The organism is Sorangium sp. So ce185 (genome assembly GCF_051526825.1).
GTDB classification, from domain to species: domain Bacteria; phylum Myxococcota_A; class Polyangia; order Polyangiales; family Polyangiaceae; genus Sorangium; species Sorangium cellulosum_D.
This window is the reverse complement of the sequence record NZ_CP150316.1, coordinates 6,776,029-6,833,699: the sequence shown is the minus strand read 5'-3', so window position 1 is coordinate 6,833,699 and position 57,671 is coordinate 6,776,029. Positions and strand designations below refer to the sequence as shown.

Sequence of the window (57,671 nt, the reverse complement as noted above, 5' to 3'; positions counted from 1 at the left end):
CGAAGAACGACAAGACGCCCTCGCTCGGGAGAAGACCTTCCAGGTCGAGCGCCTTGACCTCGTCCGTGATGACGACCTGCCCGACGAACGTGAGCGGTGCCGTCTTCCACATCGGCCACGGCTGTCCAGGGGGGAGGTCCGGCTCGCCGCCGATCCGCGACACGACCCCCTTCACATCGGCGGGATTTGCCCTCGTCACCAGGAGATCGATCCCCGGCCGCAAGAGGGCCTCGATTGCAGAGAGGTGCTTGCCAAGGCCGTTCGCCTGGATCGCCTCGACCATCTCCTTGTGCTGCGCGCGGAGCGGCTCGGGAAGCGCCGAAAGCCACGCGGGTCTCCCCTTCTCGTCGAGCTCGTTCATCCGTCTAGTCCTCCCTCAGAAATTGGCTGGCCACCCGTTGTGGGGCGTCGTCGTAGCACTTGCTTGGATATTGTTGTACTGAATTTGCATCTCCGCTCTGGACGGCACCGGGAAGGGCGTCGGGGCCGCTTGGTTGGCGGCTTGCTGCGTCGCACCTGCGGCTGCGTTGGTGGGTGGGTCCCAGTAGAGCTTATTCTGCTGGTCTCTCTGCGCAATGCTACACCGCCCACAGTGAGGGTAGAGCATGACGCTGCCCGCGGGCGGGTTGCCTCCGTTCGCCTTCGATTGGCTGATCGGCGGTTGATGGTCAGGGATGAAGTGTTTATATTTTCCAGTCTTTTCGGGATCGGGATCCTTGCTCCCGCAGCTATGGCATCCGTATTTGAACCCTGCGTTGTCGATGGCGCGATGGGTGTCGGGCGAGAAATTCCGATCCATCGCGTTCCTTCCGGCGTCGATGAACCCCGGTATCTGCGCCGTTCCGATCGTGGCATTCGGCCCAGGCCTGCAAAGGTCCGTGCTCGTACGGCCGTGGTCCAGCCCGTTGATTATCGGAGCGAGCCCTGAGGGATCACACTCAATCGTCGGGTTTCGCACGTACTCGAGCGGATGGAGGTTGCCATCGAGCAGCAGCGGATCCGGGCTGATGAAGAGCCCCGTCGCGGGATCGAACCAGCGGCGATGGTTGTAGACGAGACCGACGTCCGGATCGGCGTGCTGGTTGGGGAACCGCGCGTCGACGAACGCCTTCGAGACGCTCGGTCTGGGCAAACCATAAAGCGTGGGCTCGGCCTGCCAAACCATGTCGCCCCCGGGATCGACGGCGCCCGAGGGGAACCCGATGGGGTTTCTCAGGTAATAACAGACATCGATCTCGGACCCATGGCTATCCACGTGCCCGAGCGGTGCGAAGGATCTGTCATCGCGGAGGTAGGTGCGGGTCCACTGCGCCGTGTGGTCCACCTCGTGGAGGACGCAGTTGTTCATCCACTGGTAGGAGATGTCCCGGACGACCTCGTTTTGCCGGTACACCCGCTTGGCGATGCGACGCCCGAGCGCGTCGTAACGAAAACGGACGAGCTGGTCGTGCGACTCGACCTCCAGAAGCTCCCCGGCCGCGCTCCACCGGAGCTTCTTGTCGCCGCGACGGCACATGCGCCCCGCGGCATCATATTCGATGATCTCGCCGCCGATCTCGATGGGTCGACCGAGAGAATCGTAGAGCGCTCCCGCCATGAGGGGCGTCCCGGCTCCGTCGAATCGAAGGTTCTCCTCCTCGACGACCTGCCCTTTGTCGAGGACGCGCCGCCGCTGGATACGCCCACCCGGAGCGATGTCGTATTCGACCGAGCGGCCATTCGAATGATACTCGCTCACCAGATAATCGTCGCGCCAGAAGTAGGTCGCCCAGGAGATCAACCCAGGATCGGCCTGCGTGGCCCGCTGCTCCCGCTGCAAGGCGTCATCCCTCCGCGCAAGCCACGTGCCGGCGAGCTGGCCGTTCTTCGTAAACGTGCGGCGCAGGACGAGCCGATCGCCGAGGTAGAGGACCTGCCCATCCTTGTCCTCGGGCTCGATGAAAATAGTCGCGATGTCGCCCGCCTCGATCGTCTCGAGCTCACCCGTCTTCCCGCGCGTGCGCCGGACCGGAAGGCCAACGTCGCCCACGAACGAGTCGGCGTTGCCGCCGTGCCACTGGACGTGAAGCTGGTGGATGCCGGCCACCTCGCGCTGCACATTTCGGGCTGCGTTGTATTCGCGCACGAGCGGGGCGCCGTTTGCGCCGTTGTCGATGGAAACGGTCCTATTTTTGAGGTCGTACTCGAGCGAAATCACCTCGTCCGGGAGTTCGATCTTCTTGAGCTTGCCGTCGCTGTCGAACTCGCGAACCTCATCGCCAGTGGGCCCGCGCCGCCGCACGATTTCACCGGCGACATCGTACGCATACGTATGCTTGAATCCCTGGAACGTCTCGATCTCAACGAGGCGGCTTGCGTAATCGTACGTTTGCCGGCAGACATCCCCACGGCCATTCCGTATCGAGACGACGTTTCCCATGACGTCGTAGCGATACTCGAGCGTCGTGCCGTCCGGATTCTCGATCCTGATGGGCCAGTGCAGACCACCGTACGTGACACGCGTGACCTGGCCGTTGTGGTTCGTCATGGTCGCGTAACGCAGACCATCGCGGACCCAGGTCGTGGAGCCTCCGCCAGGATACCGCTTCTCGATGACCTCATTTCGCCGATCCCAGACCCACTCGGTGCGGCCCCCGAGGTGATCGACATGCGCGATCTTGCGGCCGAGGTAATCGTACTCCATTCGCTCGGGGCCCATGCCCGTTCGCTGCAGGAGGATCAGGTTGCCCATCGCGTCGTGCTCATAATGCGTCGAGACGCCGAGGCGATCGACGCTGTGGAGCAGGAGCCCCCGAGCGTCCGAGGCGAACTCCTCCGTGGTGCCATCGGCATGAAGGACAAACGTGGTATTGCCACGAATATCGAAAGTGCGGCGCACGACCGCGCCGAAATCCTCCTGGAAGGTCACCTCGCGCTTTCGCTCGTCGTAGAACTTCGAGACCTTCGCGCCATCGCTCGACAAAAACCCTTCAACGGCCGGGCCGGTCGGCGAAGGCACTCGGGTCGATCCGTCCGGCTGCGTCTCCGCGATGAGGTCTCCGGTATCTGGATCGTAGATATACTCCGAGATCCCCCCCGCCGCGTCGACGCGCTTCCTGACCCGGCCTTGTTTATCGCCGAGATAAGCGACCACGCCGCTGAGGCCATTTTTGACCTCGCAATACCGGTCGTTTTTGGCGAAATCTATGGTTACTTGTAGAATCCCCTTGATCTTGCGCCGGTCCACGCCGGCGGGGCGAAGTGGAAGGGGCAACTCGAGGGCAGGATCTGTGGCGCCGATGTATTCACCCCAGGACTCGACGCAATAAGCGTCCTCCGTCACGCCGTCGTATCGATAACAGTAGCTGAGCCCCGTTGGTATGCGGTGCTCGATCATCAGATGGTCCTGATAAGCGTAATTCCACCGGAACCCCTCCGCGTCGCAGAATTCGATTAGGTCGCCGTCATCGTCGTAGCTGTACCTCGCGACCTCCATCCAGCCCTGATATGCCGGATCGATCGCCACGAGGATACGGGTGATACGGCGCCGCCCGTCTACCTCGATATGATAAGGCCGCCCCGCGGAGTCCCACACGCGCGTCATCACCCCACGCGCGTCGCGCTCGATGCGGATCGCGTTGCCGTTTTTGTCCGACACCGACTGCAAATAATGATATCCGTCGGAGCATGCGGGGCCGAACATGCGCCGCGTGCGGTCCGGCGTCAGAAGCATAAAACCCTGCCCCTCGCGGAAGAGCGTCCATCCGATCGCGTTCTTGACGCCCTCCATCGTCTGCGGGATCTTGGGGAACGCTTGGAGCCGATTCTGATCGTCGAAGAGCTCCGTCGTCTGCCGCCGCGAATCGCGAATGCGCCAGCCATAAGCGTGCGCCCATCCATGTCCAAGTTCGCCGGGCATGGACGACTGGCGTGAGCTGTAGTGGCGTTGCCAGCGCAGGGGCGAGGGACCTCCGAAGGCGAAGTCGAGGATGTCAAGGAACATCCTGCCCGTGATGGGGCAAATGGGATCGCCGCAGCCCTCGCCGCCGTTCTTGCTGTCGCCGCTGCCGTTCCCCCCGTTGCCGTTGCCGTTGCCGTTGGTGCCGTCCTGGCCACCGCTGCCATCTCCACCCCCGTCACCGCTGCCGCCGCCGCCCCCAAGGACCGCGATCCCTGGGCACATCCCCGGCGGGGCCGCCGCGTCCGGCGCAGGTGAGGTCGCCATCGCTCACCCCCCTCCCTTGTTGAGGAACCCGGGGCTCCCAGTGATCCCCACCATCCCGAGCTCCACGAGCACGATCGGCGCCCCCATCACGATGAATGCCGGACCGCCTGTGTTCAGGCTCACGACCTCCTTCATCGTCCCGGGCTCGTTTCCGTGGCATGCCTTGAAGCAGGACCCCACCGTGACGATCTTCGCGCCGCCCATCTTGGTGCGCACCGGGGCGTCCTTCACCCCTTCCGTGGAGTTCGCCACCACCGGATAGGGGACCGGGATGGGGCTCGGCGCCGCCGGCGTCGTGCATACGCTTACGGCGCACGGGGTCATCGTGTGACCGGATTTCTCCGTGATACAATCCATCATGACGGCCGTGACACCCATCGCCGCGCCTCCTCTCCTCGCGCCCTTTCAAGCCTTGCCCAGGACCACCGCCGCCCGGTCCCCGCCGTCGTTCCCCGCCGTGGCCAGCGCGATCGGCGAGGGCGCGTATCCGTGGCGCCACGCCGTCGCCGCCATCGCCACGAAGAGCGGTATCGCTGCCGCGCCCAGATAACCGATCCGCTGCGCAGGCGACTCGATGAGATACGGCCTTCCAAGCACCTTCTGCGCGCGCACGAACACGCTCTCCCACTCGTACAGCCGCCGCATCTCGCCGGTCAAGTCGGTCATGATCCACCCCGCCGTGCGCCCATCTCCGGCGAGTGGGGCCGTGGCCTGCTTGACCGCGGCCGTCATCCCGAGCGCCTCATACGCCGGCGCGTCGTTGTCGGGCCTCGCGCGCTCTCGGCCCGTGCCCACACCGAGCACGCGCGCGACGGGCGTGAGCTGATAGCGGGCCGCGTCCCCCGCGCGCATCAGCACGAAGAACGCGGCGGCCTCGCCCGGAATGCGCGCATCGAGGTTGTCGCGAGAAAACAGCCGTCCGCTCGCATCGAGCGCGGCGATCGATCGAGGATCATAATCGCTGTGCACGCCGCCAATCACCACGGCGTTCGCCTGGTGCGTCTCTAGCGCGCGGATCGCGGCCGGCAGGAGCCCCCCCGGCGCCGCCTCTCCACCCGCCTCGACACGCACGCTCGCCGCCGGCATCGCGCGCTTCACCATCGCTTCGAGCAAAGCGATACTCACCTCGCCGTCCTCGCACCTTTCGTCGATCGCGACATGGACCTCCGCCGCGACCTCTCGGATCGGCGCGACGGCCTCCTCGAACGGCGCCCGCGCCAACGCGGCGAGCCGCTCGGCGCCCACCAGCCGTCCGTCGAAGGTCGGCACGAACGCCATCGTGATCGCCTCGCCCGCCGCATTCGCGAGCGGCGCCTCGGCCATTGCTGGAAACCCCGCCCGCAGCAAGAACCCTGTTTGCTGGGCGTTCAGGCCCACCGCTGTCTTCGCGCCGACCTTCGCCACGGCGACGCTCACGCGACCTCCTCTTCGGTCAAGACGATCTTCGCGTCCTTCATCCGGCGCGGCGGATGGAACGCGGCCCGCCAGACCAGCTCCACCACGACCTCGGCGCTCTCGGGGTTTGGGGCGGAGGGAGCCGAAACACCACCCGGATCCCCCGATATTACACCTGGCACGCCGACCGTATCGAGCACGACCGTATCGAGATAGGGCGCCAGCGTCTGCGGTTCACGCCCCGTGGCGAGCAGGCTCGCGAAGATCCGGATCTTCGGCAGGCGAAATCTCAGCGTGCCGCCGCCAGGGGTGAGGTTCAGGAGCGCCACGTCCTCTCCTCCGGCGAGGGGCGGGATCGCCGTGAGCCCCGGCGATGCACAGAGATTAGCCCGGTCGTCGTGATCGAGGGGCAGGAGCGGCGCGCGTTCTTCGCGCCAGCGCGCGTCATGGGTTCCGAGGAAGCGGCGCCTCGGCTCCCAATGTCGCCCGATCGCTCCGAGGCCGGCCGGAGGCGGTCGCGTTTGCACCGAGCCGATCGGGTGCAGCGGATCTTCGATGAGCGGAGCGGGCTTGTGCGTCAGTGAGGATGGATCTCGCGCGATCCCCATACCCACGGGGTTGCGCGACTCCTCGACGGCTCTCGCGGGATCGCTCACGTCGATCCCGCCCCACGCGTAATCGTACCGCACTTCGATGCCCGTCGTGCGGCGAGCCGCGGACAGACCTGCTCCGTTGGCCTCCCAGACACGGGGGCCGAACACCCGGATCGTCTTCTCTAGCCGCCCGACGCGCACCCCGGCATCGAACGACGGCACGGCCTTTCCGCCCGGAGCGTGGGCTGCAGCCACCACGATCACGTCGGTCCCGGGCTTGGTGATGCAGAGATCCGACGGATACTTGATGCTGCTTCTCTCGGGCTCGCCCCACGGCACGTCCGCTCCGCGAATCCCGCGCCGCTCGGCCCGCGGCGAGAGCTCGAGCGCGCTCTTCCCGCGCACTGAGGTGAACGTCGCCTTGACGATCAGGACCAAGCGCTCGCCGTCTTTCGCCAGGAGCAGCACCGGCCTAGCGACGAATTCGGTCTTGTTGTTGAGGATGGGCGCGTCCATGGCAGCCCCTACGCCTCGGAGACCGATTTCGTCAGCGTGACGTTCGGCGCGGTGATGGTGACCGCGGCCGCCTTGATCGCGATGCCGCCGCCGTCGATGACCACCTCGCTCTCTCCGCACTTGAGCACGATGGCGGTCGAGGCATCCACCTTGTGGAACGCGCCGACGAACATGGCCTTGCCGGTGGCCAGCACGGTGCTCGATCCGCCGATCTTCTCGAGGATCGCGCCGCCTACCATCGTCGACCGGCTGCCGCCGACGTTCTCCGTCTCCGGCCCCTTGCTGAGCACGACGAGGCCCATGGCCTTCTCGGTCTTGTCGGCGAGGCATGACTCGGCCCGCGTTCCGCCGACCAGCTCGACGCGCGCCGCGCCGATGTCCTGCGTACGGGCGCCCTTGATGGTGGTGTGGATCCCCGCCGCGGCGATGGTCGCCTTGATGCTCCCGACCTTCTCGTCGTGGGTGGACGAGCAGACGTTGACGGCGTGGCCCGGTCCGGTGGCACTGTCGCTCGCGGAATTGCCGGCCACAGCGCCTTCGGGGCCCGCCTCATTCGCTGCTGAGGCCCCGCCGCCGCCGGCGCCTTCGAGCCCCAGCGCCTCCCCCAGCTCGGCTTTGCCTCGGTCGAGGGCGCCGCGGACCACCGAGTTGAGCCCAACCTGGAGGCTCGCCGTCGAGAACGCGGAGAGCCCGCCGCCAGCAGCTCCGCCGCCTCCACCGGCAAGCGACGCCCCGAAGGCGGCCGGGGTCGGCAACCTCGACGCCGCGCTCAGCGCTCCCGACGCGGCGCCGAGGTTGCCCCGGCTGACCGCATCCATCGACGCGCCGATCTGGCCGGCCGTGCCCTGCAAGCCTCCGACGGCGCCCATCAGCTGGCTGACCTTCGACGAGACGGCCTGATCGAGCTGCTGGAGCGCTCTCGCCGCCTCCGCCTTGGCCGCCGCGACCACGGCCTGCTGGGCGAGCGAGAGCATCGCCTGGATGGGGTCGCCGTCCATCTCCATCTGGTTGCCGCCGACGGAGGTCTCGCTCGCGCCCGCCGACGTGAGACCGTACACGGCGTTCACCTCGACCGTGCGGTTGCCGCCGACCGACACGTCCTGCGAGGCGAGCACGGTGTTTTGGTAACCGTTCGTGATCTTGACCGTCTGGTCGCCGCCGACCGTGAGCTTCGCGTTGACCTCGACGTGCTTGCTCTCGTGGGCGCCCGTCGACTTCGTCTTGTTATTCCCGGTCGCGATCGTCGTGTCCTTCTGCGCGTGGATCTTGATCTCCTCGCTGCCTGCCTTGTCCTCCAGGCGGATCTCGCTCGAGCCGCCGCCGCCCGGCGAGGAGGCCGTCTTGATCGCCGTCCGGGACTTGCCCTCGGGCAGCGCGTACGGCGGCATGAAGCGGCCGTTGAAGACGCGACCCGTCACGATGGGCCGGTCGGGGTTGCCCTCGAGGAACTCCACGATGACCTCCCACCCGACGCGCGGCAGGACCATCGACCCGCTCGTCTGGGGCTGCGCGACGCGGATCCAGCTCGATGCGCTGGCGTCCCGCTTTCCGTACCGGTCCCAGTGGAACCGGACCTTGCAGCGACCGTGCTGGTCGGTGTGGATCTCCTCAGCGGGCGAGCCATTCGGGGCGACCACCTCGGCCGTCTGCGGGCCGTCGATGCGCGGCGCCGGGGTACGCTGCGGGGTGTGGTATTTCACCGCCTTGGGGATCGCCGTGGCGCGGACCCGGTACACGCCGCGCTGGAGCTCGTGCACGGTGCCGGTAATGAAATAGTCGCCGTCGAGATCATTCGTCGTCTCGCACAGCTCGATCCAGCGGCCCGGGGCGAGGCGCAGGCAGCCGGCCTCGAGCGCGAGCGTCACCCGCTCGGCCTGCATGGCCTGGAGACGGACCTCGGCGAGCCGCGTCCCCTCGCTCGCCTTCGTATACAGGCCGGGGTAATCGTAGCTCTCAAGATCGGCGTCCCTGTCAGCCGTCGCAGTGACGGTGAGATCCGTGGTGGGTTTCTTGAAGTCGTAGTCGCGGAGCGTGACCTTGCCCGTGGCCGTGCGGTGCCGCTGGGTGATGACGCCGACCGCGCCGTCGCTCGCCTCGAGGCCTGCGCCGTAGCGGTAGGAGAGCCGCTTTTCGCCCGGGAGTGGATCGCTCAACGTGCTGTCGTCCTCGAACACAAGGATCTCGCCGCCGTCGCCGCTGTCCGAGAAGAAATAAATGCCTTCCTGCTCGAGGAGCCTCGAGACGAACGCGAGCGCGCTCTCGTTGTACTGGACGCAGTGTTCCCGCTTCGGGTAGCTCGCGACGAGCCGCCACGACTGGAGCTCGTCGTCGATGCCGTGGTCCCGCAGGACGGTGGAGACGATCTCCTTCACGTCCATGTCCTGGAAGATGCGGCAATCGAACTGCCGCTCCAGGAGCCCGAGCATCGACGTCACGCGCACGCGATAGACGAGCTCGGAGCGGACCCCGTCCTCAGGCGACGCGACCATGGCGACGCTCATCACCACGCCAGAGAGCTCGTGCTCGACCTCGTCGCGACCGAACGCGAGGCGCGCCGGTGACCCAAGGAGATCGTCCGGCTCCGCATAGACGGCCGATCGCACCTCGATATCGGCCGCGGTGACGAGCCCGAGGCGGCGCTCGAGGCGGAAGCCGACCACGTGCGACGAAGCGAGGGGGCCGGCCTGGAAGACGACCGTGAGCGACCGGTTCTCCATGTCAGTTGTCCGTCACGAGGAGGGCCATCTCGTCGCACTCGCCGTCGAGCGTGATCTTGGCGCCCGCGATCGACACGGACGCGGGCGTCAGCGTGATCGTCGAGGCGCCCATGACCACGCTGAGGAGCTGGTCCGCGTGAAAGACGACGTTGGTCGCCTTGATGAGCTGCGCTCCGCCCGCGACCTCGAGGAAGTCGCCCTCGCTGGTGTCTGCGCGGCCGCCGCCGATCTTGTTGAGCACCGCGCCCACGACCTTCTGCTTGAGACCCGTCCCGACCTGCACCGCCCGCCCGCCTCCGCTGAGGATCACCTTGGCCGCGCCCACCGTCTCCTTCCGGCTCTCCTTTACGGTGACCGTGCGGCCCGACGCCGTGAGCTCGACCAGCGCCGCGCCGACCTTGTCGCGCATCGTGGCCAGTCCGTTCTCGTCGGCCGATCCGGCGACGAGATCCACCTGCATGCCCCCGATGCTCAGCGTCGACGCACCGGTAACCGTGCGCTTGTGATCGCCGCCCGCCTTGAGGTCACGGTTGCCGCCGATCGAGAGCGCGTGGCTGCCCACGTCGTCGACCATGAAGGTCGAGACGTTGACCTTCTGGTCCGCGCCGACCGAGAGCGCCTGGTCCGCTCCGACGTGAGCCGACATGCTGTCGGTCACGGAGAGCGTGTGGTTGGCGCCGATGGACCGGGTCTCGTTGTTGCCGACGCTCTCCGTGGCGTTGTTTGCTGCGGACACGGCGGCGTCCTTGGAGGCGTTGATGAACATCTCCTCCGAGCCCGCCTTGTCGTCCATCCGGATCTCGTTGCTCGAGCCTCCCCCCGGCGTGGTCGCCGTCTGGAAGGCCGTGCGCGTCTTGTGTTGCGGGAGCGGGTAGGGGGGCGGCGTCTTGCCGTTGTACATGCGGCCGAAGACGAACGGCAGGTCGGGATCTCCGCCGGTGAAGTTGAGGTAAACCTCCCAGCCCACGCGCGGCGTCAGCATGCCTCCCCCGAGCGGGATCTGACAGGTGCGAATCCACAGGCTCGAGGAGTCGTCGGGCTTGCCGAGGCGGTCCCACGGGAAGAGCACCTTCACGCGGCCGTGCGCGTCGGTGTGGATCTCCTTGCCCGCCGGCCCCGTCGTCACCGCGACCTGGGCCCCGGGCGCGGCCACGGCGCGCGGCGCGCGCGGCGGTCGGTACCTCGTCGCGGCCGGGGTCGCGACGAACGAGAGGCGCACCCGCTCAGCGAGCTCGCCGTGTCGCTGGTGCAGGTTGCTCCGCAGGTCCAGGGCCACGCCGACCTCGATGACCAGGTACTCGCGGTTGAGCGGCGCATACGGGTGGTCTTCCAGCGCGAACCTGCGGCCGGCCTGGAGCCGGAGGGTGTTCGTTGACGCGGAGACGGTCTCCCGGCGCGCCCGGAGCGACTGAAGGAGCACCTCCGCGAGGTGATCACCCGCGGCAGGGACCTTGAAGCGACCGGGGTAGTGATAGACCTCCAGCGCTCTTTCGGAGTCGTCGTCGCCCTCCGCCTTCGCGTCGAGCTTGACACGCGGGTGCTCGAAGTCGTAGTCGCGCAGGTGCACCTTGCCCGGTGTAGTCGACGTCTCGCAAGAGATCGCTCCGACCGCGTCGCCGGGCGCGCTCAGGCCGTCGCCGGGGCGGTGGGGGATCGTCTTGTCGCCGTCGATATCGCCGAGATCCGTGTCGAAGAGCTCGACCACGTCGGCCCCGGAGCTCGAGTTGACGGCGAACGCGATCCCCTCCTCGGACAGGAGGCGGCGGATGAACTCGAAGTCGGTCTCGCGGTACTGCGCCGTATAGGCGCGCTTCGGGTAGGTGCCCGCGAGCTGCCACCGCTGGGAATCTGCGGGGATACCGGCGCCCTCGAGGACCTTCTTCACGATCTCCGGCGCCGGCATGTCCTGGAAGATGCGGCAGTCGCTGCGCTGGGTGAGACGGAAGAGCCGCGGCCGCGCGGTGACGCGGACCCCTGTCTCCTCGTCGCCTCGGGACGTGGTGCTCTCGGCCTCGACCACGTAGCCTACCAGCTTCCGCTCCTGCTCCCCGCCCGGGCGGGACAGCGTGATCACCAGCATCTTCCCCACGAGCGCCGCCGGATCCGGGCCGCCCGTGTGGTCGGTGATCTCGCAGCGCACCACCCCGATGTCGTCGAGCGGCTCGCGCGCCTCGATCCACAGGACGTGGTACCCCGCGCCGTCGACGGTGAGCTCGTGCTCGAGATCGACCAGACTTGTCATCGTCCCGCTCCCCTCAGCCGATCTTGAGGTCCGACGCTAGCTTGACGATCGCGCCCGCCTCGATCGCGATTTTCGACCCTTTGAGGACCACCGGACCGCCGTTGAGGTTTACCGAGCTGCCGCCGGCGTTGAACTTGCCGACGCCGCCGCCGAGGACGATCCTCGGCGCTTGCACCACGAAATCGCCGCCGATTTTCCGCAGGTGCACGCCGCCGATGAGCTGCTTCACCCCCTTCGCCGATGTCGACAGCGCGGGCACGACGTGGAGCTCGGCCGCGGTCGAGGTCTGGTCCTTGGTCGTGGCGACGCTCTCGACGGCGACGCCCCTCACGAGCTGCACGGTCACCGCGCCGACCGTCTCATCGAATGTCGACAGCATGTTGTCGTCGATCGATGCGAGCGAGACGTTGGCCTGCACCGCGCCGACGTCGCGCGTGAAGGCCCCCGTGATGTTCTGGCGGACGCCGCATGAGATGGTGATCTGGTTGCCCCCCACGCTGTAGTCGCGGGTGCCTCCTACCTTCTCGACGTAATCGGCCTTTGCGTGCGCCTGCTCGTTGCCCCCGACCGAGATGCTCTGCGCGCCCGTCACCTTGACCTGAAGCGCGTTGCCGACGTCGATCGACTGGTTCGCCGACACGGAGGTCGTCTCGCTCGATCCGACGGTCAGCTTGTAGTTGCCGCCTACGCTGTGATCCTCGTTCACAGCGACGGTCTCGTTCTTGTCGTTGCCGGACGAGATGTTGAGGTCCTTCTGCGACGAGATCGACATCCCCTGCTTGCCTGCGGTGTCGCTCATCTTGATCTCGTTGTGTCCGGCGCCGCCCGGGGTCGCCATGCTCTTCAGCGAGGAATCGGCCGCGGCGCCGGGCTGGGCGTAGGGCGGGGGGGTCTCGGCGTTGTAGGCACGACCCAGGACGATGGGCCGATCGGGATCGCCGTTGAGGAATGCGACCGAGACCTCCCAGCCCACGCGCGGCAGCACCATCGAGCCGCCGAGGCCGAGCTGTGAGACGCGCAGCCAGCAGCTCGACGTGTCGTCCTGCTTGCCGGAGCGATCCCAGAGGAAGCGCACCTTGACGCGCCCGTACTTGTCAACGTGGATCGACTGGGGCTCGTTCGCGGGGCCCGTCACGACGGCCGTCTGGATGCCGCGGATCCTGGGCTTCTTCGCCCGCAGGGGCGCGGCGAAGGGCGTGCCCTTGGGGATGGCGGCGAACTCGTTCTCGCACGCATCCTCGCCGCTGCGACCTCGCGATCGCAGCTCCACCGCGACGAACTCGCCGTTCAGGAACGGCTCGTTGGCCCCCTCGACCGTCATCGGCGCGCCGCAGAGGAGGCCTGCCGCGCGGCTCCTCCCGCGGTAGACGTCCACGTCGCCGCGCAGCGAGCTGATGCGCCCCCGCGACCGGCGCGATCCCTCGGCGCTCGAGGTGAAGCCGCCCGGGTACTGGAAGTGGCGGATGGACCACGGACCTGGTGCGGGGGTCGTCGCCGTAGGGGGTAGCTCGGGCTTCTCGAAGTCGTAGTCGCGCAGCACCACCTCGGTAGCGCGCAGCGTCTTCTCGCGGCGGAATTCGATGAGGGGCTGCGTCCCCGCGACGCCGCCCTGGCGCGGCGCGAGCACGACGGGCGGGGTGCCCTCTTCCTGCGCGAAGGCGGCCGGGTCGTCGCAGAAGACGAGCTTGTGACCGTCGGGCGAGTGGAGAAAGAAGTAGAAGATGCCCTCGTCCTCGAGAATGCGGTGGACGAAGTTCATCTCCGTCTCGCAGTACTGGCAGAGAAACTCGCGCGGGGCGTAGGTCTGCTGGAGCCGCCATTCCACGTCCGTGTCGATGCCGGCCTCGGCCAGGATGGTCTTGACGACGTCGACCGGGGTCTTGTCCTGGAAGATGCGCGATCCCTCGCGGTGCTCGAGCGCGGCCAAGGCGGGGCGAAGTCGCATGTGGAAGAAGAACTCGTCGCCTCGGTACGCGAGGAAGCCGACGTGGTCCGGGAGGCCGTCGTAGTATCGGACGCCCCCCTGTCCGTCCCCGACCTCGAGCACCATCCGGCGCTGGAGGCACTCGTCGACGCGGAACGACGGGTCGCTGGTCGCGAGCTCAATGTGGACAGCGTACGGCAGCGACACCGCCTCGTGCGCCTCGTAGGACTGGACCCGGACGTCGCCGGGCAGGCCGCTGCCCGCAAGGATCACGTGGCTGAGCGTGCCATCCATCATGCAACCCCTCCACGCGGTAGACAGCTGTATGTACCGGTACTGGTCGGCGTTGGCAATACTGCTCACGCACGTCCGGTGCCGAGCGCCGAGCGTGGCGCCCACGAGCAGCGGGACGCTGGGCCGCCGCAACGAGAACGCCGAAATCACCTGCGCGGCGCCCGTTGCGCCACGGATGGGCTGACGGCGCTGGGCGCCGAGGCCGCCGTGGTGCGCGATCGCGCTGTGGCACAGCGGCGGCAGACCTGGCCTGGCGTAGCGGACTCCGAGACGAAACAGAACGGCCAGCTCGGTACCGTTGCTGCCGCTGATGGCACGGCAGCCCGGACGTAACCCGATGCCGCCACCACGCCAACCCCACCCAACCCTATGACTTTGCAGCTCTTTCTCAGGACGCCTCGGCCGAGTCAGCCGCGGAGGTGCCCGCACTGGAACTCCGGTCGCACACGCTGTACTCCGCTCGCTTCACGCTTCAGATGAACGTTGCCCTCCCGAGCGGGATCGCTTACAGTCGCCCGCAGCTTTGTGATCGGCACGATCATCGACGGGAAGTACCGGATCGACAAGCTCCTAGGGGAGGGAGCGATGGGCTCGGTGTACGCGGCCGAGCACACCACAACCGGTCGGCGCTGCGCCATCAAGGTCATCAGCTCGCTGGACTTGACCCGCGACCCGAAGGTCGTTCAGCGGTTCCAGCGTGAGGCGCGTGCGGCCGGATCCATAGATACGCAGCACATCACCCAGGTGCTCGATGCCGGGGTGGATCGCGACACCAAGCTCCCGTTCCTCGCCATGGAGTTCCTCTCCGGGGAGGACTTGCAGCACCTGCTGCTGCGCACCGGGCCGCTCGTTCCGGATGCCGCCCTGCGCATCGCCGTGCACTGCTGTCTCGGGCTCATCAAGGCGCACGAAGCGGGGGTGGTCCATCGCGATATCAAGCCGCACAACCTGTTCCTCGCCCGGCGCGATGCGGGCGAGATCATCGTCAAGCTGCTTGATTTCGGGATTGCCAAGGTGAAGATGGACCAGGTCAACGAGACCGAAGGCGCCGATCTCACCAAGACAGGCAGCCTCGTGGGCTCGCCGCTCTACATGTCGCCGGAGCAGGCGGTTGGCCAGCGGGAGATCGACCACCGCACCGACATCTGGTCGCTGGGCGCCGTCCTCTATCAAGCGCTTTCAGGTCGTACGCCTTATCACGACATCAGGGCCCTCGGGCAGCTCATCCTGGCGATCTGTTCCACGCCTGTCCCGCCGCTGCAGAACTTTGCGCCCTGGGTTCCGCCGGAGATAGCGGCGGTCGTGCACCGCTGCCTCGAGCAAGACCCTGCGCGCCGCTTCCAGAGCGCCCAGGAGATGCTGAGCACGATTCGGCCCATGCTGCCTTATGGCTGGGCCATTCAGGAGGACATGCTCGGCCGGCTGACGGAAGCCCATCGCCTCCACATGGCCCCACGTCTCGGAGCGAGCATTCCGCAGGCGCGGCAGAGTAACCCGCAAGCGGCGATGGCGATGTCTCCTTCGACCGCCAGCGGCGGGTACCCCGCCGTGGATAGCTCGGCGCTGCGGAGCGGCGGGTACCCCGCCGTGGATAGCTCGGCGCTGCGGAGCGGCGGGTACCCCGCCGTGGATAGCTCGGCGCTGCGGAGCGGGGCCTATCCGGCCATGCCGCCGGCAGGTACGCAGGGCGGGCTGTCGGCGTCGAGCCCGGGCGGCACGGGGCGGCGTGGCCGGTCCTCGCTCGGGGTTGCGCTCCTCGCTGGCATCGCAGGGGTCGGCGTCCTGGCGGGGCTCGGCGCGTTCGCGGCGCAGCGCTTCGCCACGACGCGCGAGGCCACCCCGACGCCGGAGATCGTGGCGCCGACGCCGACCGCGTCGGCCAGCCAGGTGGCGCCTCCTCCCATCGCGCCCCCCGTCGCGAGCGTGGAGGCGCCGCGCGAGACCCGCCCTCCGCCGGGCGACTTCGCGCCGCGGCACGTGCGTGTCGTGATCATCCCCGAGGACGCGAGCGTGGAGGTTGACGGCGAGCGCGCGATCGTGCGGAACGGCGTCCTCGAGTTCTCCGGCCGGCTCGGCCAGCAGTACAAGGTTCGCGTGTTCAAGGGTGCAAACGAGGTTCCCGTCGACGTCGTCGTCACCGAGGGCGGGGCGCTCCCCGCAAAGATCGAGCTCCCTGTGATCCCCCTTCGAGGGGCGGCTTCGGCGCCGAGGCCGAGCGGCTCGGCGCCGAACGGCACGCGCCCCGCAGGGCGTCAGGAATTCAAGCACGACACCAGCGAATTCAAGCAGTGAACTCCGACGGACGAGAGCGGGGCGAACCAAGGTGGTAGGTGAGCTTGGGCGGCCGCTGGCCGCACGCAGCGGGCCGAAGGACGATGGGCACGCAGCGGACTCTGGGGGCCGCGCGAGCGCGCCTCGCCGGCGCTGGCCGTGCGCGACGGCGACGTGTCTCGCAGTGCTGCTCGCGCCGCTGTCGTCGTCCGCGCAGCCCGACTCGCGGCCCGCGCCGGAGCAGCCCGCTCCGACGCCGTCCGCCCCCGCCGAGGCCGCGCCGACGCCGGCTCGCGCCCAGGCGATCGAGGTCCCCGTCTCGGAAGCCGTCCGCCAGGAGGCGCTGATGCACTTCGAGAAGGGCTTCGCACTGCTGAACGAGGGGGCATGGAGCCCGGGGCTCTCCGAGCTCCTGCTCTCTCGTAAGCTCTTCCCGACGCGCATCGCCACGTACAACGCCGCCGTCGCCCTGCGCAAGCTGCAGCGCTACGACGAGGCGCTCGACATGTTCGAGACCTATCTGCGCGACTTCCCGGTGTCCGCGGAGGAGCGGGAAGAAGCGCTGAGCCAGATCGCCGAGCTCCGGACGCTCGTCGGGACCATCGAGCTCGTCGGGGCCGAGACCGGCGCGGTGATCTCGATCGACGGCCAGGATCGCGGGCAGTACCCGCCGATCCGGCCGCTGCGCGTCGCGGCGGGCAACCATATGCTCCGCGTGTTCAAGGAGGGCTACGACCCCTTCGTGATCCGCGTGGACGTGGCCGGCGGCCAGACGAAGAATGTGCAGGTGACGCTGCGCAGGCTCGCTCGGTACGGCTCCCTCCGCGTCATCGAGAGCAGCGGTAAGCCGGTGAGCGTCTCGATCGACGGCGTCGTGGTCGGGAAGGCGCCGTGGAGCGGAATCCTGTCCGTCGGCGATCACGAGGTCACGCTCCGCGGCGAGGGCAAGCTCGGGACGCAGCCGGCGAGCGCGTCGGTCAAATCCCAGTCGCTCACCACGCTGTCCCTGCTGGCCGAGGAGCTCGATACCGTGCTGCACGTGGAGCCGGTGCCCATCGGGGCGAGCGTCTGGGTCAACTCGGTGAACGTCGGCGACGGCGTTTGGATCGGCCGGCTCAAGCAGGGGACGCATCGCGTCGAGGTCAGGGCCAACGGCTATCTGGCTGAGTCACAGTCGGTGACGCTGAAGAAGGGCGAGCGGCAGAAGCTGAGGGTGTCGCTCGAGCGGGACGAGGGCGCGGACGTCTGGAGCAAGCCGCCCAAGCTCACGCTCGACGCGACGGCCTCGTTCCTCATCGCGCCCACCTTCGGCGGCGATCTCGCGAGCGGGTGCGGCAAGGCGTGCGAGAGCTCGATCGGCCTGGGCGCGCTGGGGATGATCCACGGAGGCTACGAATTCGGCTCGGGGTTCGGCGTGGGGCTCGAGGTCGGCGGGATCTTCGCCGTCCAGAGCCTCGAACACCGGACGGCGAGCGTCGTGCCCGTCGGAGCCGCGGCGCCGAGCGCCGGCACGGCGAACGACGCCCTGCGGCTCGAGGGCTTCCTCGTCGGCGCCACGGCGGGGTACCACGTCGGAGAGCGCTTTCCTGCTCTCTTCCGGATCGGCGCGGGCGCGCTCCTCGGGGAGGTGCGGGACGAGCGCGCGGGGACGTTCGAGCTGTCGCGGACGCCGGCGGCGGCGGAGGGCGAACAGGCGCAGACGACGTTCGATGCGGCTCCCCAGGTCGATTTCCCGTGGGCCGCATACCTCTACCTCGAGCCAGAGGTCCGCGTCGGCCTCCGTCTGAGCGAGCGTTTCGAGCTCTCCGCGGGCATGAAGATCCTGCTGCTCTTCGCGCTCCGCAAGCCGACCTGGGACGGCACGAAGGCGATCCCGGCCGGCATCGACGGGATCGCGACCTATCCCGCCGAGTCGGTGATGGGCGACTTCGCCCTGATGGCCGCGCCGGGGGCAACCCTCCGGTACACGTTCTGAAGGCCGGCGCCGGGGGCAAGCCCCGGTACGCGTCGTGAGCTGCGCCCTCGGTTCGGCGTCAAAGAGGCTTGCGGCGGACGATGAAGAACTGGACGCGGCGGTTCTCCTGCCGTCCTGTCTTTTCGCGGTTGTCGCCGAGCGGCCGGCGGTAGCTGTAGCCCTTGGCGACGAGCTTTTCCCTGGGCACCCCGGCAGCGACAAGCCAGTCAACGACGGCGCGGGCGCGCTCCTCGGAGAGCATCTGGTTGAACTCCGGGGTGCCGCTGTCGTCGGTGTGTCCCTGCACCTCGACGATCTCGATCTCCGGGTGCTGGCTCAGCACGTCGCGAACCTCGTAGAGGAGCTCGTCGGACACGGGGGCCACAGTCTGGGAGCGCGTCTTGCCGTAGAGCTGGAACTGCACGGGGACCGAGGTCACGATCTCCTCGTTGGTCACCCGCACGAACTTCGGGCACCCGTTTCTGCTGGGGTCGTCGCTCTTCGGGCCGGGCTCCAGGGGGCAGGCGTCGGCCACGCCGGTGATGCCGTCGCCGTCCGCGTCTTCGGGGCAGCCGTTCAGCTTGCGTTCCGCGCTACCGGGCCCGGGTGTCCTGGGACAGGCGTCGTTCGCGTCGAGGATGCCGTCGCCGTCCAGATCGGGCGGACAGCCATTCCTGCGGGGATCCTGGTGCTTGTCGCCGGGGCTGGCCGGGCATGCGTCGGCGGCGTCGGCGACTCCGTCGCTGTCGCCGTCGGGCGGACAACCGTTCTTGATCGGGTCGGGGCTCTGGGCGCCTGCGACGGCAGGACAGGCATCCTCGGCGTCGGTGACCGAGTCGCCGTCACGGTCCGAGGGCGGACAGCCGTCCCTGGACGGGTCTGCCGAGGGCTCGCCCTTGATCTCGGGGCAGGCGTCGGTGTTGTCGAGGATGCCGTCGTCGTCCTTGTCGCCGACGGGAGCGGGGGTATCGGCCTCCGCGTCCGTGGGACGGCTCGGCAGCGGGGTCCAGCCGACGAGGCCGACGATCCGCAGCTGGGGTGTGCCGATGGCCTCGAGCAGCCCGGACCCTGCGGCGGCGCCGAAGGTGAGCCCGTCGAGCACGCGCAGCTTGGCGCCGAGCAGGACCTCGAGATGGACACGGGCCTCGTCCTCGCGGGGCGGCGTGCCGGAGAGGACGACGGTCCTAGTGAACGGCGCGCTGCCGTAGATCTCGGGGCCGAGCTGGAGCTGATCGTCGACGAGGAGGGCCGCCGCGCCGGCGCCGAACGTGAACCGGCTCGGGCTGGTGTCGCTGCCGAGCGCGACGCCGCCGCTCGCGTTCCAGAGGAGGCCGGTGCTCGTCCCGAGGCGGCCGCCCGCGCTCGCGTAGAACGCGCCGCGGGCAGCGCCCTCGCCGGTGTACTGCTCCGGTGAGCCGGTCGGCGCGAACACGTATCCTCCGAGGCCGACCTGCAGCGGGCTCGCGTTCTCGCCGTAGACCCGCGCGCGCGCGCCGAACCGCAGGTCGCCGAGCTGCGGGGCGTCGAGCTCGGGGAGCTGCATGTCCGCCAGCGCCGGGCGATCTCCTGCCTGGACGACGGCGAGCGGCGCTTCGACGGTGAGCAGGAGGTGGTCCCAGAGGCTGACGGAGGCGTCGAGCCGCAAGAAGGCCTGATGGCTGACGACGGCGATGTCGGTGTCGTAAAGCCGGACGGGCCGCACCGCGTCGTCGAACGTCAGCGCGACGCGCGGCTCGAGGTGTCCGGGCGCATCCGGCGAGGGGACGCCGAAGAAGACATCGCCTGCGGGCGCCGGCTCGAACCGGTTGAGCGCGAACCCGCCGGCGGATTGCGCCCGCGCCGTGCCCGCGAGGGGCATCGTGAGCGCGATCGAGGCCGTCATTGCGATGAAGGAGGACCTCATGGCGCGATCACCGTAGCGGAGGCGCGCGCGGCGTGGCAACAAGCGGTTGTCCACCGCACACTCACGAGGAGCGTGCCGTGCGCACGGGAGCAGGTGAGGGGAGGCGAGGCGCTGGGTCATGCTGCGCGCCTGGGGCGATCGGCAGAGCGCGCGGTGGCGGGAGCGCGCCGCAGGCGGCGGAGAACGAGCCCGAACGCGAGGAGCAGGCCTGCGAGCGCCCCGCCGCCCTCGTGGCGCGCGGGCGTGAGGGCGCAATCCCAGCCGCCTTCGAGGATGGCTGGGGGCAGGGGCTCTCCTCCGGAGCCGCCGCTGCCGCCGTCGCTGGGGCCGCCGCCAGAGCCGCCGCTGCCGCCGTCTCCCGGGGCGCCGCCCGCGCCGCCCGTGCCGCCGCCGCCAGCGCCGCCCGTGCCCGGAGGATCGTCATCGCAGGCGTCCCCCAGCCCGTCGTCATCCGTGTCGTCCTGTTCGTCGTTCACGACTTCAGGGCAGTTGTCGCAGACGTCTCCGATGTCGTCGCCATCGATGTCGTCTTGCCGCTCGTTCGCCACATCAGGGCAGTTGTCGGTGCCGTTCACGACGCCGTCGTCGTCGTTGTCGGCCGTCGGATCGCAGACGTCCCCGACGCCATCGCCGTCCTCATCGCGCCGGTCCGGATTCGGGTGTTTCGGGCAGTTGTCGCTGACATCGGGAACGCCGTCGTCGTCGTCGTCGTCGTCGCACGCATCGCCGAGGCTGTCGCCGTCGGCGTTCTCCTGCCCATCATTCCTGGCCAGAGGGCAGTTGTCACAGGCGGTTCCGGGACCGTCCCCGTCTGGGTTCTCCTGCTGCGGGTTCGGGTCTTCGGGGCAGTTGTCGTCGGCGTTGAGCACCCCGTCCAGGTCCACGTCGCCATCGCAGACGTCCCCGAAGCCGTTGCCGTTCGCGTCCTCCTGCCCCGGGTTCGCGACCAGACGGCAGTTGTCAACGCCGTCCAGGTCGCCGTCGTCGTCCGAGTCCAGGTCGAGGTAGTCCGGCGTGCCGTCGTCGTCCGTGTCGGCGGGTGGTGAGGCGGGATCGGTGTCCCCTGCCTCGCTCCTGTCCCTTATGCCATCTCCATCGGAGTCGTCGTCGCGGAAGTCCGGTGTGTCGTCGCGGTCGGTGTCCACGGGCGCCGTCGAGGAGTTGGTGGTGCCCGCCTCGTCAGCGTCAAAGATGTTGTCGTTGTCGCTGTCGGGATCGAACGCGTCGACGTAAGCGTCGCGATCGGTATTGGCCGCACGGCCGTCCATGGTGCGGGGCTCGACCTCGATGATGTCGAGGATGCCGTCGCCGTCGCTGTCTACGCTCGTCTGGCTGGTCCCCAGGCGGTCCTCCTCAGCGTCGGTCAACCCGTCGTTGTCATCGTCGTCGTCGCACGCGTCGCCGCCATCGCACGCGTCGTCCTCTTCACGACAGTCCGAGTTGACCTGATCCGTGTTCACGTCGGTGCGGCAGTTGTCTGACGTGTCAGGGACGGTGTCGTCGTCGTCGTCGTCGTCGCACGCGTCGCCGCCGTCCTCCCCATCCGCATCTTCCTGGCCGGGGTTGGGTACGAACTGGCAGTTGTCCTCGTCGTCGACGCGGCCATCGTTGTCGTCGTCGGGGTCGCACTCGTCGCCGCCGTCCCGCCCATCCGCATCTTTCTGGTCAGGGTTGGGTACGAACTGGCAGTTGTCCTCGTCGTCGACGCGGCCATCGTTGTCGTCGTCGGGGTCGCACTCGTCGCCGCCGTCCAACCCATCCGCCTCATCCGCATCTTCCTGGCCGGGGTTGGGTACGAACTGGCAGTTGTCCTCGTCGTCGACGCGGCCATCGTTGTCGTCGTCGGGGTCGCACTCGTCGCCGCCGTCCAACCCATCCGCCTCATCCGCATCTTCCTGGCCGGGGTTGGGTACGAACTGGCAGTTGTCATCGCGGTCGATGTGCCCGTCGTTGTCGTCGTCAGGGTCGCACGCGTCGCCGCCTTCCAGTCCGTCAGTGTTCGTCTGATTGTCGGGTGGATCGGTCAGCGGACCGTTGGGGGCCTCTGGGCAGTTGTCCGCACCGTTGGCAACGCCGTCGCCGTCCAGATCATCATCGCAAGCGTCTCCAGTACGGTCGCGATCTCGATCACTCTGTTCGTAGTTCGGGTGAAGCGGGCAATTGTCGTTGTCGTCGATGCGGTTATCGTTGTCGTCGTCGTTGTCGCATGCGTCGCCAAACCCGTCGTTGTCTGTGTCGACTTGCTTGGTGCTTCCTCCAGGGATGGGGTTCTGAATGAACGGGCAGTTGTCGTTCGCGTCAGGGATCCCGTCCGAGTCTGTGTCGGTGTCTTCCTGGGCGTGTGATAGGACAGGTGCGATGAGCACCAATACGGCGCAGCAAAGAAAATTGATCGCTCCACGCGCGCTGACAGTGTTGCCGCTGTGCCGTGGGCGATCCATGCGGCGCGAGGTCTTCAGGTTCATGATGCCCCTCAGTTTGCTTGAGTCGCGCTGATTGTAGTGTCGCGTGTGTGGCGAGGTTCTAGGTGCTTGCCGTGTAATCGTGTTGGCCTTTGTCTTGTGGTGCAGTCTACGTGCCCGTTTCAGCGAGCGATCACATGCTGCACTTGTTCACCGTTGCGCCGCTGCACTGCGCGTCGCTGGTGCATACACACCGCTGCTCCTCGCGGTCGCACGTGCCGCGGCCGGTGCAGTCAGTGTCATCCGTGCACTTGAAAGGCTCTGCTCTGCAAAACTGTTTGGTCCCGGAGTCGTCCATGCCAGAACAGGTGAGCCCCTCTCCGCATTGCCCTTCGGTTGCTGTGCATGTGGGAAGGCACCTTCTTAACCTGTCGACGGTCAGGCATTCGTAGTCGTCTTGGCCGATGTTTTCGCAGTCTGCGTCTACGGAACACTGCGCCTGGACGCAGCGGTTGTTTTCGCATGTTGGATTGTGCGGATACGCTCCCGGACACATGGTGTCTCCCTGGGTACAGCACTCCGCATCATCTTCACACTCGCGCACGCACACCCCTACAGCCTCGGTATCTCCGCCGCCGCCGCCGCTGCCGCCGCTTCCAGCTCCCCCTCCTCCGTTTCCACCTACACTGGTGTTCAGGCCGCCCCCGTCTCCACCCCCGGTCGAGGTCGCCGCCGCGCTGCCTCCGGTCCCTGGCGATGGCTGGCGGCCGCCGTCACCGCCGTCGCCGCATGCTCCGCCCCCGATGAACATCAGAACGGCGAATGCGAGCACCACGGAACCCATCTTTCTCATTGCCAGCAGCTCCCTTCGGTGATGTGAGCGGTGAGCGCCCGGCTCCACCGCTTCGCCTCACCTGCAAGTACACTCGTTCCGCGGCGCTGCCGCAAGCTCGCTCGCGTCCCATAGCGCCCCGTGCATCGGTCCGCTCCCGTGTGCTGAGCCGCGGTGTCTCGCTGGCCCCGCGTGCGCCACGCCGCGGCTTCCCATGCCACGCGGGTTTTCTGGTACCGTGCGTCGTCCCTGGAAGCGTATCGTTCCCCGCCAGTCGTCCCGCCGCCGCCGATTCTCGCCGGCGTGCCCAGGAGAGATCCCGCATGGCCGATCGTGCTCCCCGTCCCGCGCGCGTTGCCCGTGTGCTCGCCGCTGTCATGCCACTCCTCGTAGCGGCTACCTGCTCTGAGGAGGACGCGACACGGCGGCGCACCCGACCGCACCTCGCGCCTCCGACGGGCTCCCCGCCCGCCGCGTCGCCCGCGGCCGGCGCCCGCATCGAGGCCCTCCGGGCCACCTTCCGAGGAGCGCTCGCCGGGGCCCGAGCGCCGCTCGATCTCACCGCGACCCACTCCGGCCTGCGGGGCGTCACGTCCGTTCCATGGAAGACCGCGACCGTCGAGCTGCCCGCCCGGGCAGACGACGCTGTCCGGATCTCCGACGACGCGTCGACCGTCTCGTTGCGCTTCTCTCTCCAGGGGGCGCGCCCGGCTTCTGTCTCCGTCGCCGCAGGCAGCTTCGCCTTGTACCCGGGCGCTCTCGCGGCCGGCGACGGCGCGTCCTTCGACGTCGTTCATCGCGTCCATCCCGGAGGCACAGAGGATTTCATCGTGTTCGAGCGGCCACCGGCGCGCCCCGAGGTTCGCTACCGGCTCGACGTCTCCGCCGTCGCCGGGCTCCGTCTCGTCGAGAACACGCTCGAGCTCCTGGATCACGGCGGCGCGCCCCGCCTACGCGTCGCGCCGCCGTACCTCGTCGACGCCGCGGGTCGGCGTGCGCCGGCGGCGCTGGGCGTCGAGGGCTGCGCCTTCGACTCGAGCCCTCGCGCGCCGTGGGGGCGACCGGTGACGCCGCCCGGCGCGACCTCGTGCACTCTGCGGGTCGCGTGGCAGCCGGACGTCGGCTTGCGGTACCCGGTGCTCCTCGACCCGGCCTGGAGCTCGACGACGAACACGCTGATCGTCGCGCGCACCCGGCCTACAGCGACCGCGATCGAGCCGGGTCGAAGCGCCAGCCGGATACTTGTCGCCGGCGGCTTCGATCAGAGCGGGGACGCGATCCAGAGCGCCGAGCTCTACGAGCCGCTGAGCCGCACCTTCGCGATCACGGGCTCGATGCTCCACGCGCGGGGGGCTCACACCGCCACAACGCTCGGCCCGGTCGTCCCGCCCGAACTGCCCGAGGAGCGGCCGATCCTCATCGCCGGGGGCTGCGCCTCGGTGGACGCGCCGGCGGGTCCAGTCCCTCAGACCCCGGTGTCCCCTCTGGAGCTCTATGACCCGGCCCGGGGCATGTTCGTCACGGACGTCGGCTTCCCTGCAAACGAGGAGCGATGTTCCCACACGGCGACGCTGTTCGGGGATCAGAAGGTCCTCATCGCCGGCGGCCTGGCGCCGCCGCGAAGCCAGCCGACGAGGAGCGCCTTCGTTTATACGTTCACCGGGTTCACCCGCGATGCGCTAGGAGCGGTCACCGACGTCGAGAGCTCGCTCGACCCGACCGGAGCCCTCACGTCTTCCCGCTTCGGCCACGCCGCCGTGCGCCTCGCCGGGGAGCACGGCCACGTGTTGATCACCGGCGGCTTCGCCCAGGCCGGCGAAGCGCGCGCCTCGGCGGAGCTCTACGATCCAGCCGTGACTCCCGACGGGGGGCCCAGCGGTGCCTTCGGGACGCCTCCGAGCGCGCCGCCCGCGAGGTCCACCATGTCGATCCCGCGAGGATTCCACACGGCCACGCTGCTCGCGTCGGGGCAGGTGCTCGTGACCGGCGGACTGCGGGTCGTCGATAGCAGCGCCGCCGTCTCCACGATCGAGATCTACAATGATGGGCGCGGCGACGGGACGAACGTCGGCTTCGAGCCGACGCCGTCCGTGTACATGAACCAGGCGCGCGCTCGGCATACCACGACGCTGCTGCCGAGCGGCACCGCCGTCGTGGCTGGCGGCTCGATCGACAACACGAGCTCCCTCGACTCGACCGAGCTCTACACGTCGCCCCCGCCGCGGTTCACGGAGGTGGAGCCGGCAGACCCCGTAGAGCAGACGACGCTGAACGCTCGGCGTGATCACGCCGCCGCCCTCGTACTCGCGGGCGGCGCGCTCGACGCGGGAAGCGCGGTGCTCGTGCTGGGCGGGATCGGGCCGACAGGCGAGGTCCTCGCGAGCGCGCAGCTGCTCTCCAGGCCGCTCGCGGAGCCCTGCACACGCGACGACGAGTGCGCGTCGGGCCACTGCTACGCTGCGGCGGGCGATGCGACGGGCATCTGTTGCAACAAGGAATGCGTAGGGGAGTGCTCCTCCTGCACCGCAGCGGGCAAGGGCGAGGGAGCGGATGGCGTCTGCGGCTTCGTCGTGAAGAACAAGCCGCTGCCGACCCGGTGCATCAAGAAGACGCGCGTCGAGGTTCACCGTGCGTGCGACGGCGAAGGCAACGGCTTCGTGACGGAGGAAACGGTCTCCTGCAAGCCGGGCGTCTGCGGACCGAACGACCGCTGCAGGACGTCATGTGCCGCGGACCAGGGAGAGGAAGGCTGCTCCGAGGAGGCGTGGTGCGACTTCGATGATCCCCCGGAGCCGGAAGACACGGGCGGAGCCGGCGGCGCTGGAGTCGCGGTCGGCGCTGGGGGCACGGGCGGCCCTGGAGTGACGGTCGGCGTTGGGGTCACGATCGGCGCTGGAGGCACGGCCGGTACGGGTGGCGCAGGCGGCGCTGGAGGTACAGAGGGCGTAGGCGGTGCGGGAGGCACAGGCGCTGCTGGAGGCGCCGGAGGCGCAGGGGGCACAGGCGGTGCGGGAGGCGCAGACGGCGCGGGAGGCGCTGGCGGCGCGGGAGGCGCTGGCGGCGCAGGGGGCACGGACGGTGTCGGCGGCGCCGGTGGCGCACCGACGATGCTGCTCGGCACGTGCAAGCTCAAGCTCGCGAGCGGCGCAGAATGCAAACGTGCGGCTCAGTGTGAGTCGGGGAGTTGCGTCGACGGCGTCTGCTGCGAAACCCGATGCGACCAGCAATGCCAGGCCTGCGATGTCCCGGGCAACGTCGGCAAGTGCTCGCCTGTCCCTCGCGGCGAGCAGCCGCATCCCAACGCCACGGGCACGCCCCGCCCGCCCTGCGGCGGCAGCCTGGCGTGCGCGGGCGCGTGCGACGGCGTCATCGAGACGAAGTGCGACTATCCCGCGTCGAACGTCGAGGCCGCGGACCCGACGTGCTCCTGCCCAGACGCGGATTGCGCCATCGGCCCGGCGACCGAGCTCCACCTGGAATGCAACGGCGACGGCAGCTTCACCGAGGTGCCCCGGAAGTGCGGCGGCTTCAGGTGCGCGAACGAGAGCGTCTGCGAGACGAAGTGCGATCCGGCGAAGGGCGATGCCGACTGCATCGAGGACTTCGTCTGCAATCCCGACACGCTCGAGTGCGAGGAGCTCAACAGCCCGCTGTGCGACGGCAAGTTCACGCTGCGGATCCCCGATGCTGTCGACGTGGACTGCAGGCCGTACGCGTGCCCCCAAGGGGCGAAGGCCTGCCCCGAGACCTGTGAGTCCGTGGACGGCTGCGTGGCGCCGTTCGTCTGCGGTAGCGAGGTCCCGCACCGCTGCGTGCTTCCACCGGATCCGCCGGTTCCACCTCTCCCGTCCTGCTCCTGCCGCCTCCTGGAGGTTGCGTCGCCCGACGCCGCGAACCCGGGCGCCATAGCGCTCGCCCTGGGCGCGCTCGCTGGCTTCCTGCAGCGGCGACGACGAGCATCGCGTTCCTCGCAACAGTCCTGATGGATCTGTCAACCCATCCGGGTAGCGCGGCGTGCTCGCAGCCGTGATCTCGCATCGAGCCGCGTACCTGTGATTTCGTCGGGCTTGTCAACAAGCAAGCGGGCTCAGCGCGTACTACTGCGCGGCGTCCGGCGGTCTGCTTCCGGCACGCCACGGCCGGCGTGATGGAACCATGCAGCTGCAAATTTCGTTCAGGGTGAATTGTGTAAGCTGTGTCACGTAACAGCGGCGAAGGGGGCGGGGAGGGCCGGACGCCGCTCGGCGGCTTCGCCGCGGGTTTTCGCTGTGCAGTACAGGACGTGTCCCGCTGGGGACGCTGCCTGTACTGCACGCGCCTTGTTGCCCTCGACAGCGACGACGGCTTCCAAGGCGACGACGCCCTCGATCCGGTAGCGCTTGCCCTCCGGGGTCTCGATGGGCGTGAACCGCAGCGGGCCTCCGAGGATCGTCTCGAGCGCCTCCCGGGGTTCCTCGAGGCTCCGCTCCAGCATCGCGACGAGGCCGCCGGGGCGCGCAGGGCGCGTCAAGGGCGGCGCAGCCGCCGAGCCCTGCGAAGGAACCCTTGACGCGTCCGAGCACCCCGGCACGCTCAGGACGCGATGGGCCGGCCATCACGCCCGTGACCGAGGCCCGCTCACCGTCGCGATGGCCATCCGCCAGGCCGAGCGAGGGAGCATCAACCAGCTTGATTCTCAACAAGCGATGTACGCCAAGCATGCCAGCGAGCGGGTGCCTACTTCGCTTTCGTTGGCTGAGACGACCCAGCGCGAGCACGCTTTGCTGACACGATAGAGAACTGGAATCTCTTCGTGCCCCGTGCGCATCGCTCGCCTCGGGTGGAACCTCCGCACCTGGCTCGCGCAGCCGCAGCAGCCTGCCGACGTCGTGCGCTGGAAATGGAAGCGCTTCCGACAAGCCTTCGTCTTCCTTGCGGCCCTCACCACCGACGGCGGCGAGGGTTTCGCATCGGATGCAGCGCTCCCGACGAGCCTTCGTCTTCCTTGCGCCCAGGCATTCATCGGGCGCGTCAGGTCTGGCTCCGCTTCGCTGGCTCGCTGCGCTTGGTGCATCCGCTCTTCGCCGCTCTCCTCGGCTTGTCGTCATAGCGTTGACACCGCCCCGCAACGCACGCGTCGCATGCGTATCGCTTTCAAGCGCCGCTTGCAGCGGATACGTGTGTCCTCAGCCAGGGTAAAGAGCCTCCTCGAGCGGCGTTGGGCCCGTTCCGCTCGTCCACGTCCCCCTCATCCTCATCGCCGCTCGAAGCTCGCCGCAGCAGCGCTGAAAATGTTGGGGCTGCCTACACATGGTTGACTCGTAAGTAAAGAAAAGCTGAGCCTGCCTAAGTAAAGAAATGTTAGGGCGGCCTACTCATGATTGACTTCGTGAGCAAAGGCGGTTCATTTCTTCTGAGCGGTGAAGAACCGGATCGATGGCAAGTCGGCGGCGGAGGCCTCGCGCATGACGGGGCTTTCACCAAACAAGCTGGCCTCGCGCTTGCATGGGCACGCTGCGCGCTCCGTGAGGCGCGCGCTTCGTGAGGACTTGACTGCGCGAGAGCGCGCGCTAGAGCATCGACCAAGATTGATTTCTTGGAAAGTCTGAGCGGTCCGATGGCCGATGGAAGGATCGACAGGTTCGCATGGCCATGATCTCGTCCGCACCAAGAGGTGCATGGATGGAACGATGGTCGCCGCCGGTTGAGCTGTCGTGGCAGGAGCAGTCGCTGATGAAGCCGTTGACACGCGTAAGGACACTGTTCGGCTTTCTCGGGCTGCACCGGAACGAGCTGTTCGACGAGGCATTCCAAGAGCAACTCGAGAGCGAGCCTTGGGGGCAGCGAGCTCGGCGCCCCGACTCGTTCAGCAAGCGCCACTTCAAGGTTGACCTGCGCGCCAAGACGATCCCGTGTCCGGCAGGACAGGTCGAAGTGTCCGAACCAGGCGACACGGTCGATATCGCGGCGCGGAAAGGGCACAGCGCGCGCTACCTCGACACCAGGAGAAACCTGTTCGCTGGCCGGCGAGCGCGATTGGTCGAGGCGCTCCTGGTCACGACGACATGACGGGCGGCGGACAGGGGGCCATCTGGATGCGCGTCGATTGTGTGTCGACCTGCCCCCACACGTGGAGCTCGTGAGAGGCCCCCGTTCAGGAAATACGCTCGGTGTACGGCTGGTCGCGCGCCGGCGGCGCCAAGGAGGAGTGATCGATGTTGTCAGCAGACATGTCCATGGTCGCCGGCCTCGCCAAGACAGCAGATGATTTGTACGAGTCCGTCAAGCGACGTGAGTCCAGCGCACGGACCTACGCGTCGTCGTTCGACACGGTGTTCGAGAGCGGGACGGGCATCCGCATGCGCGACCGGTCCGGGCGCGAGTTCATCGATTGTCTGGCCTGCGCCGGCGCTCTGCCGCTCGGGCACAATCACCCGGAGATCCGAGAAGCACTCTTACACTTCATCGACTCGGGTCACGTGCAGCAGGTCCTGGATCTGACCACGCCGGCCAAGTGCGAGTTCCTCGACGAGCTGTTCGGCCTCTTACCAGACAAGTGGGCCGCCCGGGCGAAGGTCCAGTTCTGCAGTCCGAGCGGGTCCGATGCGGTCGAGGCGGCGATGAAGCTGACGCGCATCGCTACGGGTCGCCAGCCAATCATCGCCTTTCACGGCGCGTACCACGGTATGACCGGCGGCGCGCTGGCCGCGATGGGAAATCTCACCCCCAAGGCGGGGCTGCCCGGTGCGGCTGGCGGTATCCACTTCGCGCCGTATCCGTACAAGTACCGCTGCCCGTTCGGCACTGACGGACGCGATACCGACCAGCTCTCGATCCACTACTTGCGAAATCTGCTGTGTGATCCGGAGAGCGGGATTCCCCGCCCAGCGTCAGTCATCGTCGAGGTCGTCCAAGGGGAGGGAGGGTGCATCCCAGTCTCGGACGACTGGCTACGCCAAGTGCGGCAGCTTACCCGCGAGCTCGAGATCCCGCTCGTCATCGACGAAGTGCAGACCGGATTCGCCCGGACCGGGACCATGTTCGCGTTCCAACGCGCGCGCATCGTGCCCGACGTGCTCATCCTGTCCAAAGCTGTCGGCGGTGGTTTCCCGCTGTCGGTCGTCGTGTACGACGAGGCTCTCGATCTGTGGTCCCGCGGCATGCACGCCGGAACGTTCCGCGGTAACCAGATCGCGATGGTGGCCGGAAAGGTCACGATGCAGATCTTGCGGCGCGATCGGCTCGCCGAGCACGCGGCGGAGATGGGGGAGCTGCTCATGACGGGTCTGCGCCGGATCGCGAGCGACCACCCGGAGCTGGGAGACGTGCGCGGGCGCGGGTTGATGGTCGGCGTCGAGGTCGTGGAGCCGTCGCCCGGCGCGCGCCGCGGACGGCACGACGGAGTGCTGAGCGCGGCGATCAAGCGAGCGGCGTTCGAGAACGGCTTGATCGTGGAGACCGGGGGCCGGCGTGGCTCCGTGCTCCGGCTGCTCCCGCCGCTGATCGTGACGAGGTCCGATGTCGGCGAGATCCTCGACCGCCTCGAGGCGGCGGTCGTCCGCGCCAAGCGGCAGTGACGAGGCCGTGGTGACGCAAACACGCGTCCGGCAGACGTTCGCCTTGTTGTGGGCGAGCGAGACCGCCTTCGACCTCGGCTCCGCGCTGATGACGTTCGCGCTCGGAGTCTGGTTGTTCCAGCGGACGGAATCTGCGCAGCAGTTCTCGTTGGCGATCGTGGCGACCGCGTTTCCAAGCCTGCTCATGACCCCGGTGGCGGGCGCGCTGGCCGATCGGTTCGACCGGCGCTGGGTCATCGTGGGGTGCGACGTCTGCTCGGCGGTGTTGATCGCCGTGCTCGCCGTCCTGGTGTTTCAGGATCGGATGCAGCCGGGCTACCTGTATGCGTTCAACGTCGCCAGCGCGGTCGTTGGATCGATCCGCATCCCGGCGTACCGGGCGGCGATGGGATCGATCGTGCCGCGGGAGCGGCTCACCCAGGCTGGTGCGCTGATCGGGCTCACGCAGAGCGTGTTCCAGGTCGCGGTGCCCCTGGTCGCGGGTTACCTCATGGCCGCGCTCGGGCTGACCGGCATCGTCACCGTGAACATCCTCCTCGTGGCTGCTGGAGCGATCGCCGCGTTCGGCGGGCTCTCGCGGAGCCGGCAGGCCGTCCGCGGGGTCGAGCGCGCGGTGCGGTCGTCGCTCTTCCGCGAGACCGCTCTCAGCGTGCGCTCCGCGTTGGCCTATCTCCGCGAGGTGCCGACGATGGCCGGGCTCTCGATCTATGGCGCGATCCAGGAGGCCCTCGTCGTGCTCGCCGCGAGCATGATGATCCCGCTCGTCCTGTCGACGCATGCCAGCGAAGCGGTCGGCTTGATCCTGAGCAGCGGTGCGCTGGGCGCGGTGGCGGGGTCGGGACTGCTGGTGGTCGCGCCGGTGCGCCGTCGCCAGATGCGCTGGATGCTCGTGGCTCAGCTGGCGGTATCGCTGATGCTGGTGCTGGTCGGGCTCGCGAGCTCGACGGTCCTGTGGGCCGTGTGCGCGTTCGGCGCGTACTTCGGCGGTGCGATGTCGACCGCGTGCGCCCTCGCGCTGCTCCTGCGCAAGACGCGGGTCGAGAGCCGAGGAAGTCTGTTCGCGCTGAATGCCGCGCTCAACGGGATCATGGTGTGCGTGGCGATGCTGGTGGGTGGCTATTTCGCTCACCATGTCTTCGAGCCGGCGCTCCTGGACGGAGGCGCCTGGGCGAGCACGGTGGGCGCCTGGGTCGGCACAGGCAAGGGCCGCGGTCTGGCCTTCGTCTTCATCGTGTGCGGCGCCGCTGGCGGTCTCCTGTCGCTCTTCGCGCTGCTCTCGCCGCGATTCCGGGACTTCGACGAGGGGACGCCCGATCCAGCGGATGAGCCGACGACAGCCACGTCGCCGGCCGCGGCGCACCCCGAGCCGCGGGCCCGAGGCCACGCGCCAGGTGTGGATGAGCTTCTCGCTTGCGAACCGACGTCACCCGAGCGCCCAGGAGTCGCCGTTGACCACTCGACATGACCTCACGTCCGTCCAGCAGGCGATCTGGCTGGATCAGATGCTGGCGCCAGGGGTGCCGTCCTACAACATCGGGATGGTCTTTCGGATCGATGGCGACCTCGACGAGGCGCTGTTCGAGGAGGCGTTCGGTCACGTCGTCCAAGGCCACGACGCGCTTCGGCTGGTGATCGGGGAGGAGGCCAGTGTCCCTTTCCAGCGCGTCCTGCCGCATGTCGGTGGCATCGCGCCGGTGCTCGACCTGACCGGCTACGACGACGCCGAGGCGCGCGCCTGGGCCCACATCCATCGGGCGGCAAGCACGCCGTTCGAGCTTTACGGCCGCCCGCTGTGGGAGGCGCAGCTCGTGCGGATCACGCCGGACTGCCGGTACTTTCGGCTCCACTTCCACCACCTCGTGTCCGACGGCACCCACTTCGCCATCGTGGTGCGCGCCATCGCGGAGGCTTACGAGCGGTGCTCGCGCGGCGCACCGGCGGGCGCGCCGGCGCCGTCCTACCTCGAGTTTGCCGAGAGAGACCGGCTGTATCTGGCGTCGCCCCGGTACGAGGCCGATCGACAGTTCTGGACAGAGCGATTCGCCACCTTGCCACCGCCGCTCCTCGCGCCGCGCGCGATCGAGGCCATGGCCAGCGGTCGCGACGCCTGGGTCAGCGACCGTGTCATGCGGCGGATCGAGGGCGACGAGCTCGCCCGCCTGCGCGCGTATCTCGCGGCGTCCGGGAGCACGTTGCAGCACTTCCTGCTCGCCGTCTTGGCCGCCTACTTCGCGCGCGCGCACGGCGTAGAGGAGGTGGTGATCGGGGTGTCGGTGCACAACCGCGGCACGGCGCGCGATCGGTGCACGGCGGGCATGTTTTCCTCGATGATCCCGCTCGGGATCCAGGTCCATCGCGACAAAAGCATCGCCGAGCTGATGCAGGACATCGCCGCCGAGCTGCGGCGTTGCTATCGCCATCAGCGATTCCCGATCCAGGATCTCAACAGGTCGCTGCGCCTCGACCAGCTCGGCCGGCGGCAGCTCTTCGATGTGACGCTGAGCCTGGACATCTATCCGGAAGCAGCGCCGATCGGCGCGGCGCGCTGGGCGGTGGTCGACAAGATGTACAGCGGCTTCGCTCAGGTCCCCCTGGCCGTGTGCATCAACGAGTATCCGGGGACCGACCGCGCGATCATCGAGCTCGACTACAGCCGCGCGGCCTTCGAGCGCGGCGAGATCGAGCGCATTCAGCGCCGCCTTTCGTGCGTGATGAACGCTGTGCTCGAAGGCGGCGCTGGCCAGCCGATCGGCGCGCTGCCGCTGATCGACGAGGACGAGCGGCGCCAGGTGGTGGTGGGCTGGAACGACACCGGCACGGCGTACCCGACGGGGCTGCGCGTGCACGAGCTGTTCGAGGCGCAGGTGGCGCGGACCCCGGCCGCGGTGGCGGTCGACGACGGAGCGCGGCGGCTGTCCTACGCGGAGCTCAACGCGCGCGCCAACCAGCTTGCGCACGCGCTGCGGCGGCAGGGCGTGGGCCCAGACGTGGCGGTGGGGCTGTGCCTGGAGCGCAGCGTGGAGATGGTGATCGGGCTCCTGGCGGTGCTGAAGGCGGGCGGCTGCTACGTGCCGCTCGATCCAGACCAGCCGAAGGTGCGGCTGCGCGAGATGGTCGCGGACAGCGCGCCGCGTGTGGTGCTGGTGGACGCGGTGGGCGACCGGACGCTGGCCGAGGTCGATGGCATCGGCGCACGGTGCGTGGCGCTCTCGATGCAGGCCTGGGGCTTCTCGCACGAGCCGTGCGACGCGCCGCCGGCGGAGGGACACGAGCGCGACCTGGCGTACGTGATCTACACGTCGGGCTCGACGGGGACGCCCAAGGGGGTGATGAACGAGCACCGCGGCGTGGTGAACCGGCTGCTGTGGATGCAGCAGGCGTACGGGCTGGGCGAACGGGACGTGGTGCTGCAGAAGACGCCGTTCGGGTTCGACGTGTCGGTGTGGGAGCTGTTCTGGCCGCTGATGGCGGGGGCGCAGCTGGTGATGGCGCGGCCGCACGGGCACAAGGACCCGGACTACCTGGCGACGCTGATCGAGCGCGCGAGGGTGACGACGCTGCACTTCGTGCCGTCGATGCTGCAGGCGTTCCTGGCCGAGGACGTGGCGGAGCGGTGCGCGAGCCTGGTGCGGGTGTTCTGCAGCGGCGAGGCGTTGCCAGCGCCGCTGGTGCGGCGCTTCCACGACCGGCTGCCCGGGGTCGAGCTCCACAACCTGTACGGGCCGACCGAGGCGGCGGTGGATGTCACCGCGTGGCAGTGCAGGCCGGGCGACACGAGCGACGCGATCCCCATCGGCCGGCCGATCGCGAACACACAGCTTTACATTCTCGACGAGCGGCGGCAGCCGGTGCCGGTGGGCGCGGCGGGCGAGATCTACATCGGCGGCGTGCAGGTGGCGCGGGGCTACCTGAACCAGCCGGCGCTGACCTCGGCGCGGTTCGTCGACGACCCCTTCACGGCGGGTGGTCGGCTGTATCGCACGGGAGATCTGGGGTGCTGGCGGTCTGACGGAGCGATCGAGTACCTGGGGCGCAACGACCTGCAGGTGAAGATCCGCGGCGTACGGATCGAGCTGGGCGAGATCGAGGCGCGGCTCGCCGAGGTGAAGGGGCTGCGCGAGGTGGCGGTGACGGCGCGCGAGGACGAGCCGGGCGACCTTCGGCTGGTGGCGTACTACACGGCAGAAGGCGAGCAGGCGCCGGACGCCGGGGCGCTGCGAGCGCACGCGGCGCAGCGGCTGCCAGCGGCGGCCGTACCGGCGGCGTACGTGCGGCTCGCGGCGATGCCGGTGACGGCGAACGGCAAGCTCGATCGCAAGGCCTTGCCCGCGCCGGATGCTGCGGCGTTCGCGCACCGGGTGTACGAGCCTCCCCAGGGCGCGACCGAGCAGACGCTCGCCGAGATCTGGGCCGAGCTGCTCGGGATCGAGCGGGTCGGCCGCCACGACAACTTCTTCGCGCTGGGCGGCCACTCGCTGATCGCTATCCGGCTGATCGAGCGCATGCGTAGCGCGCACATGCACGCCGACGTGCGGGTCGTGTTCAGCGCTCCGACCCTGGCGGCGCTCGCGAGCCAGGTCGGCGCGGAGAGCGACGAGGTGGCGGTGCCGCCGAACCTCATCCCGCCGGACGCCGACCGCATCACGCCCGAGATGTTGCCGCTGGTGAGCCTCAGCCAGGCATCGATCGACGCGATCGTCGCGGCGGTCGATGGCGGCGCGGCCGGTGTGCAGGACATCTATGCGCTGGCGCCGCTCCAGGAGGGGATCCTCTTCCATCATCTGGTGCGGAGCCCCGACGACGCGGATCCGTACGTCATGTCCGGCCTGTTCGGCTTCGCCAGCCGCGCGCGGCTCGACCGCTTCCTCCAGGCGCTGCAGCAGGTGATCGACCGCCACGACATCCTGCGCACCGCCATTGCCTGGCAGGGCGTGGTGGAGCAGCCGGTCCAGGTGGTACACCGGCGTGCGACGCTCGAGGTCGAGGTCGTCGCGCTCGATCCGGACGCCGGCGAACTCGTCGCGCAGCTCGAGGCAGGTCACGACGCGCGGATCGACGTGACCCGGCCGCCGCTGTTTCGCGGTCGCGTCGCTGCCGACCCGACGCGCGGGCGCTGGATTCTGCACCTCCTGTTTCATCACCTGGTGCTGGACCACACGACGCTGGAGACCGTGCTCGCCGAGGCGCGCGCGATCGAGGACGGCCAGCGCGATCTGCCGGCGCCGGCGCCGTTCCGCGACTTCGTGGCGCAGGCGAGGTCGCGGGTCTCTGCCAGCGAGCACGAGGCGTTCTTCCGCGAGATGCTCGGCGACGTCGATGCGCCGACCGCGCCGTTCGGGCTGCTCGACGTGCACGGCGACGGCAGCGGCATCGCCGAGGCGAGCCGGACCTTGTCGGCCGAGCTCGCGCGCGCGGTCCGCGACCGCGCGCGGGCGCTGGGCGTGAGCGCGGCGAGCCTCTTTCACCTGGCGTGGGCGCTCGTGCTGGCGCGGACGACGGACCGGCGCGACGTCGTGTTCGGCACCGTGCTCGTCGGTCGCGCGCAGGGCGGCGCGCGAGCGGACCGGGCGCTCGGCGTGTTCATCAATACGCTGCCGATCCGCGTCGACGTGGACGCGCGCGGTGTCGCGGACACGGCGCGAGGCACGCACGCGCGCATCGTCGAGCTGCTTCGCCACGAGCACGCGCCTCTCGCGCTGGCGCAGCGGGCCAGCGCGATCCCGAGCCAGGCGCCGCTGTTCACTTCGCTCCTCAACTACCGGTTCAGCGCGGACGAGAGCGATGCGCCTTCGCTGGCGCACGTGCTGGGATCGGAGATCGAGCTCCTCGCCAGCCGCGAGCGCACGAACTACCCGCTCGGTCTCACCATCGACGATCTCGGGCAGGCGCTCGTCCTGACGGCCAAGGCGCCGCGGGAGGTGGGGCCAGAGCGGATCTGCGACTTCGTACAGACCGCGCTGCACGTGCTGGTCGACGCGCTCGCAACGGAGCCCGCGCGGCCCGTGTGCGAGCTCGATGTGCTGCCGGCGTCCGAGCGCGAGCGCGTGCTCGCGTCCTGGAACGACACCGCGATCGAGGTCCCACCGGGCGCGTCCGTCCATGGCCTGTTCGAGGCGCAGGTCGCGCGGACGCCACGGGCGATCGCCGTCGTGCACGGGGACGTCGAGGTGACGTTCGCCGAGCTCGATGCGCGGGCGAACGGCTTGGCGCAGGCCCTGCGCGCCCACGGCGTCGGGCCAGATCGCCGGGTTGCGATCGTGCTCGAGCGCGGGATTGACATGATCGTCGCCGTGCTCGGCATCCTCAAGGCCGGAGGCGCCTACGTGCCGCTCGACCCGTCGTGGCCGGCGGAGCGCCTCGCGCAGGTGCTGGTCGACGCCGGACCGGTCTGCGTGATCTCGCAGGCGGCGCTCCGCGCGAGCTTACCTTCCGCACCGCCGGTGATCCTGCTGGCCGCGGGCGGAGCGGACATCGCGCCTGCCCGGGGGATGGCCGACGCGCGGCTCGAGGAGACGGCAAGCGATGCGCCCGGCGCGTCGAGCGATCCGGCTCGCCAGCTGGCCTATGTCATCTACACGTCGGGATCGAGCGGGCGACCCAAGGGGGTCATGATCGAGCACGGCAGTGTGATCAACCTCTGGGCGGCGCTGGAGCGCGCCATCCACGCGCATCACCCGCGCTGCCGGCGGGTCAGCCTCAACGCGCCGCTCGCCTTCGACTCGTCCGTCAAGCAGTGGGTCCAGCTGCTGTCTGGACGCACGCTCGTCGTCGTGCCGGCCGACGTGCGGACCGACGGCGCGGCGTTGCGCGACTTCGTCGCCGCGCACGAGATAGACGTCCTGGACTGCACGCCGTCTCAGCTGGCGCTGACGCTGGACGAGCACGGGGCGCCTCGCTGCGCCGTCACGCTGGTCGGCGGCGAGGCGATCGGCCCGGCGCAGTGGCATGCGCTGGTCGAGCAACGCCCGACGACCTTCTACAACGTCTACGGCCCGACCGAGTGCACCGTCGACGCCACGGTGGCTCGCATCTCGGGCGGTGCGCCGCACATCGGCCGACCGATCGCGAATGTGCGGGTGTACGTGGTGGACGCGTCGTTTCGGCCATCGCCGGTTGGTGTGATCGGTGAGATCGTGATTGGCGGTGCGGGGGTGGCGCGGGGGTATCTGGGGGAGCCAGGTCTGACGGCGGAGCGGTTCGTGGACGATCCGTTCGTGTCCGGAGGACGAGTGTACCGGACAGGGGATCTCGGTCGCTGGCGTGCGGACGGGATGATCGAGTACGTGGGTCGCAACGACTTTCAGGTGAAGCTTCGAGGCTACCGCATCGAGCTTGGGGAGATCGAGGCGCGGCTCGGTGAGGTGAGGGGAGTCGAAGAGGTGGTGGTGGTGGCGCGTCGCGAGGGCGGTGACGCGGGCGACGCGCGGCTTGTGGCGTACTACACGGGCGAGGGGAATCTAGGGGACGCGCTGCGCGCCCACGCGTCGCGGACGCTTCCGTCGTACATGGTGCCGACGGCGTACGTGGCGCTCGAGGTGCTGCCGCTGACGGCGCACGGCAAGCTCGACCGGGGTGCGCTGCCTGCGCCCGAGGCGTCGGAGGCGAAACCAGGCGAAGCGCCGCGGAATCAGATTGAAGAGCTCCTTGCCGGGCTGTGGAGCGAGCTTTTGGGGCGCGAGCGGGTGAGCCGGAACGACCACTTCTTCGAGCTCGGTGGGCACTCGTTGCTGGCGATGCAGCTTGTGTCGCGGGTGCGCCGGTTGCTGGGCGTCGAGCTTGCGTTGTCCGAGCTGTTCGCGCACCCCGAGCTGCACCGGCTGGCGGCGCGTGTGAGGGTGGCAGAGCGCACGGAGCTGCCGGAGATAGCGGTGCGCGAGCGGCGCGGACCGGAGCCTGTGTCGCTGACGCAGCAGCGGCTATGGTTTTTGACGCGGCTGGAGGGCGCGAGCGCGGCGTATCACATCCGGGGTGCGTTTCAGCTGCGCGGCGCGCTGGACCGGGGCGCGCTGGTGGGCGCGCTGAGGCGAATCGTGGAGCGTCACGAGTCGCTGCGCACGCGCTTCGGGGTGCAGGACGGCGTGCCGGTGCAGGAGGTGCAGGCGACGGCCGCGCTTCAGCTGCGCGAGGAGGATGTGCGGGGCTCGGCCGATGCGGGGGCTGCGGCGCGCGCGCTGGGCGATGCGCATGCGGCGACGGCGTTCGAGCTGAGCGAGGACCTGCCGCTGCGCGTGCTGGTCGTGCGCACGGGCGAAGACGAGCACGTGCTCGAGGTGGTGATGCACCACATCGCGTCGGACGGCTGGTCTGTGGGCGTGTTTTTGCGCGAGCTGAGCGCGCTGTACGCGGCGTATGCGTCGGGTCGAGCGGATCCGCTGCCGGCACCGACGGTGCAGTACGCGGACTGGGCAGCGTGGCAGAGGAGCGCGCTTGCGAGCGGGCAGCTTGCGCGGCAGAGCGAGTTCTGGCGGAGCAACCTTCGCGGTGCGCCGAGCCTGTTGAGCTTGCCGTGGGACCGACCGCGCCCTGCGCAGCAGGACCCTGCAGGCGCGAGCATCGATGTCGAGGTGGGCGCGGAGCTGACGCGCGGGCTGCGTGCGCTGAGCCGTCGTCACGGGGTGACGATGTACATGACGCTGCTTGCGAGCTGGGGTGCGGTGCTCTCTCGGCTGAGCGGGCAAGAAGAGGTGGTGATCGGGAGTCCCGTGGCTGGTCGTGGGCGGGCGGAGATCGAGTCGTTGATCGGGTTCTTCGTGAACACGCTGGCGCTGCGCATCGACCTGCAGGGAGAGCCGACGGTAAGCGAGGTGCTGGCGCGTACGCGTGCGCAGGTGCTTGCGGCGCAGGAGCACCAGGACCTGCCGTTCGATCAGGTGGTGGAGGTGGTGGCGCCGCCGCGGAGCCTGTCGCACACGCCGCTGTACCAGGTGATGCTCGACTGGCACGGCACGCGGGATACGCCGGTGACGCTGCCAGGCTTGGACGTGACGACGCTCCCGACGGAGCTGGACACGGCGCAATGCGACCTGACGCTGGCGCTGCAGGAGGGTGAGGAGGGGCTCGTGGGGAGCCTGAACTACGCCACGGCGCTGTTCGAGCGCGAGACGGTGGAGCGCTACCGTGGCTACTGGCTGCGTGTGCTGGAGGGCATGGTGGCCGACGATCGGCAGCCGATCGGCGCGATCCCCGTGCTGTCGCCGGCGGAGTGGCAGCGCGTGGTGGTCGAGTGGAACGACACGGGGCGAGCGCTGCCGCTCGAGCGGTGCGTGCACGAGCTGTTCGAGGCGCAGGTGGCGCGAGCCCCTGAGGCGGTCGCGGTCGACGATGGGACGGAGCGCCTGAGCTACGGTGAGCTGAACCGGCGAGCCAACCGGCTGGCGCGCCACCTGCGCGAGGTGGGCGTCGCGGCGGACGCGCGGGTGGGGGTGTGCGCCGAGCGGGGCGCGCCGATGCTTGTCGCGCTGCTGGCCACGCTGAAGGCGGGCGGAGCGTACGTGCCGCTCGATCCTGCCTATCCAGGCGAGAGGTTGGCCCACATCATCGAGGACAGCGCGCCGGTCGCGGTGCTGACGGCGGGGGGCGCAGGGCGCGACGTGGCGTGCCGTCACGTGGCCGGGACGGTCCCGATGTTCGATGTCGAGATGGATGCGGGCCAGTGGGCCTCGCGCCGCGATGACGACCTCGACGCGCGGGCGGTCGGTGTTGGCGCGGAGCACCTGGCGTACGTGATCTACACGTCGGGCTCGAGCGGTCAGCCGAAGGGCGTGATGATCGAGCACCGCAACCTCGTGAATTACACGCTTGCGGCGATCGAGTGGTTCGGGCTGGGACCTGCGGACACGGTGCTGCAGCAAAACTCGCTGAACTTCGACCTTTCGCTGGAGGAGATCATGCCAGCGCTGCTGGCGGGAGCGCGGCTGTTGCCGAGGTCGCGGCCGTTCGGGGCCGGGGACGAAGGCGAGCGCGCGAGCGTGGTGCACCTGACGGCGGCGCACTGGCACAGCCTTGTGGGCGAGTGGAGCCGTCCGGAGGCGGGCGCGCCGCCGCTGGACGGAGTGCGCATGATGAACGTGACGGGAGATGCGCTGTCGCCGCACGCGCTGGCGCGGTGGGAGGCGCTGGGCGCGGAGACGCGGCTGATCAACACGTACGGGCCGACGGAGGTGACGGTGTCGTGCAGCGCGGCCTACGTTCGCCACGAGCCAGGCGCGGCGCGCGTGAGCATCGGCAAGCCGTTCGCGAATACGCGGATGTACGTCCTGGACCGCCGCGGCGAGCCGGTGCCGGTGGGCGTGGTGGGGGAGCTGTTCATCGCGGGCGCGCAGGTGGGGCGCGGCTATCTGCACCAGCCGCAACGCAGCGCCGAGCGGTTCGTGGAGGACCGCTTCCACCCCGGCCAGCGCATGTACCGCAGCGGCGACCTGGCGCGCTGGCGGCCCGACGGGGAGCTCGAGTTCATCGGGCGCGACGACGGGCAGGTGAAGGTGCGCGGCTTCCGCGTGGAGCTCGGCGAGGTCGAGAGCGCGCTCGCGCAGCTGCCTGGGCTCGACGAGGTGGCGGTGCTCGTGCGCGAGGACGATTCCGGCGACAAGCGCCTGGTGGCGTACTACACCGGCGCGGCCGCGCTCGACGACGATGCGCTGCGACGTCACGCCGCCGAGAAGCTGCCGGCGTACATGCTGCCGGCGGCGTACGTGCGGCTCGCTGCGCTGCCCCTCACGCCCAACGGCAAGCTCGATCGCAAGGCGTTACCCGCGCCGGAGGCTGAAGCATTCGGGCATCAGGCGTACGAGGCTCCCCAGGGCGCGATCGAGCAGACGCTCGCCGAGATCTGGGCCGAGCTGCTCGGCGTCGAGCAAGTCGGACGCCACGACAACTTCTTCGCGCTGGGCGGCCACTCGCTGATCGCCATCCGGCTGATCGAGCGCATGCGCCGCGCGCGCATGCACGCCGACGTCACCGCGATCTTTCTGACGGCCTCGCTGAGCGAGCTGGCGGCGCAGGTGCGCGCCAGCGCTGACGAACCGAACGATCCCCCGCGCCTGATTGCGCGCCACCCGGGCGGCGTCCGCGAGCCGGACGCGGCTTTCGGGCTCGACGTCGAGGAGATCCGACTGTGAACACACGCGCCCTGCTGCAGCTCCTGGAAGAGAAGCAGATCCAGATCCACGCCGATGGCGGTGAGCTGGTCATTCGCGCACCGCGCGGCGCGCTCGACCCGGCGCTGGTCCAGTCGCTGCGGAGCGGGAAGGCCGCCCTGCTCGCCGAGCTCACGCAGCGGAACGACCGGACCGCGCCCGTCGCCCGGATCACGCCGGACATGCTCCCTCTCGTCAAGCTGCCCCAGGACGCGATCGACGCGATCGTCGCGAAGGTCGAGGGCGGAGCGGCCAACGTTCAGGACATCTATCCCTTGGGTCCGCTGCAGGAGGGGCTGTTCTTCCACTACCTGCTCCAGGACGGTGGCGACCCGTACCTGTTGTCCACCGTGCTCCGCTTCGACACCCGAGGGCGGCTCGACGGCTTCGTCGCCGCGCTGCAGGAGGTGATCGATCGTCACGACATCTTGCGCACCGGCTTTGTCTGGGAAGGGCTCGACCAGCCGGTCCAAGTCGTGTGGCGGCGGGCGACGCTCTCGGTCCAAGAGGTTGAGCTGGATGCGCAGGGTGACGACGCGGCCGAACGCCTCGAAGCGCTGCACCACCCATCTCGCTATCGCCTGGACGTGGGCCGCGCGCCGCTCCTCACCTGCTACGTGACCCCCGACGACACGCCGGCCGAGCTCGCCGACGAGGCGGCGGGCACGCCGCGTGACTCCGCGGGCGGGCCCTGGCTGCTGCACCTGCTCGCCCACCACCTGATCAGCGATCACACGACGCTGGACCTGCTCGTCGAGGAGGCGCGCATGATCGTCCGCGGCGAGCGAGACCGCTTGCCGCAGACGGTGCCGTTTCGCAACTTCGTGGCCCAGGCCTGCACGAGCGTGGGCCAGGACGACCACGACGCGTTTTTCCGCAGCCTGCTGGGCGACATCGAGGAGCCGACCGCGCCGTTCGGTGTCGTCGAGGTCCAGGGCGATGGCCGCGGCCACGACGAGGTCCGACAGATGCTCGACCCCGCGCTGTCGACCGCGCTCCGCCGCGTCGCGCGTGCCATGCGGGTCAGCGCGGCGAGCCTCGTCCACCTGGCGTGGGCCCTGGTCCTGGCCCGGACGACCGGGCGGCGCAATGTCGTGTTCGGCACGCTGTTGTTCGGTCGGATGCAGAGCGGCGCGGACGCCGATCGCGCGCTGGGGATGTTCCTCAACACACTGCCGATACGCATCGACGTCGGCGATGACGGCGTCCGGCGCGCGCTCGAGCGCACGCACGCGACGCTCGTCCAGCTGCTCCGCCACGAGCACGCATCGCTGGCGCTCGCCCAGCGCGCGAGCGGCGTCCCCGCGAAGACCCCTCTGTTCACCTCGCTGTTGAACTATCGCCACAGCGATCGGGCCGCGGTGGATCGCAGCGGTCAGGCGCGATACCTCGGCGATGGCATCGCGCTGCTCCGCGCCCGCGAGCGCACCAATTACCCCCTGAGCCTCGATGTCGACGACCTGGGCGACGGTTTCCACCTGACCGCGCAGGCCGATGCCTCGATCGGCGCAGCGCGGCTGTGCGACTACATGGTCTGCGCGCTGACCGGCCTGATCCAGGCGCTCGAGCGCAATCCGGACCGGCCGGTCCGCGAGCTCGAGGTCCTGCCCGAACCCGAACGTGCGCGGCTCATCGAGACCTGGAGCGCGGGGGGCGAGGCCGCGGCCGACGTGGATGCGTGCGTCCACGAGCGCTTCGAGCAGCAGGCGGCCGTGCGCCCCGACGCGATCGCGCTCGCGTGGGGCGATCGCCGGCTCCGCTATGGCGAGCTCAACGCGCAGGCCAACCGGCTCGCGCATCGCCTCCGCGCCATGGGCGTGAGACCCGATGACCGCGTCGCCGTGTACGGTCCGCGCAGCGCCGAGATCGTCGTGGCCGTGCTGGCCGTGCTCAAGGCGGGCGGCGCCTACGTCCCGCTGGATCCGAGCTATCCGCTGGAGCGCCTGGGCCAGATGGTCGAGGACTGCGACCCGCGGGTCGTGCTCCACGTCGGGCCTTGCCCGGACGCGGTCGCGCGCCACCTGCCTCGTGTCGACCTGCAGGCCGACGCCGCATGGCAGCACGAGAGCGAGCGCAATCCCGATCGCCAGACCATCGGTCTGGGTGCGCAGCACCTCGCGTATGTGCTCTACACCTCGGGCTCCACCGGGCGCCCCAAGGGCGTGATGATCGAGCACCGCGGTGTGGTGAACCAGAACGCCGCGCTGGCCGAGCGGATCGGCCTCGGTCCGGGCGATCGCATGCTGCAGTTCGCCTCGCTGTCGTTCGACACGTCCGTCGAGGAGCTGTTCGCGACCTGGATGCGCGGCGCCACGCTCGTCATGCGCACCGACGAGTGGCTGGCCGGTCCGCGTGCCTTCTGGGCGCTGTGCGAGGCGCACGGCGTGACGGTCGTGGATCTGCCGACCCAGTTCTGGGCGCAGCTCGCGCTCGATCCCGAGCGAGCGTCGATCCCGGTCTCGGTGCGGCAGGTCATCATCGGCGGCGAAGCCGTGACCGAACGCGCGCTCGCGGCGTGGTTTGCGCGCGACGGGCACCGGCCGCGGCTGCTCAACACCTACGGGCCGACCGAGACGACGATCAGCGCGACGATGCACGAAGTCGAGGGCGGCGCAGGCCAGTGGCGGAGCATCGGTCGCCCGAGCGCCGGCGTCCGGGTCTACCTCGTGGATCGCGAGTTGCGGCCGGTGCCCGCTGGCGTGGCGGGCGAGATCGTGATCGGGGGCGTGCAGGTCGGACGCGGCTACCTGAACCAGCCCGCGCTGACGGCAGAGCGGTTCTGCGACACGCCCAGCGCGCTGGGCGCGTCGGGCGCGCGGCTGTACCGCACCGGCGACGTCGGTTGCTGGCGACCGGACGGCACCATCGAGTACCTCGGGCGCGACGACCACCAGGTGAAGATCCGCGGCTTCCGCATCGAGCTCGGCGAGATCGAGGCAGCGCTCGCGAAGGTCGCGGGCGTCACGGACGTCGTGGTGGTGGCCCGCGCAACCGAGCTCGACGGGCACGGCGACCAGAAGCTGGTGGCGTACTTCGTCGGCGACGCGGCCCCGGACGCCGAGACGCTGAGGCAGCACGTGGCGCAACACCTGCCCGCTTACATGGTCCCCTCCGCGTACGTTCGCCTCGCCGCGCTGCCGCTGTCTCCGACAGGCAAGCTCGATCGCCGAGCGCTGCCCGCGCCGGATGCCGACGCGCACGTCCGGCGGTCGTACGACGCTCCTCGCAGCGGGACCGAGCAGCTGATCGCCACGATCTGGGAGGACCTGCTGCAGATCGAGCAGGTCGGACGCCACGACGACTTCTTCGCGCTCGGCGGGCATTCGCTCCTGGCGGTGCGGCTGCTCGCGCGGCTACGCCGGACGCTCGACGTCGAGATCTCGCTCGCCGAGCTGTTCGCGCAAACAGAGCTGTGGCGGCTGGCTGAGCACCTGGCAGGCGCGCGTGCCTCGTCGCTGCCGCCGATCCGGCCGGCAGAGCGCACGGGGCCGTTGCCGCTGTCGCTCGCGCAGCAGCGCCTGTGGTTCCTCACTCGGGTGGAAGGCGCGAGCGCGGCGTACCACCTCACCGCGCTGGGGCGGTTGACCGGCCCGCTCGATCGCCCGGTCCTGATCCGCGCGTTGCGTCGCGTCGTGGAGCGACACGAGGCGCTGCGCACCCGCTTCCAGCTCGTCGACGACCAGCCGGTGCAGATCGTCGAGCCCGGCGCCGAGCTACCGGTCGCCGAGGACGATCTGCGCGGCGCGTCGGGGGCCGCGGCCCGGGCCCTCGAGCTCGCGAGAGCCCACGCCTGCGCGCCGTTCGACCTCGCGCGCGAGATTCCGGTGCGCGCGCTGGTCGTGCGCGTGTCCGAGGACGAGCACCTGCTGCAGGTCGTCATGCACCACATCGCTTCCGACGGCTGGTCGGTGGGTGTGCTGCTCGACGAGCTCGGTCGGCTGTACCCCCGCTACCTCGCGGGCGAATCCGACCCGCTGCCGCCGCTCGCCGTCCAGTATGCCGACTACGCCGCCTGGCAGCGCGCCTGGTTCGTCGAGGGCGAGCTCGAGCGCCAGCGTGCGTACTGGCGCCGCACCCTCGGCGGTGCGCCGATCTCGCTCGAGCTGCCCACCACCTGGCCGCGGCCCTCGGAACAGGCTCACGCCGGGGACGAGGTCGGCGTGAGCCTCGACGCCGCGCTCGTGCAGCGGCTGCGGACGCTGTGCCGGCGGCACGGCGTGACGCCGTACATGGCGGTGCTGGCGAGCTGGGCGGCGACGCTCGGGCGCCTCGCTGCGCAGCACGAAGTGGTGATCGGAACCCCGGTGGCAGGGCGCGACCGCGCCGAGATCGAGCCGCTCGTCGGTTTCTTCGTCAACACGCTGCCGATCCGCATCGACCTGCAGGGAGCGCCCACGGTGGCGGAGCTCCTCGCGCGCACCCGCGCGCAGGTGCTCTCGGCGCACGAGCACCAGGATCTGCCGTTCGATCAGATCGTCGAAGCGGTCGCGCCGCCGCGCAGCCTGGCCCACACGCCGCTATTTCAGGTGATGCTCGCCTGGCAGAGCGGGTCAGAGCGCGAGCTTTGCCTGCCCGGCGTCACGGTGACGCCGCTGCGGATCGGACAGGCGACAGCCCAGTTCGACCTGACGCTCTCGCTCGAGGACGGAGCGCACGGGATCACCGGAACGCTCAACTACGCCACCGCGCTGTTCGACCGCGTGACCGCGCAGCGCCTCGTCGCGTACTGGGAGACGCTGCTCGAGGCGTTCGTCGCCGACGGCGGCGAGGCGGTGGTCGCCCGACTGCCGATCTTGCCGGAGGCCGAGCGCCTGGACGTTGTGGAGAGGTGGAACCAGACGCGAGCGTCGGCGAGCCGAGGGTGCGTGCACGAGCAGTTCGAGGCGCATGCGCGGCGAAACCCGGATGCGATCGCGTTGGTGCACGGAGCGGAGCGCGTGAGCTACGGCGCGCTGAACGCGGCGGCGAACCGCCTGGCGCACCACCTGCGCGGGTTGGGGGTGGGGCCGGAGCAGCGTGTGGCGATCTGCCTGGAGCGCGGTGTGGCGCTGGTGACCGCGATCCTTGCGGTCCTCAAGGCGGGCGGTGCGTACGTGCCGCTCGATCCGGCCTACGCGTCGGAGCGGCTGGCGGCGACGCTGGCCGACAGCGACCCTTCGGTGGTGCTCGTGGACGCGACGGGGCGCGGGGCGCTGGGGGAGCCAGCGTCGCGGTCGGCGCGGTGGGTCGATGTCGAGCAAGACGCGGCGCAGTGGGCGGAGGCGGCCGAGCACGATCCTGGGGTGGAAGTCTTGCCGAGCCACCTCGCATACGTGATCTACACGTCGGGTTCGACGGGGCGGCCCAAGGGCGTGATGGTCGAGCACGCGCAGGTGTCGCGGTTGTTCGCATGCACCGAGGCGTGGTTCGGGTTCGACGAGCGAGACGTGTGGAGCCTGTTCCACTCGATCGGGTTCGACTTTTCGGTGTGGGAGCTGTGGGGCGCGCTGTCGTACGGCGGGCGGCTGGTGATCGTGCCGCTGACGACCGCGCGCTCGCCGGTCGAGTTTTATGAATTGCTGTGCGCCGAAGGGGTGACGGTCCTGAACCAGACGCCGAGCGCGTTCCAGCAGCTGATGGCGGCGCAGGCGCAGACGACGAGTGGGCACCAGCTGCGCTGGGTGATCTTCGGTGGAGAGGCGCTGGAGCTGCGGACGCTCAAGCCGTGGTACGAGCGCAACGACGAGCAAGCGACGAGGCTTGTGAACATGTACGGCATCACCGAGACGACGGTGCACGTGACCTACCGTGCGCTCGCGGCTCGTGACGCGGAACGGCTTGGGCCGAGCCCGATCGGGGTGAAGCTGCCCGACCTGCGGCTGTACGTGCTGGACGAGCAGAGGCAGCCGGTGGCGGTGGGGGTGACGGGCGAGCTGTACGTCGGGGGCGCGGGCGTGGCGCGCGGCTACCTCGGGCAGCCGGAGCTCACGGCGGAGCGGTTCGTGGACGACCCGTTCACGGGAACGGGGCGCCTGTACCGGACAGGCGATCTGGGTCGCTGGCTGCCCGACGGGAGCATCGAATACCTGGGACGCAACGACTTCCAGGTGAAGATTCGCGGCTTCCGGATCGAGCTTGGGGAGATCGAGGCGCGGCTGGCGGGTGCGCCAGGGGTCGCGGAGGTGGTGGTCGTCGCGCAGCCGGTGGGCGAGAGCGCGCCGGGAGAGCGGCGGCTTGTCGCGTATTACACGGGCGAGCACGCGCCGGATGCGCGCGCGCTGCGTGAGCACGCCGCACGGGGCCTACCCGAATACATGCTGCCAGCCGCCTACGTGCGGCTCCCAGCGCTGCCGCTCACCCCCAACGGCAAGCTCGACCGCAAGGCGCTGCCGGCGCCTCAGGGCGAGGCTTTCGCGCGTCGCTCCTACGAGCCTCCGCAGGGCCCCATCGAAGAACGCCTCGCGGTGCTGTGGGCGAGGCTCCTCAAGCAGGAGCGCGTCGGGCGACACGACAACTTCTTCGCGCTCGGCGGTCACTCGCTGCTGGCGGTCAGCTTGCTCGAGCGCATGCGGCGCGAGGGGCTGCACGGCGACGTGCGTGCGGTGTTCAAGGCGCAGACCTTGGCGGAGCTCGCGGCGCAGATTCGCGACGAAGATCCGGAGTTGCCTGTGCCTCCGAATCTGATTCCGGCGCAAGCCGATCGGATCACGCCGGAGATGCTCACGCTCGTCAGCCTCGACCAGGACGCGATCGACGCGATCGTCGCGTCGGTCGACGGCGGCGCGGCCAACGTGCAGGACATCTACCCGCTCGCGCCGATGCAGGAGGGAATGCTGTTCCACCACCGGCTCGATGCGCCGTCCGAGACCGATCCCTACATGGAGTCGTACACCCTGGCCTTCCGGTCGCGGGGCCGGCTCGAACGCTTCCTGGCGGCGCTCCAGCACATCGTCGACCGCCACGACATCCTGCGCACCGGGTTCTGGTGGGACGGCCTCGAGCAGCCGGTCCAGGTGGTGCGCCGGCGCGCGGTCGTCCCCGTCTCGTGGCTCGACCCCGAGGATCTGGGCGCCGTCGACGGCGACGTCGTGCGGGCGCTCGAGGGGCGGTTCGATCCGCGGCGGCTCCGCCTCGATATCCAGCGGCCGCCGCTGCTCGCCTGCCACGTGGTCGAGGACCGCGCGCAGCAGCGCTGGGTGCTGTGCGTCCTCATGCACCACCTCGTCATCGACAACACGACGCTGAAGCTGCTGGCCGCCGAGGAGCGGGCCATCGAGCTCGGTCGTCTCGGCGAGCTGCCGCGGCCCGCGCCGTACCGCGAGTTCGTGGCGCGCGCCCGGCAGGCGATCGGCCTCGGCAAGCACGCCGCGTTCTTCCGCGAGTTGCTCGGAGACATCGACGAGCCGACCGCGCCCTTTGGCCTCGTCGACGTCCGCGGCGACGGGCGTGGCATCGCGGAGGCGGAGAGCAGGCTGCCCGGCGAGCTGTCGCGCGCCATCCGGCGCTGCACCGCGCGGCTCGGGGTGAGCCCGGCGAGCTTCATGCACCAAGCCTTTGGCCTCGTGCTCGCCCGGGTGACCGGCCGGCGCGACGTGGTGTTCGGGACCGTGGTGTTCGGTCGCATGCATGCCGGCGCCCGAGCCGACCGGGTGATGGGGATGTTCATCAACACGCTGCCGATGCGGCTCCGCGTCGACGAGCGCGGCGTCGAAGACAGCCTCCGACGCACCCACGACCTCGTGGTCGAGCTGCTGCGCTACGAGCACACGCCGCTAGGGCTCGCGCAGCGCGAGAGCCGCGTGCCGGCGCAGACTCCGCTCTTCTCCGCCCTGCTCAACTACCGGCAAGGCGCCCTCGTCGTGCAGGAAGAGCTCGACGACGCGAGCGCGCCTCCGGATCCCGGTCGCGACGACGAGATCGATTTTCTCGGCGGCAACGAGCGCACCAACTACCCGCTGGTCCTGTCGATCGACGACCTGGGTGACGACTTCTCGGTCACCGCACAGGTGAGCAGCGACATTGGGCCTGAGCGCGTGTGGGACTTCATGCGCGAGGCCCTCGCGGGCCTGGTCCGCGCGCTGGACGAGGATCCACGGGCGCCCACGTGCGGCATCGACGTGCTGCCCGCGGCGGAGCGCGAGCGCGTGGTCGCGGGGTGGAACGACACGGCGCGGGCCTACCCGCTCGCGTCCTGCGTGCACGAGCTGTTCGAGGCGCAGGTCGCGCGCTCTCCGGCGGCGATCGCCGTGGCGCAGGGCGACGAGGCGGTCTCGTATGCAGCGCTCGACGCGCGGGCCAACCGGCTGGCTTGGCACCTGCGGCAACTGGGCGTGCATTCCGGGGCCCGGGTCGCGCTGTGCTTCGAACGCAGCCCCGCGCTGATCACGGCGATGCTGGCCACGGCCAAGGCCGGCGGCGCCTACGTGCCGCTCGATCCTGCGTATCCCGCCGAGCGGCTCGACACCTTGCTGCGGAGCTCGGCTCCGGCCGCCGTGCTGACCGACGCCCATGCACGGCTCGCGATTGGCGCGACCGCACAGCGCGCAGGCGTGCGGGTGCTCGATCTCGACCGCGACATCGAGCTCGACGCAAGCGAGCGGCCAGGACACGACAGGGACGACGCCGCTGCCGCGCCGCCGACGTCGAGCGACCTCGCTTATGTCATCTACACCTCGGGATCGACCGGCGAGCCCAAGGGGGTGATGGTCGAGCACCGCAGCCTGACCAACCTGGTCGCCTGGCATATCGAGGCGTTCGGGCTTGCGCCGGGCCATCGCAGCTCGAGCACGGCAGGCGTTGGCTTCGACGCGATGACCTGGGAGATCTGGCCACCGCTGTGCAGTGGCGGCACCTTGCTGCTGCCGCCGCGGGACGTGGCGGGCGATCCGGAACGGCTGCTCGATTGGTGGCGCGCCCAGGCGCTGGACGTGAGCTTCCTGGTCACGCCGCTCGCGGAGCTGGTCCACGCCGGCGGAGCGGGCAATCCGCGCCTGCAAACGTTGCTGATCGGCGGCGATCGGCTGCGCCGCTGGCCGCAGGGTCTGCCGGCCGGTCAGGCCCTGATCAACAACTACGGGCCGACGGAGAGCTGCGTGGTCGCGACCTCCGGTCGGCTGCACGAAGGCGACTCCGTCCTGCACATCGGCCGACCGATCGCGAATGTGCGGGTGTACGTGGTGGACGCGTCGTTTCGGCCATCGCCCATTGGTGTGATCGGTGAGATCGTGATTGGCGGTGCGGGGGTGGCGCGGGGGTACCTGGGGGAGCCAGGTCTGACGGCGGAGCGGTTCGTGGACGATCCGTTCGTGTCCGGAGGACGAGTGTACCGGACAGGGGATCTCGGTCGCTGGCGTGCGGACGGGACGATCGAGTACGTGGGCCGCAACGACTTTCAGGTGAAGCTTCGAGGCTACCGCATCGAGCTTGGGGAGATCGAGGCGCGGCTCGGTGAGGTGAGGGGAGTCGAAGAGGTGGTGGTGGTGGCGCGTCGCGAGGGCGGTGACGCGGGCGACGCGCGGCTTGTGGCGTACTACACGGGCGAGGGGAATCTAGGGGACGCGCTGCGCGCCCACGCGTCGCGGACGCTTCCGTCGTACATGGTGCCGACGGCGTACGTGGCGCTCGAGGTGCTGCCGCTGACGGCGCACGGCAAGCTCGACCGGGGTGCGCTGCCTGCGCCCGAGGCGTCGGAGGCGAAACCAGGCGAAGCGCCGCGGAATCAGATTGAAGAGCTCCTTGCCGGGCTGTGGAGCGAGCTTTTGGGGCGCGAGCGGGTGAGCCGGAACGACCACTTCTTCGAGCTCGGTGGGCACTCGTTGCTGGCGATGCAGCTTGTGTCGCGGGTGCGCCGGTTGCTGGGCGTCGAGCTTGCGTTGTCCGAGCTGTTCGCGCACCCCGAGCTGCACCGGCTGGCGGCGCGTGTGAGGGTGGCAGAGCGCACGGAGCTGCCGGAGATAGCGGTGGGTGAGCGGCGCGGACCGGAGCCGGTGTCGCTGACGCAGCAGCGGCTATGGTTTTTGACGCGGCTGGAGGGCGCGAGCGCGGCGTATCACATCCGGGGTGCGTTTCAGCTGCGCGGCGCGCTGGACCGGGGCGCGCTGGTGGGCGCGCTGAGGCGAATCGTGGAGCGTCACGAGTCGCTGCGCACGCGCTTCGGGGTGCAGGACGGCGTGCCGGTGCAGGAGGTGCAGGCGACGGCCGCGCTTCAGCTGCGCGAGGAGGATGTGCGAGGCTCGGCCGATGCGGCGGCAGCGGCGCGCGCGCTGGGCGATGCGCATGCGGCGACGGCGTTCGAGCTGAGCGAGGACCTGCCGCTGCGCGTGCTGGTCGTGCGCACGGGCGAAGACGAGCACGTGCTCGAGGTGGTGATGCACCACATCGCGTCGGACGGCTGGTCTGTGGGCGTGTTTTTGCGCGAGCTGAGCGCGCTGTACGCGGCGTATGCGTCGGGTCGAGCGGATCCGCTGCCGGCACCGACGGTGCAGTACGCGGACTGGGCAGCGTGGCAGAGGAGCGCGCTTGCGAGCGGGCAGCTTGCGCGGCAGAGCGAGTTCTGGCGGAGCAACCTTTGCGGTGCGCCGAGCCTGTTGAGCTTGCCGTGGGACCGACCGCGCCCTGCGCAGCAGGACCCTGCCGGCGCGAGCATCGATGTCGAGGTGGGCGCGGAGCTGACGCGCGGGCTGCGTGCGCTGAGCCGTCGTCACGGGGTGACGATGTACATGACGCTGCTTGCGAGCTGGGGTGCGGTGCTCTCTCGGCTGAGCGGGCAAGAAGAGGTGGTGATCGGGAGTCCCGTGGCTGGTCGTGGGCGGGCGGAGATCGAGTCGTTGATCGGGTTCTTCGTGAACACGCTGGCGCTGCGCATCGACCTGCAGGGAGAGCCGACGGTAAGCGAGGTGCTGGCGCGTACGCGTGCGCAGGTGCTTGCGGCGCAGGAGCACCAGGACCTGCCGTTCGACCAGGTGGTGGAGGTGGTGGCGCCGCCGCGGAGCCTGTCGCACACGCCGCTGTACCAGGTGATGCTCGACTGGCACGGCACGCGGGATACGCCGGTGACGCTGCCAGGCTTGGACGTGACGACGCTCCCGACGGAGCTGGACACGGCGCAATGCGACCTGACGCTGGCGCTGCAGGAGCGTGAGGAGGGGCTCGTGGGGAGCCTGAACTTCGCCACGGCGCTGTTCGAGCGTGAGACGGTGGAGCGCTACCGTGGCTACTGGCTGCGTGTGCTGGAGGGCATGGTGGCCGACGATCGGCAGCCGATCGGCGCGATCCCCGTGCTGTCGCCGGCGGAGTGGCAGCGCGTGGTGGTCGAGTGGAACGACACGGGGCGAGCGCTGCCGCTCGAGCGGTGCGTGCACGAGCTGTTCGAGGCGCAGGTGGCGCGGGCCCCTGAGGCGGTGGCGGTCGACGATGGTGCGGAGCGCCTGAGCTACGGTGAGCTGAACCGGCGAGCCAACCGGCTGGCGCGACACCTGCGCGAGGTGGGTGTCACGGCGGACGCGCGGGTGGGGGTTTGCGCCGAGCGGGGCGCGCCGATGCTTGTCGCGCTGCTGGCCACGCTGAAGGCGGGCGGAGCGTACGTGCCGCTCGATCCTGCCTATCCAGGCGAGAGGTTGGCCCACATCATCGAGGACAGCGCGCCCATCGCGGTGCTGACGGCGGGGGGCGCAGGGCGGGACGTGGCGTGCCGTCACGTGGCCGGGACGGTCCCGATGTTCGATGTGGAGCTGGACGCGGGCCAGTGGGCCTCGCGCCGCGATGAAGACCTCGACGCGCGGGCGGTCGGTGTTGGCGCGGAGCACCTGGCGTACGTGATCTACACGTCGGGCTCGAGCGGTCAGCCGAAGGGCGTGATGATCGAGCACCGCAACCTCGTGAACTACACGCTTGCGGCGATCGAGTGGTTCGGGCTGGGACCTGCGGATACGGTGCTGCAGCAGAACTCGCTGAACTTCGACCTTTCGCTGGAGGAGATCATGCCAGCGCTGCTGGCGGGAGCGCGGCTGTTGCCGAGGTCGCGCCCGTTCGGGGCCGGGGACGAAGGCGAGCGCGCGAGCGTGGTGCACCTGACGGCGGCGCACTGGCACAGCCTTGTGGGCGAGTGGAGCCGTCCGGAGGCGGGCGCGCCGCCGCTGGACGGAGTGCGCATGATGAACGTGACGGGAGATGCGCTGTCGCCGCACGCGCTGGCGCGGTGGGAGGCGCTGGGCGCGGAGACGCGGCTGATCAACACGTACGGGCCGACGGAGGTCACGGTGTCGTGCAGCGCGGCGTACGTTCGCCACGAGCCAGGCGCGGCGCGCGTGAGCATCGGCAAGCCGTTCGCGAATACGCGGATGTACGTGCTGGACCGCCGCGGCGAGCCGGTGCCGGTGGGCGTGGTGGGGGAGCTGTTCATCGCGGGCGCGCAGGTGGGGCGCGGCTATCTGCACCAGCCGCAACGCAGCGCCGAGCGGTTCGTGGAGGACCGCTTCCAACCCGGCCAGCGCATGTACCGCAGCGGCGACCTGGCGCGCTGGCGGCCCGACGGGGAGCTCGAGTTCATCGGGCGCGACGACGGGCAGGTGAAGGTGCGCGGCTTCCGCGTGGAGCTCGGCGAGGTCGAGAGCGCGCTCGCGCAGCTGCCTGGGCTCGACGAGGTGGCGGTGCTCGTGCGCGAGGACGATTCCGGCGACAAGCGCCTGGTGGCGTACTACACCGGCGCGGCCGCGCTCGACGACGATGCGCTGCGACGTCACGCCGCCGAGAAGCTGCCGGCGTACATGCTGCCGGCGGCGTACGTGCGGCTCGCTGCGCTGCCCCTCACGCCCAACGGCAAGCTCGATCGCAAGGCGCTGCCCGCGCTGGACGACTCGGCCGCGTCGAGCCAGCCGTTCGAAGCGCCGTGCGGCGAGGTCGAGGAGCGGCTGGCCCGGATATGGTCCGAGCTCCTCGATCTGCCGCGCGTCGGACGCCATGACGACTTCTTCGCGCTCGGCGGCCACTCGCTCCTCGCCGTCCGCCTCATCGAGCGGATGCGCCACGAGGACCTCCACGCCGACGTCGCCTCCATCTTTACCGCCGTCAGCCTTGCCGAGCTGGCGAGAGCCACCACGCGCCTGAAGGAGATTCTGCTGTGACGACTCTGAACCAGCTCTTGACCATGCTCGAGACCAAGGGCCTCTCGCTGACGCTCGTCGGCGACGGGCTGTCGTTGCGAGGCAACGAGTCGGCGCTCGCCGATCGCGAGCTTGTCGCATCGGTGCGCGAGCACAAGCAGGCCCTGGTCGAGCTCCTCCGAGCCGGTCACACGATCGGCGCCCGCGCGCGCGCCGCCGTGCCACCCAACCTGATCCCCGACGCCGCCGCGCGGATCACCCCCGAGATGCTCACGCTGGTGAGCCTGGACCAGGCTGCGATCGACGAGATCGTCTCGCGCGTGCCCGGTGGCGCCCGCAACGTGCAGGACATCTACCCGCTCACGCCCCTCCAGGAGGGCATGCTGTTCCACCACCTGTGGAGCACCGATGGCGACGCCTACACCGAGGGCTACGTCATCGCCTTCCCGTCGCGGGCGCGCATGGATCGCTTCACCGACGCGCTCGAGCAGGTGGTCGCGCGCCACGACGTCCTCCGCACCAGCATCGCGTGGGATGGGCTCGAGTCGCCGGTCCAGGTGGTGCAGCGGCGCGCTGCGCTCCCCGTCGAGATCCTCGATGTCGACGCGGCCTGCAGCGACGTCGCCCGGGAGCTCGAGCTGCGCTGCGGCGCCCAGCATCTCCGGCTGGACCTCGGACGCGCGCCGCTGCTGCGCTGCTACGCCGCGCACGATGTGTCCACGGGCCGCTGGCTGCTGAGCGTCGTCTTCCATCACATTGCGATCGACCACCTCGCGCTGGAGCTGCTCGTCGAGGAGACCTGGGCCATCGAGCAGGGCCGCGGCGCCGAGCTGCCGCCGCCGGCGCCGTTCCGTGCGTTCGTCGCGGAAGCTCGGCTCGGCGTGAGCGAGCAGGAGCATGCGGCGTTCTTCACGAAGCTGCTCGGCGACATCGACGAGACCACCGCGCCGTTCGGCCTGCTCGACGAGAAGGGCGACGGCAGCGCCGTGGCGGAGGCGACCGTCCAGCTGCCGCGCGCGCTAGCCAGCGCGATTCGCGCGTCGGCGCGCCGTCTCGGCGTGAGCCCGGCGAGCCTCGTCCACCTGGCCTGGGCCCTGGTCGCGGCGCGGACGACCGGCCGCAAGGACGTGGTGTTCGGCACCGTGCTGTTCGGTCGCATGCAGGCGGGCGTCGATGCAGGGCGCATGCTCGGCCTGCTCATGAACACGCTGCCGCTGCGGGTCAGCGTCGGCGACGAGGATGTCGGGCAGGCGGCGAAGACCGTCCACGCCCTGCTGGTGGACCTCATGCGCCACGAGCACGCGCCGCTGTCGCTCGCGATGCGCGCGAGCGGGGTCGCGGCGCCGGCGCCCCTGTTCACGTCGCTGCTCAACTATCGCTACAACGTCGAGGCCAAGAACAGCGGCGACCGCAGCGACGGCGTCGAGGTCCTCGCCAGCCACGAGCGCACCAACTACCCGTTGACGCTGTCGGTCGACGACCTGGGCCACGACTTCGCGCTGACCGCGCTGGTCAGCAAGCGCGTCGTGCCCGAACGGGTGTGCGCGTTCATGCAGACCGCGCTGGAGCGCCTGGTGGACGCCCTGGAACACCGTACGCCGCTCCGCCTCGTCGACGTGCTGCCGGAGGCCGAGCGCCTGGACGTTGTGGAGAGGTGGAACCAGACGCGAGCGTCGGCGAGCCGAGGGTGCGTGCACGAGCAGTTCGAGGCGCATGCGCGGCGAAACCCGGATGCGATCGCGTTGGTGCACGGAGCGGAGCGCGTGAGCTACGGCGCGCTGAACGCGGCGGCGAACCGCCTGGCGCATCACTTGCGCGGGATGGGGGTGGGGCCGGAGCAGCGGGTGGCGATCTGCCTGGAGCGCGGTGTGGGGCTGGTGACCGCGATCCTTGCGGTCCTCAAGGCGGGCGGTGCGTACGTGCCGCTCGATCCGGCCTACGCGTCGGAGCGGCTGGTGGCGACGCTGACCGACAGCGACCCTTCGGTGGTGCTCGTGGACGCGACGGGGCGCGTGGCGCTGGGGGAGCCAGCGTCGCGGTCGGCGCGGTGGGTCGATGTCGAGCAGGACGCGGCGCAGTGGGCGGAGGCGGCCGAGCACGATCCTGGGGTGGAAGTCTTGCCGAGCCACCTTGCATACGTGATCTACACGTCGGGTTCGACGGGGCGGCCCAAGGGCGTGATGGTCGAGCACGCGCAGGTGTCGCGGTTGTTCGCGAGCACCGAGGCGTGGTTCGGGTTCGACGAGCGAGACGTGTGGAGCCTGTTCCACTCGATCGGGTTCGCGGCTGGTCTCTCGCGTCCGCAAGGCCTTGGGTGTCGAGCTCGCGCTGAGCGACGTGTTCTTGCGCCCGGAGCTCGCCGCGCTCGCCGAGGCCGTCAGCCGCGCCGCGCGCGCGGCCCAGCACGCGATCCCCGTCGCGCAGCGCAGCGGGCCGCAGCCGCTGTCGCTGGCCCAGCGGCGACTCTGGTTCTTGAGCCAGATGGGCGGCGCGAGCGAGGCCTATCACATCAGCGGCGTGGTCGGGCTCCGCGGTGCGCTCGCCCGCGACGTCCTCCGCCGCGCGCTCCAGCGCATCGTCGAGCGCCACGAGGCCCTGCGCACCTGCTTCCAGGAGCTCGACGGCGAGCCGGTGCAAATCGTCCAGGACGCCGG

General features: G+C 69.7%; 19 protein-coding genes and 1 pseudogene (2 of these 20 only partly in view). 9 read left to right on the top strand and 11 right to left on the bottom strand.

Annotation, left to right across the window (positions count from 1 at the left end):
* The 8 genes in view from WMF26_RS24820 to WMF26_RS24785 are tightly spaced (at most 27 nt apart) and all read right to left on the bottom strand, a layout consistent with a single transcriptional unit that may run on beyond the window.
* Nucleotides 1–361, bottom strand: the 5' end (the start) of a protein-coding gene (locus WMF26_RS24820) for a DUF1963 domain-containing protein (RefSeq protein WP_438002326.1). It extends 446 nt beyond the left edge of the window; the window shows 361 of its 807 coding nt (coding positions 1–361); the start codon lies at nucleotides 359–361; its stop codon lies off the left edge, out of view.
* 15 nt (nucleotides 362–376) lie between these two features.
* Complete coding sequence (locus WMF26_RS24815) at nucleotides 377–4,204, bottom strand: DUF6531 domain-containing protein (protein ID WP_438002325.1); 3,828 nt, start codon at nucleotides 4,202–4,204, stop codon at nucleotides 377–379.
* 3 nt (nucleotides 4,205–4,207) lie between these two features.
* Nucleotides 4,208–4,582: a PAAR-like domain-containing protein gene (locus WMF26_RS24810; RefSeq protein WP_438002324.1), complete on the bottom strand. Its 375-nt coding sequence runs from the start codon at nucleotides 4,580–4,582 to the stop codon at nucleotides 4,208–4,210.
* Nucleotides 4,583–4,609: 27 nt separating this feature from the next.
* Nucleotides 4,610–5,608, bottom strand: coding sequence for a beta-ketoacyl synthase N-terminal-like domain-containing protein (locus WMF26_RS24805; RefSeq protein WP_438002323.1), 999 nt, complete (start codon nucleotides 5,606–5,608; stop codon nucleotides 4,610–4,612).
* 8 nt (nucleotides 5,609–5,616) lie between these two features.
* On the bottom strand, nucleotides 5,617–6,708 hold the full coding sequence (locus WMF26_RS24800) for a DUF2169 family type VI secretion system accessory protein (protein WP_438002322.1): 1,092 nt from the start codon (nucleotides 6,706–6,708) through the stop codon (nucleotides 5,617–5,619).
* An 8-nt stretch (nucleotides 6,709–6,716) separates the two neighbouring features.
* Nucleotides 6,717–9,425: a type VI secretion system Vgr family protein gene (locus WMF26_RS24795; RefSeq protein WP_438002321.1), complete on the bottom strand. Its 2,709-nt coding sequence runs from the start codon at nucleotides 9,423–9,425 to the stop codon at nucleotides 6,717–6,719.
* A gap of 1 nt (nucleotide 9,426) precedes the next feature.
* Nucleotides 9,427–11,667, bottom strand: a complete 2,241-nt coding sequence (locus WMF26_RS24790; protein WP_438002320.1) for a type VI secretion system Vgr family protein — start codon at nucleotides 11,665–11,667, stop codon at nucleotides 9,427–9,429.
* A gap of 13 nt (nucleotides 11,668–11,680) precedes the next feature.
* Nucleotides 11,681–13,888 (bottom strand): type VI secretion system Vgr family protein, encoded by a 2,208-nt coding sequence (locus WMF26_RS24785; protein ID WP_438002319.1) that lies wholly within the window; start codon nucleotides 13,886–13,888, stop codon nucleotides 11,681–11,683.
* A gap of 522 nt (nucleotides 13,889–14,410) precedes the next feature.
* On the opposite strand from WMF26_RS24785, the gene WMF26_RS24780 reads away from it, so the two are divergent.
* Nucleotides 14,411–16,177, top strand: a complete 1,767-nt coding sequence (locus WMF26_RS24780) for a serine/threonine protein kinase (protein ID WP_438002318.1) — start codon at nucleotides 14,411–14,413, stop codon at nucleotides 16,175–16,177.
* Nucleotides 16,178–16,340: 163 nt separating this feature from the next.
* Nucleotides 16,341–18,131, top strand: a complete 1,791-nt coding sequence (locus tag WMF26_RS24775) for a PEGA domain-containing protein (RefSeq protein ID WP_438002317.1) — start codon at nucleotides 16,341–16,343, stop codon at nucleotides 18,129–18,131.
* A gap of 58 nt (nucleotides 18,132–18,189) precedes the next feature.
* Here WMF26_RS24775 and WMF26_RS24770 read toward each other — a convergent pair whose 3' ends face one another.
* Nucleotides 18,190–20,013, bottom strand: a complete 1,824-nt coding sequence (locus WMF26_RS24770; RefSeq protein WP_438002316.1) for an OmpA family protein — start codon at nucleotides 20,011–20,013, stop codon at nucleotides 18,190–18,192.
* 116 nt (nucleotides 20,014–20,129) lie between these two features.
* Nucleotides 20,130–22,478, bottom strand: a complete 2,349-nt coding sequence (locus tag WMF26_RS24765) for a thrombospondin type 3 repeat-containing protein (RefSeq protein WP_438002315.1) — start codon at nucleotides 22,476–22,478, stop codon at nucleotides 20,130–20,132.
* Between the two features lie 1,599 nt (nucleotides 22,479–24,077).
* Here WMF26_RS24765 and WMF26_RS24760 point away from each other — a divergent pair.
* Entirely contained in the window at nucleotides 24,078–27,230 is a 3,153-nt protein-coding gene (locus tag WMF26_RS24760) for a Kelch repeat-containing protein (RefSeq protein WP_438002314.1), read from the top strand.
* Between the two features lie 215 nt (nucleotides 27,231–27,445).
* Here WMF26_RS24760 and WMF26_RS24755 read toward each other — a convergent pair whose 3' ends face one another.
* On the bottom strand, nucleotides 27,446–27,757 hold the full coding sequence (locus tag WMF26_RS24755; RefSeq protein ID WP_438002313.1) for a hypothetical protein: 312 nt from the start codon (nucleotides 27,755–27,757) through the stop codon (nucleotides 27,446–27,448).
* A 1,115-nt stretch (nucleotides 27,758–28,872) separates the two neighbouring features.
* Between WMF26_RS24755 and WMF26_RS24750 the strand changes: the two genes are divergently transcribed.
* The 6 genes and pseudogenes from WMF26_RS24750 to WMF26_RS24725 form a co-directional block, all read left to right on the top strand.
* Nucleotides 28,873–29,295 carry a hypothetical protein gene (locus WMF26_RS24750; protein WP_438002312.1) on the top strand — a complete coding sequence of 141 codons (423 nt, stop codon included), beginning with the start codon at nucleotides 28,873–28,875 and terminating at the stop codon, nucleotides 29,293–29,295.
* 167 nt (nucleotides 29,296–29,462) lie between these two features.
* Nucleotides 29,463–30,803 carry a diaminobutyrate--2-oxoglutarate transaminase family protein gene (locus tag WMF26_RS24745; protein WP_438002441.1) on the top strand — a complete coding sequence of 447 codons (1,341 nt, stop codon included), beginning with the start codon at nucleotides 29,463–29,465 and terminating at the stop codon, nucleotides 30,801–30,803.
* Between the two features lie 88 nt (nucleotides 30,804–30,891).
* On the top strand, nucleotides 30,892–32,268 hold the full coding sequence (locus WMF26_RS24740; RefSeq protein ID WP_438002311.1) for an MFS transporter: 1,377 nt from the start codon (nucleotides 30,892–30,894) through the stop codon (nucleotides 32,266–32,268).
* The gene (locus WMF26_RS24735) at nucleotides 32,252–41,920 is read left to right on the top strand and encodes an amino acid adenylation domain-containing protein (protein ID WP_438002310.1); all 9,669 of its coding nucleotides are present in this window, start codon (nucleotides 32,252–32,254) and stop codon (nucleotides 41,918–41,920) included. The genes WMF26_RS24740 and WMF26_RS24735 overlap by 17 nt, the downstream gene beginning before the upstream one ends.
* Entirely contained in the window at nucleotides 41,917–55,038 is a 13,122-nt protein-coding gene (locus WMF26_RS24730; protein WP_438002309.1) for an amino acid adenylation domain-containing protein, read from the top strand. Before WMF26_RS24735 ends, WMF26_RS24730 begins: the two co-directional genes overlap by 4 nt.
* Nucleotides 55,035–57,671, top strand: a pseudogene (locus WMF26_RS24725) (amino acid adenylation domain-containing protein) (it continues 13,363 nt past the right edge of the window). Before WMF26_RS24730 ends, WMF26_RS24725 begins: the two are co-directional and overlap by 4 nt.

What these genes read in the sequence shown, in the direction of transcription:
- WMF26_RS24740 (WP_438002311.1), top strand. Translation starts at nt 30,892, where the DNA reads ATGACGTTCGCGCTCGGAGTCTGGTTGTTCCAGCGGACGGAATCTGCG.
- WMF26_RS24750 (WP_438002312.1), top strand. Translation starts at nt 28,873, where the DNA reads ATGGCCATGATCTCGTCCGCACCAAGAGGTGCATGGATGGAACGATGG.
- WMF26_RS24795 (WP_438002321.1), bottom strand. Translation starts at nt 9,425, where the DNA reads ATGGAGAACCGGTCGCTCACGGTCGTCTTCCAGGCCGGCCCCCTCGCT.
- WMF26_RS24815 (WP_438002325.1), bottom strand. Translation starts at nt 4,204, where the DNA reads ATGGCGACCTCACCTGCGCCGGACGCGGCGGCCCCGCCGGGGATGTGC.
- WMF26_RS24800 (WP_438002322.1), bottom strand. Translation starts at nt 6,708, where the DNA reads ATGGACGCGCCCATCCTCAACAACAAGACCGAATTCGTCGCTAGGCCG.
- WMF26_RS24790 (WP_438002320.1), bottom strand. Translation starts at nt 11,667, where the DNA reads ATGACAAGTCTGGTCGATCTCGAGCACGAGCTCACCGTCGACGGCGCG.
- WMF26_RS24745 (WP_438002441.1), top strand. Translation starts at nt 29,463, where the DNA reads ATGGTCGCCGGCCTCGCCAAGACAGCAGATGATTTGTACGAGTCCGTC.
- WMF26_RS24770 (WP_438002316.1), bottom strand. Translation starts at nt 20,013, where the DNA reads ATGAGGTCCTCCTTCATCGCAATGACGGCCTCGATCGCGCTCACGATG.
- WMF26_RS24785 (WP_438002319.1), bottom strand. Translation starts at nt 13,888, where the DNA reads ATGATGGATGGCACGCTCAGCCACGTGATCCTTGCGGGCAGCGGCCTG.
- WMF26_RS24810 (WP_438002324.1), bottom strand. Translation starts at nt 4,582, where the DNA reads ATGGGTGTCACGGCCGTCATGATGGATTGTATCACGGAGAAATCCGGT.
- WMF26_RS24765 (WP_438002315.1), bottom strand. Translation starts at nt 22,478, where the DNA reads ATGAACCTGAAGACCTCGCGCCGCATGGATCGCCCACGGCACAGCGGC.